At 68.1% G+C, this 55,479-nt stretch carries 51 protein-coding genes, 4 tRNA genes and 2 pseudogenes (1 of these 57 cut by a window edge); 30 read left to right on the top strand and 27 right to left on the bottom strand.

All coding sequences use genetic code 11. From position 1 onward, the window contains the following. The first annotated feature begins 156 nt into the window (after positions 1 to 156). The 3 genes from ACFXHE_RS28870 (at position 157) to ACFXHE_RS28860 (ending at position 2,578) form a co-directional block, all read left to right on the top strand. Positions 157 to 654 carry a DUF309 domain-containing protein gene (locus ACFXHE_RS28870; protein WP_379387582.1) on the top strand — a complete coding sequence of 166 codons (498 nt, stop codon included), beginning with the start codon at positions 157 to 159 and terminating at the stop codon, positions 652 to 654. Positions 655 to 827: 173 nt separating this feature from the next. Beyond that, entirely contained in the window at positions 828 to 1,733 is a 906-nt protein-coding gene (gene gluQRS, locus ACFXHE_RS28865) for a tRNA glutamyl-Q(34) synthetase GluQRS (RefSeq protein WP_379387696.1), read from the top strand. 50 nt (positions 1,734 to 1,783) lie between these two features. Continuing rightward, positions 1,784 to 2,578, top strand: a complete 795-nt coding sequence (locus ACFXHE_RS28860) for an RDD family protein (protein WP_379387581.1) — start codon at positions 1,784 to 1,786, stop codon at positions 2,576 to 2,578. A 123-nt stretch (positions 2,579 to 2,701) separates the two neighbouring features. Here the strand turns inward: ACFXHE_RS28860 and ACFXHE_RS28855 are convergent, their stop codons facing one another. Continuing rightward, on the bottom strand, positions 2,702 to 3,247 hold the full coding sequence (locus tag ACFXHE_RS28855; RefSeq protein ID WP_379387580.1) for a DUF4190 domain-containing protein: 546 nt from the start codon (positions 3,245 to 3,247) through the stop codon (positions 2,702 to 2,704). Between the two features lie 87 nt (positions 3,248 to 3,334). Between ACFXHE_RS28855 and ACFXHE_RS28850 the strand changes: the two genes are divergently transcribed. Then, on the top strand, positions 3,335 to 4,099 hold the full coding sequence (locus ACFXHE_RS28850; RefSeq protein ID WP_379387695.1) for a queuosine precursor transporter: 765 nt from the start codon (positions 3,335 to 3,337) through the stop codon (positions 4,097 to 4,099). Between the two features lie 55 nt (positions 4,100 to 4,154). On the opposite strand, the gene tgt is transcribed toward ACFXHE_RS28850, so the two are convergent. The 5 genes and pseudogenes from tgt to ACFXHE_RS28825 form a co-directional block, all read right to left on the bottom strand. Next, positions 4,155 to 5,414 carry a tRNA guanosine(34) transglycosylase Tgt gene (tgt, locus tag ACFXHE_RS28845; protein ID WP_379387579.1) on the bottom strand — a complete coding sequence of 420 codons (1,260 nt, stop codon included), beginning with the start codon at positions 5,412 to 5,414 and terminating at the stop codon, positions 4,155 to 4,157. Between the two features lie 88 nt (positions 5,415 to 5,502). After that, a complete protein-coding gene (locus tag ACFXHE_RS28840) occupies positions 5,503 to 7,470 on the bottom strand; it encodes an ABC transporter ATP-binding protein (protein ID WP_379387578.1) in 1,968 nt (655 codons plus the stop codon). Then, on the bottom strand, positions 7,467 to 9,200 hold the full coding sequence (locus tag ACFXHE_RS28835; RefSeq protein ID WP_379387577.1) for an ABC transporter ATP-binding protein: 1,734 nt from the start codon (positions 9,198 to 9,200) through the stop codon (positions 7,467 to 7,469). Before ACFXHE_RS28835 ends, ACFXHE_RS28840 begins: the two co-directional genes overlap by 4 nt. A 207-nt stretch (positions 9,201 to 9,407) precedes the next feature. Then, a pseudogene (locus ACFXHE_RS28830) lies at positions 9,408 to 9,869 on the bottom strand (RrF2 family transcriptional regulator); the annotation flags it as partial. Between the two features lie 37 nt (positions 9,870 to 9,906). Continuing rightward, complete coding sequence (locus ACFXHE_RS28825) at positions 9,907 to 10,494, bottom strand: TetR/AcrR family transcriptional regulator (RefSeq protein WP_379387576.1); 588 nt, start codon at positions 10,492 to 10,494, stop codon at positions 9,907 to 9,909. Positions 10,495 to 10,715: 221 nt separating this feature from the next. Between ACFXHE_RS28825 and ACFXHE_RS28820 the strand changes: the two genes are divergently transcribed. Further along, positions 10,716 to 13,043, top strand: coding sequence for an MMPL family transporter (locus tag ACFXHE_RS28820; RefSeq protein ID WP_379387575.1), 2,328 nt, complete (start codon positions 10,716 to 10,718; stop codon positions 13,041 to 13,043). Positions 13,044 to 13,117: 74 nt separating this feature from the next. Here ACFXHE_RS28820 and ACFXHE_RS28815 read toward each other — a convergent pair whose 3' ends face one another. After that, positions 13,118 to 14,227 (bottom strand): FAD-dependent monooxygenase, encoded by a 1,110-nt coding sequence (locus tag ACFXHE_RS28815; protein WP_379387574.1) that lies wholly within the window; start codon positions 14,225 to 14,227, stop codon positions 13,118 to 13,120. An 88-nt stretch (positions 14,228 to 14,315) separates the two neighbouring features. Between ACFXHE_RS28815 and ACFXHE_RS28810 the strand changes: the two genes are divergently transcribed. Then, the gene (locus ACFXHE_RS28810; RefSeq protein ID WP_379387573.1) at positions 14,316 to 14,882 is read left to right on the top strand and encodes a TetR/AcrR family transcriptional regulator; all 567 of its coding nucleotides are present in this window, start codon (positions 14,316 to 14,318) and stop codon (positions 14,880 to 14,882) included. A 102-nt stretch (positions 14,883 to 14,984) separates the two neighbouring features. On the opposite strand, the gene ACFXHE_RS28805 is transcribed toward ACFXHE_RS28810, so the two are convergent. The 3 genes from ACFXHE_RS28805 to ACFXHE_RS28795 all read right to left on the bottom strand — a co-directional run bounded on the left by ACFXHE_RS28805 (position 14,985) and on the right by ACFXHE_RS28795 (position 16,133). Then, positions 14,985 to 15,075, bottom strand: a tRNA-Ser gene (locus ACFXHE_RS28805). Positions 15,076 to 15,129: 54 nt separating this feature from the next. Further along, positions 15,130 to 15,567 carry a nucleoside deaminase gene (locus ACFXHE_RS28800; protein ID WP_364624918.1) on the bottom strand — a complete coding sequence of 146 codons (438 nt, stop codon included), beginning with the start codon at positions 15,565 to 15,567 and terminating at the stop codon, positions 15,130 to 15,132. Between the two features lie 26 nt (positions 15,568 to 15,593). Further along, on the bottom strand, positions 15,594 to 16,133 hold the full coding sequence (locus tag ACFXHE_RS28795; protein WP_379387572.1) for a tRNA adenosine deaminase-associated protein: 540 nt from the start codon (positions 16,131 to 16,133) through the stop codon (positions 15,594 to 15,596). A gap of 58 nt (positions 16,134 to 16,191) precedes the next feature. Here ACFXHE_RS28795 and ACFXHE_RS28790 point away from each other — a divergent pair, with 58 nt between their 5' ends. Further along, positions 16,192 to 17,142: a prephenate dehydrogenase gene (locus tag ACFXHE_RS28790; protein ID WP_379387571.1), complete on the top strand. Its 951-nt coding sequence runs from the start codon at positions 16,192 to 16,194 to the stop codon at positions 17,140 to 17,142. A gap of 16 nt (positions 17,143 to 17,158) precedes the next feature. Here the strand turns inward: ACFXHE_RS28790 and ACFXHE_RS28785 are convergent, their stop codons facing one another. Next, positions 17,159 to 17,761, bottom strand: a complete 603-nt coding sequence (locus ACFXHE_RS28785; RefSeq protein ID WP_354838690.1) for a putative glycolipid-binding domain-containing protein — start codon at positions 17,759 to 17,761, stop codon at positions 17,159 to 17,161. Positions 17,762 to 18,036: 275 nt separating this feature from the next. Between ACFXHE_RS28785 and ACFXHE_RS28780 the strand changes: the two genes are divergently transcribed. The 5 genes from ACFXHE_RS28780 (at position 18,037) to ACFXHE_RS28760 (ending at position 21,805) form a co-directional block, all read left to right on the top strand. Then, the gene (locus tag ACFXHE_RS28780) at positions 18,037 to 19,179 is read left to right on the top strand and encodes a DNA cytosine methyltransferase (RefSeq protein WP_379387694.1); all 1,143 of its coding nucleotides are present in this window, start codon (positions 18,037 to 18,039) and stop codon (positions 19,177 to 19,179) included. A 50-nt stretch (positions 19,180 to 19,229) separates the two neighbouring features. Next, a complete protein-coding gene (locus tag ACFXHE_RS28775) occupies positions 19,230 to 19,652 on the top strand; it encodes a very short patch repair endonuclease (RefSeq protein ID WP_379387570.1) in 423 nt (140 codons plus the stop codon). Positions 19,653 to 19,774: 122 nt separating this feature from the next. Beyond that, positions 19,775 to 20,536 (top strand): DUF998 domain-containing protein, encoded by a 762-nt coding sequence (locus ACFXHE_RS28770; protein ID WP_379387569.1) that lies wholly within the window; start codon positions 19,775 to 19,777, stop codon positions 20,534 to 20,536. A 27-nt stretch (positions 20,537 to 20,563) separates the two neighbouring features. Then, entirely contained in the window at positions 20,564 to 21,277 is a 714-nt protein-coding gene (locus ACFXHE_RS28765) for a maleylpyruvate isomerase family mycothiol-dependent enzyme (protein ID WP_379387568.1), read from the top strand. A 237-nt stretch (positions 21,278 to 21,514) separates the two neighbouring features. Then, complete coding sequence (locus tag ACFXHE_RS28760) at positions 21,515 to 21,805, top strand: hypothetical protein (RefSeq protein WP_379387567.1); 291 nt, start codon at positions 21,515 to 21,517, stop codon at positions 21,803 to 21,805. 2 nt (positions 21,806 to 21,807) lie between these two features. Here ACFXHE_RS28760 and ACFXHE_RS28755 read toward each other — a convergent pair. The 3 genes from ACFXHE_RS28755 to ACFXHE_RS28745 form a co-directional block, all read right to left on the bottom strand. After that, positions 21,808 to 21,880, bottom strand: a tRNA-Arg gene (locus tag ACFXHE_RS28755). Positions 21,881 to 21,916: 36 nt separating this feature from the next. Then, a tRNA-Ser gene (locus ACFXHE_RS28750) sits at positions 21,917 to 22,006 on the bottom strand. A gap of 88 nt (positions 22,007 to 22,094) precedes the next feature. Then, the gene (locus tag ACFXHE_RS28745) at positions 22,095 to 22,784 is read right to left on the bottom strand and encodes a dienelactone hydrolase family protein (protein WP_379387566.1); all 690 of its coding nucleotides are present in this window, start codon (positions 22,782 to 22,784) and stop codon (positions 22,095 to 22,097) included. Positions 22,785 to 22,949: 165 nt separating this feature from the next. Here ACFXHE_RS28745 and hisC point away from each other — a divergent pair, with 165 nt between their 5' ends. Further along, positions 22,950 to 24,029 (top strand): histidinol-phosphate transaminase, encoded by a 1,080-nt coding sequence (gene hisC, locus ACFXHE_RS28740; protein WP_379387565.1) that lies wholly within the window; start codon positions 22,950 to 22,952, stop codon positions 24,027 to 24,029. A gap of 8 nt (positions 24,030 to 24,037) precedes the next feature. Here hisC and ACFXHE_RS28735 read toward each other — a convergent pair whose 3' ends face one another. From ACFXHE_RS28735 to ACFXHE_RS28715, 5 genes and pseudogenes are all read right to left on the bottom strand, one after another. Then, the gene (locus tag ACFXHE_RS28735) at positions 24,038 to 25,087 is read right to left on the bottom strand and encodes an alpha/beta hydrolase (protein ID WP_379387564.1); all 1,050 of its coding nucleotides are present in this window, start codon (positions 25,085 to 25,087) and stop codon (positions 24,038 to 24,040) included. A 120-nt stretch (positions 25,088 to 25,207) separates the two neighbouring features. After that, a pseudogene (locus ACFXHE_RS28730) lies at positions 25,208 to 25,303 on the bottom strand (hypothetical protein); the annotation flags it as partial. A 73-nt stretch (positions 25,304 to 25,376) separates the two neighbouring features. After that, positions 25,377 to 25,461 (bottom strand) — tRNA-Ser (locus tag ACFXHE_RS28725). A 64-nt stretch (positions 25,462 to 25,525) separates the two neighbouring features. Continuing rightward, the gene (locus tag ACFXHE_RS28720) at positions 25,526 to 25,960 is read right to left on the bottom strand and encodes a MarR family winged helix-turn-helix transcriptional regulator (protein ID WP_379387693.1); all 435 of its coding nucleotides are present in this window, start codon (positions 25,958 to 25,960) and stop codon (positions 25,526 to 25,528) included. Between the two features lie 172 nt (positions 25,961 to 26,132). After that, positions 26,133 to 27,311: a lactate 2-monooxygenase gene (locus ACFXHE_RS28715; protein WP_379387563.1), complete on the bottom strand. Its 1,179-nt coding sequence runs from the start codon at positions 27,309 to 27,311 to the stop codon at positions 26,133 to 26,135. Positions 27,312 to 27,660: 349 nt separating this feature from the next. Here ACFXHE_RS28715 and ACFXHE_RS28710 point away from each other — a divergent pair, with 349 nt between their 5' ends. Beyond that, the gene (locus ACFXHE_RS28710; protein ID WP_379387562.1) at positions 27,661 to 28,653 is read left to right on the top strand and encodes an NAD(P)H-quinone oxidoreductase; all 993 of its coding nucleotides are present in this window, start codon (positions 27,661 to 27,663) and stop codon (positions 28,651 to 28,653) included. Here the strand turns inward: ACFXHE_RS28710 and ACFXHE_RS28705 are convergent. Beyond that, complete coding sequence (locus ACFXHE_RS28705; protein WP_379387561.1) at positions 28,650 to 29,855, bottom strand: cysteine desulfurase-like protein; 1,206 nt, start codon at positions 29,853 to 29,855, stop codon at positions 28,650 to 28,652. The two genes, ACFXHE_RS28710 and ACFXHE_RS28705, sit on opposite strands and share 4 nt — an antisense overlap. 243 nt (positions 29,856 to 30,098) lie before the next feature. Between ACFXHE_RS28705 and ACFXHE_RS28700 the strand changes: the two genes are divergently transcribed. The 7 genes from ACFXHE_RS28700 (at position 30,099) to ACFXHE_RS28670 (ending at position 36,740) form a co-directional block, all read left to right on the top strand. After that, positions 30,099 to 30,695: a bacterial proteasome activator family protein gene (locus ACFXHE_RS28700; protein ID WP_379387560.1), complete on the top strand. Its 597-nt coding sequence runs from the start codon at positions 30,099 to 30,101 to the stop codon at positions 30,693 to 30,695. A 123-nt stretch (positions 30,696 to 30,818) separates the two neighbouring features. Then, complete coding sequence (locus ACFXHE_RS28695; protein WP_354838645.1) at positions 30,819 to 31,673, top strand: ABC transporter permease; 855 nt, start codon at positions 30,819 to 30,821, stop codon at positions 31,671 to 31,673. Positions 31,674 to 31,680: 7 nt separating this feature from the next. Beyond that, entirely contained in the window at positions 31,681 to 32,502 is an 822-nt protein-coding gene (locus tag ACFXHE_RS28690; RefSeq protein ID WP_364624829.1) for an ABC transporter ATP-binding protein, read from the top strand. Next, entirely contained in the window at positions 32,499 to 33,422 is a 924-nt protein-coding gene (locus ACFXHE_RS28685) for a glycosyltransferase (protein WP_379387559.1), read from the top strand. The genes ACFXHE_RS28690 and ACFXHE_RS28685 overlap by 4 nt, the downstream gene beginning before the upstream one ends. Positions 33,423 to 33,648: 226 nt before the next feature. After that, positions 33,649 to 34,755 carry a ribosome small subunit-dependent GTPase A gene (gene rsgA, locus ACFXHE_RS28680; protein ID WP_379387558.1) on the top strand — a complete coding sequence of 369 codons (1,107 nt, stop codon included), beginning with the start codon at positions 33,649 to 33,651 and terminating at the stop codon, positions 34,753 to 34,755. Between the two features lie 21 nt (positions 34,756 to 34,776). Further along, positions 34,777 to 36,105: a sensor histidine kinase gene (locus ACFXHE_RS28675; RefSeq protein WP_379387557.1), complete on the top strand. Its 1,329-nt coding sequence runs from the start codon at positions 34,777 to 34,779 to the stop codon at positions 36,103 to 36,105. Next, the gene (locus tag ACFXHE_RS28670) at positions 36,093 to 36,740 is read left to right on the top strand and encodes a response regulator transcription factor (RefSeq protein WP_354838630.1); all 648 of its coding nucleotides are present in this window, start codon (positions 36,093 to 36,095) and stop codon (positions 36,738 to 36,740) included. The genes ACFXHE_RS28675 and ACFXHE_RS28670 overlap by 13 nt, the downstream gene beginning before the upstream one ends. Here ACFXHE_RS28670 and ACFXHE_RS28665 read toward each other — a convergent pair whose 3' ends face one another. Then, positions 36,741 to 39,347: an alpha/beta fold hydrolase gene (locus ACFXHE_RS28665; RefSeq protein ID WP_379387556.1), complete on the bottom strand. Its 2,607-nt coding sequence runs from the start codon at positions 39,345 to 39,347 to the stop codon at positions 36,741 to 36,743. It lies immediately after the preceding gene. A gap of 264 nt (positions 39,348 to 39,611) precedes the next feature. Here ACFXHE_RS28665 and ACFXHE_RS28660 point away from each other — a divergent pair, with 264 nt between their 5' ends. Further along, positions 39,612 to 40,460: an SDR family oxidoreductase gene (locus ACFXHE_RS28660; protein ID WP_379387555.1), complete on the top strand. Its 849-nt coding sequence runs from the start codon at positions 39,612 to 39,614 to the stop codon at positions 40,458 to 40,460. A 90-nt stretch (positions 40,461 to 40,550) separates the two neighbouring features. Then, a complete protein-coding gene (locus ACFXHE_RS28655; protein WP_379387554.1) occupies positions 40,551 to 41,393 on the top strand; it encodes an SDR family NAD(P)-dependent oxidoreductase in 843 nt (280 codons plus the stop codon). 59 nt (positions 41,394 to 41,452) lie between these two features. Here the strand turns inward: ACFXHE_RS28655 and ACFXHE_RS28650 are convergent, their stop codons facing one another. Together ACFXHE_RS28650 and ACFXHE_RS28645 are read right to left on the bottom strand one after the other, a co-directional pair. Further along, the gene (locus tag ACFXHE_RS28650) at positions 41,453 to 43,348 is read right to left on the bottom strand and encodes a glycosyltransferase (RefSeq protein WP_379387553.1); all 1,896 of its coding nucleotides are present in this window, start codon (positions 43,346 to 43,348) and stop codon (positions 41,453 to 41,455) included. A 129-nt stretch (positions 43,349 to 43,477) separates the two neighbouring features. Further along, entirely contained in the window at positions 43,478 to 43,975 is a 498-nt protein-coding gene (locus ACFXHE_RS28645) for a GtrA family protein (RefSeq protein ID WP_379387552.1), read from the bottom strand. 96 nt (positions 43,976 to 44,071) lie between these two features. Between ACFXHE_RS28645 and ACFXHE_RS28640 the strand changes: the two genes are divergently transcribed. The 3 genes from ACFXHE_RS28640 to ACFXHE_RS28630 all read left to right on the top strand — a co-directional run bounded on the left by ACFXHE_RS28640 (position 44,072) and on the right by ACFXHE_RS28630 (position 47,699). Further along, a complete protein-coding gene (locus ACFXHE_RS28640; protein ID WP_379387551.1) occupies positions 44,072 to 45,043 on the top strand; it encodes a glycosyltransferase in 972 nt (323 codons plus the stop codon). A 62-nt stretch (positions 45,044 to 45,105) separates the two neighbouring features. Further along, positions 45,106 to 46,650, top strand: a complete 1,545-nt coding sequence (locus ACFXHE_RS28635; RefSeq protein WP_379387550.1) for a DUF2142 domain-containing protein — start codon at positions 45,106 to 45,108, stop codon at positions 46,648 to 46,650. Further along, positions 46,647 to 47,699, top strand: a complete 1,053-nt coding sequence (locus ACFXHE_RS28630; protein WP_379387549.1) for a hypothetical protein — start codon at positions 46,647 to 46,649, stop codon at positions 47,697 to 47,699. The genes ACFXHE_RS28635 and ACFXHE_RS28630 overlap by 4 nt, the downstream gene beginning before the upstream one ends. On the opposite strand, the gene rfbB is transcribed toward ACFXHE_RS28630, so the two are convergent. Next, positions 47,696 to 48,700 (bottom strand): dTDP-glucose 4,6-dehydratase, encoded by a 1,005-nt coding sequence (gene rfbB, locus ACFXHE_RS28625; protein ID WP_379387548.1) that lies wholly within the window; start codon positions 48,698 to 48,700, stop codon positions 47,696 to 47,698. The two genes, ACFXHE_RS28630 and rfbB, sit on opposite strands and share 4 nt — an antisense overlap. Before the next feature lie 434 nt (positions 48,701 to 49,134). Between rfbB and ACFXHE_RS28620 the strand changes: the two genes are divergently transcribed. After that, positions 49,135 to 49,848 carry a hypothetical protein gene (locus ACFXHE_RS28620; RefSeq protein ID WP_379387547.1) on the top strand — a complete coding sequence of 238 codons (714 nt, stop codon included), beginning with the start codon at positions 49,135 to 49,137 and terminating at the stop codon, positions 49,846 to 49,848. Between the two features lie 171 nt (positions 49,849 to 50,019). Here ACFXHE_RS28620 and ACFXHE_RS28615 read toward each other — a convergent pair whose 3' ends face one another. After that, complete coding sequence (locus ACFXHE_RS28615) at positions 50,020 to 51,027, bottom strand: alpha/beta hydrolase (protein ID WP_379387546.1); 1,008 nt, start codon at positions 51,025 to 51,027, stop codon at positions 50,020 to 50,022. Between the two features lie 247 nt (positions 51,028 to 51,274). On the opposite strand from ACFXHE_RS28615, the gene rfbA reads away from it, so the two are divergent. Both rfbA and ACFXHE_RS28605 read left to right on the top strand, forming a co-directional pair. Continuing rightward, positions 51,275 to 52,150, top strand: a complete 876-nt coding sequence (gene rfbA / locus ACFXHE_RS28610) for a glucose-1-phosphate thymidylyltransferase RfbA (RefSeq protein ID WP_354838594.1) — start codon at positions 51,275 to 51,277, stop codon at positions 52,148 to 52,150. Positions 52,151 to 52,152: 2 nt separating this feature from the next. Continuing rightward, positions 52,153 to 52,746: a dTDP-4-dehydrorhamnose 3,5-epimerase family protein gene (locus ACFXHE_RS28605; protein ID WP_379387545.1), complete on the top strand. Its 594-nt coding sequence runs from the start codon at positions 52,153 to 52,155 to the stop codon at positions 52,744 to 52,746. 187 nt (positions 52,747 to 52,933) lie between these two features. Here the strand turns inward: ACFXHE_RS28605 and ACFXHE_RS28600 are convergent, their stop codons facing one another. Then, positions 52,934 to 54,427, bottom strand: a complete 1,494-nt coding sequence (locus ACFXHE_RS28600) for an MFS transporter (RefSeq protein WP_379387544.1) — start codon at positions 54,425 to 54,427, stop codon at positions 52,934 to 52,936. Between the two features lie 59 nt (positions 54,428 to 54,486). Between ACFXHE_RS28600 and ACFXHE_RS28595 the strand changes: the two genes are divergently transcribed. Further along, the gene (locus tag ACFXHE_RS28595; protein WP_364608645.1) at positions 54,487 to 54,918 is read left to right on the top strand and encodes a MarR family transcriptional regulator; all 432 of its coding nucleotides are present in this window, start codon (positions 54,487 to 54,489) and stop codon (positions 54,916 to 54,918) included. Here ACFXHE_RS28595 and ACFXHE_RS28590 read toward each other — a convergent pair. Continuing rightward, positions 54,915 to 55,479: the 3' portion of a helix-turn-helix domain-containing protein gene (locus ACFXHE_RS28590; RefSeq protein WP_379387543.1), read on the bottom strand. 308 nt of this gene lie beyond the right edge of the window; the window shows 565 of its 873 coding nt (coding positions 309–873); the start codon falls outside the window, past its right edge; it ends in the stop codon at positions 54,915 to 54,917. The genes ACFXHE_RS28595 and ACFXHE_RS28590 overlap by 4 nt on opposite strands.

Genomic DNA, 55,479 nt, shown 5'->3' with positions numbered 1-55,479 from the left:
GCAGCAAGGTTAGCCAGCTAATTATTTGCACGGAATTAGCTTTAATTTGAGGCTATTCAATTTCAGAAGTCCGAATTGCGTTACCCAGCCATTCGCGCACCCGCAGGCAAACGCCGCGGGCGCCGCCGGCACCGGCCATGGGGAATCATGGAGGGCATGCCCCAGCCGACCCAGGACGACACAGGACGGGACCGCGACGAGGACGGACGCGCCCGGAATGCCCGACCTCGTGACCGTTTTGGGCGACCCCTCCCATTCGGTAGCGCCGGTGTTCCCCGCATACCCGATGATCTCGACCTCCCGCCCCTCGAAACCCTCGACTACGCCCAGCGCCTGCTCGACGACGGCCTTGCCTTCAACGCCCATGAGGTCCTCGAGGCCGCCTGGAAGAGCGGACCGTTCGCCGAGAAATCGCTGTGGCAGGGCCTCGCGCAATTTGCCGTTGGACTGACCCACATTCAGCGCGGGAATCCGAAGGGCGCGCGCACCCTGCTCGAGCGCGCGGCACACCGGCTCGCCGCATACGGACCCGCGCCCTACGACATCGACACACCCGGCCTTGAGGCCCGCGCGCACGCCTTGCTCACCGCGCTCGACCAGGGAAAACCCATCTCCGACAACGATCTTCGGCCCAGGCTCACAATCCCGCACTGAATTCGCAAGCCCGTTGTCACACCGCACCCGGTGTGTGCTCCCGGAAGAAGGCGAAGGACCAGCGGCGCTGCGAAGTATGCGAACTACCATCGACAACCGTGCCCACCGACCCCGCCACAGCAACAACCGGCCGTCGGGATCCCCACCCCGGCCACGGTCCGACCACGCGCGGCGTGGGCCGCTTCGCGCCCAGCCCGTCCGGCGACCTGCACCTGGGCAACCTCCGCACCGGACTGCTGGCCTGGCTGTTCGCCCGCTCCACCGGCCGCGGATTCCTCATGCGGGTGGAAGACCTGGATCGGGTGAAAAAGGGTGCGGCACAGCGACAGCTGGAGGATCTGGCGGCCATCGGGCTGGACTGGGATCCGCCGGTGGTGTGGCAGTCGCAGCGGCTGCCGCTCTACGCCGCCGCCATCGAGCGCCTGACCGCCGCGGGCCATACCTATGAATGCTTCTGCACCCGCAAGGAGATCCAGCAGGCGGTGACCGCCCCGCACGGCCCGATGGGCGCCTACCCGGGAACCTGCCGCGACCTCACCGAGCGCGAGAAACAGCGCCGGCGCGACGCGGGCCGGCCCGCCGCGCTGCGGCTGCGCGCCGAGGTCAGCGAATTCACCGTCACCGACCGCCTGCTCGGCGAATACCGCGGCGCGGTGGACGATCTGGTGCTGCGGCGCGGCGACGGCACCCCCGCCTACAACCTCGCGGTCGTGGTCGACGACGCCGAGCAGGGCATCGACCAGGTGGTGCGCGGCAACGACCTGCTGCCCTCCACACCACGGCAGGCGTATCTGGCGACCCTGCTCGAGCTGCCCGTGCCCGAATACGCCCATGTCCCCTTGGTACTCAACACTTCCGGGCAACGGCTCGCGAAACGCGACGGCGCCGTCACCCTGCGCGACCGGATGGCCCTCGGCGAATCCCCGCAACACGTGCTGGGACTGCTCGCGGCGTCATTGGGCTACTCGGGCGCAACTACGCCGTCCGCCTTGCTGGCGCAATTCGATCCGGAAAACCTGCCACGCGAACCGTGGACACTCGACCCCGACGGGTTGTTGCAACCCAGTTCGTATCCGTAACGTACGCAATCGACCAGATCCCGAACGAATTCGACGAGGACGGCGAAACAATGACGAGCGGTGGGTACGACCCCAACCAGTATCCGCAGGGTGGCCAGCCGTACGGGCAGCCGCATCAGCCCCAGCAGCCGTACGGGCAACAGCCCTACGGACAGCAGTCCGATCCCTACGGCCAGCAGCCGCAGCAGCCTTACGGACAGCAGTCCGACCCCTACGGCCAGCAGCCGCAGCAGCCTTACGGACAGCAGTCCGACCCCTACGGCCAGCAGCCGCAGCAGCCTTACGGCCAGCAGCCCTACGGACAGCAGCCCGACCCGTACGGGCAGCAGCCGCAGTCGTTCGGTCAGTCCGACGCCTATGGCCAGCAGCCTTACCAGGCCTACCCGGGTAGCGGCCAGCCCGGTTTCGGCGCCGGCGGTTTCGGTGGCGCGCAGCCGGGTGACCTGTGGATCCGGTTCGCCGCCCGCATCATCGACGGCCTGATCATCGGCATCCCGGGCGGCATCATCGCGGCGCTGCTGCCCAACAGCATCGCCTGGGCCTGGGACGTGCTGCTGCCGATCATCCTGTTCGGCTACTTCATCCTGATGGAGACCCAGCAGGGCGGCCAGACGCTCGGCAAGAAGCTGCTGGGCCTGCGCGTGGTCGGCCCCGGCGGCGGCCCGCTCGACCCGGCCACCTCGGCCAAGCGCAACCTGTACGTGGTCGTCCAGCTGATCCCGTGCCTGGGCTGGCTGATCGGTCTCGGTATGGCGATCTACATCGCCATCACCATCGAGCAGGACCCGAACAAGCAGGGCTGGCACGACAAGTTCGCGGGCGGCACCCAGGTGCTGAAGGGCTGAGCCCGGCTCCGCTGAGCGCGAAATGGGGACGCATCCCGACGGATGCGTCCCCATTTTCATTGCCGCGCACAGCCTTTTCATTGCTACGCACAGCCCTTTTTCATTGCTGCGCAAAGCCTTCCGTCAGGATGACCCCGTCGATCCCGCGATGATCAGGATCAGGAACAGCGCGAGGCCGATCACGATACTGATGGCGCCCACCCAGACGCCACCCAGCGCCAGCCCGCGGCCCTGCTGCTGCGTGTTCTTGAGCTGGTTCAGCGCCACGATGCCGAGCACCAGGCCGACGATGGAGACGACCGGCAGAAAGGCGCAGAAGAACATGGCCGGCACGCCGATGATCGACACCACCAGCGAGGCGATGGCCAGCGAATTGGTCTGCTGCACCGGCGGACCGTAGCCGTAGGGCTGATAGCCCGGATACCCGTAGGCCGGGGGTTGCTGCCCGGCGGCCGGATAGGACGGCGTCGGATTCGCCTGCGGCGGCGGATAATTCGGATACACCGGCTGCGGCGGCGGGGTCAGCGGCGGATTCTGGTACTGCGGAGCGGAGGTGTAGCCGGCCGGGGGTGGGGCCGGCTGCTGTGGCGCTGCGGGCGGGGTCTCGGGCGTCACGCCCTCACCGCCGTACTGCTTCCACCACTCGTCGGAATCGCCGGGATTCGTCATTCGCTCAGCCTAGGGCAACCCATCGGTCCGCACCCATCGGTCGAGGCAGGGATACTTTTCGGCGTGAGTGAAATCGAAAAGAGCGACATCGACAAGAAGGTCGACACCGATCGATCTGGGCACCCCACGCCCGAACACGCGGCATTCGCGGACGCGGCGGGGGGATATTTCACGCCGGTGGCGGTGGCCTTCACCGCTGTCCTGCTGATCTCGAACGTCTGTGTCGCCAAAGGCGTCCAATTCTTCACCGGACACCATGTGTCCTTCGGCCCCATCACCGTGCTGCCGCTCACCATGGACGGCGCATTCTTCCTCTTCCCGCTCGCCTACGTCATCGGTGACGTCCTCAGCGAGGTCTACGGGTTCCGCGCGACCCGCCGCATCGTCTACTACGGGTTCGGCGCGCTGCTGCTGATGATCGTCTGCTTCCAGATCGTCATCAAGCTGCCCACCGGAGACCTGGATCAGAACGGTTCGGCGTTCGGGGACGTGCTCGGCCACACCCCGCAGCTGGCGTTCGCCGGCATCGCGGGCTACTTCGTGGGTCAGTTCCTCAACTCTGTCACCCTGGTGCTCATCAAGGAGCGCACCAAGGAGAAGCACCTGTGGGCGCGCCTGCTGGGCTCCACCGTGGCGGGCGAATTCGGCGACACCTTCGTGTTCTGCTCCATCGCCGCCACCGCCATCGGCATCCACACCTGGGGCGACTACATCAACTACACCCTGGTGGGCTTCATCTGGAAGACCTTCGTCGAGATGATGGTGCTGCCGATCAGCTACCGCTGCATCGCCTTCCTGAAGAAGCGCGAGCCCTCGTACCGGCCGCGCGAACGGTCCGCCATCTACGAGTGAGCGTGAGCCCAAGGGCCACCGTCCGGAACATGTGGCGCGGTCGTATCGAATTCCCTTACAGCCCAGGGGCTTTGATCCGACCGCGCCAGCGGCCGAGGAACTCGGTCTTGTAGTCGTCGAAATACCCGCCGTCGATGCTCTCCCGCACCCGATCCACCAGCCGCACCGTGAAGCGCTCGTTGTGGATGGTGCACAGCGTCGAGGCGAGCATCTCCTTCGCCTTGAACAGGTGGTGGATGTAAGCGCGGGTGTAATTGGCGCAGGTGTAGCAGTCGCAGGTCTCGTCGACGGGCGTGAAGTCCCGCTTGAACCGGGCCGTATTGATATTGAAGCGGCCCTCGTCGGTGTACAGCGCCGCATTGCGGGCCACCCGCGAGGGATTCACACAGTCGAAGGTGTCCGCGCCGTTCTCCACCGCGGTGAAGATGTCCTCCGGCTCGCTGATGCCGAGCAGGTGCCGCGGCTTACCCTCGGGCAGCTCGTCACAGCACCAGCCGACAATGGTGCCCAGATTGTGCTTCTCCAGTGCACCGCCGATGCCGTAGCCGTCGAATCCCGTTCCGGCCGCGCCGCGCAGGTCCTCCAGATCGCGACATGCCTTGCGGCGCAGGTCCTCGTACTGCGCGCCCTGGATGACGCCGAACAGCGCCTGGTACGGCCGGTGCGAGCGGGCCGCGGTGAGCCGCTCGTGCTCGTCGAGGCAGCGCTGGGCCCACAGCCGCGTGCGCTCCAGCGATTCCTCCTGGTAGCCACGGGTGTTCATGAGCGTGGTGAGCTCGTCGAAGGCCATCATGACATCCGCGCCCAGCCGATGCTGGATGCCCATGGACACCTCGGGCGTGAAGCGGTGCTTGGAGCCGTCCAGGTGCGAGCGGAAGGTGACGCCGTCGTCGTCGACGTGCGCCAGCCGCTCCTTACCCTTGGCGATCACATCGTCGTTCTGCACGCCGACCGACTCCATGGCCAGCACCTTCTTGAAGCCGACGCCCAGCGACATGACCTGGAAGCCGCCGGAGTCGGTGAAGGTCGGGCCGTGCCAGTTCATGAACTCGGCCACGCCGCCGGCCTCGTCCACGATGTCGGGGCCGGGCTGGAGGTAGAGGTGATAAGCGTTCGCCAGCAGGGCCTGCGAGCCGAGTTCCTTCATGGTCTCGGGCAGCACCGCCTTGACCGTGGCCTTGGTACCGACCGGGATGAAGGCGGGGGTCGCGATGTCACCGTGCGGAGTGCTGATCACGCCCGTCCGGCCGTGCCGTCCTTCCAGACGGGTACCGACCTTGAACGAGAACTCGGAGGCAGCAGACACGCAAGCCATCCTCTCACCCGGCGAAAATGGCCTGGCCCGCACCATTGGGTGCGGGCCAGGCCGGGCGAGGGACCGTCCTCAGTGGACGATCGAGCCGTCAACTCTTGCTGAGCACCACGGCATCGGATTCCGGATCGTCCACATTGTTGCCCTCGCCATCGGTGAGGGCGGCGGCGAACTGCGCGTTGTAGAGCCGGTAGTACGCGCCCCGGGACCGCAGCAGCGTCTCGTGCGTCCCCTGCTCGACGATCCTGCCCTTCTCCATCACCACGATGGTGTCGGCATCGCGGATCGTCGAAAGCCGGTGCGCGATCACGAAACTCGTGCGATCCCGGCGCAGCGCCGCCATGGCGTGCTGCACCAGCAGCTCGGTGCGGGTGTCGACCGAGCTGGTGGCCTCGTCCAGGATCAGGATGGACGGCCTGGCCAGGAAGGCGCGGGCAATGGTGATGAGCTGCTTCTCACCGGCGCTGACGCCGGAGCCCTCCTCGTCGATGACGGTGTCGTACCCGTGCGGCAGCGCGTGCACGAACCGGTCCACATAGGCGGCCCGGGCGGCCTCGAGGATCTCCTCCTCGGTGGCACCGGGATTGCCGTAGGCGATGTTCTCCCGGATGGTGCCGCCGAACAGCCAGGTGTCCTGCAGCACCATGCCCATGCGCGACCGCAGGTGGTCGCGGGTGATGCGGGTGATGTCGACGCCGTCGATGGTGATGGCGCCGGAATCCACCTCGTAGAACCGCATGAGCAGATTGACCAGCGTGGTCTTGCCCGCGCCGGTCGGGCCGACGATGGCCACCACGTGCCCGGGCTCGGCCACCAGCGAGAGATCCTCGATGATCGGCGTCTCCGGCTCGTAGCGGAAGGACACGTCCTCGAACGCCACCCGGCCTCGATCCACCGGCCGCGAATCCTCCGGATCCGGATCCGCCGACTGCTCCTCGGCATCGAGGATCTCGAAGATCCGTTCCGCCGAGGCCACACCCGACTGCAGCAGGTTCATCATCGAGCCGATCTGGGTGAGCGGCTGGGTGAATCCGCGCGAGTACTGGATGAACGCCTGCACCTCACCCAGCGACAGATTGCCCGACGCCACCCGCAGACCACCGACCACGGCGATCAGCACGTAGTTCAGATTCCCGAGGAACATGATGGCGGGCATGATCAGGCCGGAGATGAACTGCGACTTGAACGAGGAGTCGTAGAGCTTGTCGTTGGTCTCGTCGAACTTCTCGCCGACCTCGCGCACCCGGCCGAAGGCGCTGACCACCTCGTGCCCGGTGAACGCCTCCTCGACCTGAGCATTGACCTCGCCGGTGAGCTTCCACTGGTCCACGAAGTGCGGCTTGGAGCGCTTGGCGATCTGCGCGGTCACGATGACCGCCAGCGGCACCGTCAGCAGCGCGATCAGGGCCAGCAGCCACGAGATCCAGAACATCATGATCAGGATGCCGATCACCGACAGCACATTGATGATCAGCTGGGACATGGTCTGCTGCAGCGTCTGCGCCACATTGTCGACGTCATTGGTGACGCGGGAGAGCACATCGCCACGCGGCATCGAGTCGAAGTAGCGCAGCGGCAGCCGGTGGATCTTCTCCTCGATCTGCGCGCGCAACCGCTTCACGGTCCGGTTGATCACGATGATCAGCAGTTGGGCTTCGAGCCAGCCGAACACCGAGGCGCCGATATAGAGCGCCAGCACCCAGGCCAGCACATGGCCGACCGCGGTGAAATCGATTCCCGTACCGGGAATCACGTTCATGCTGGCCAGCATGTCCGCGAAGGTGTTGTTGCCGTTCGCGCGCAGCCCCTCGACCAGCTGGTCCTTGCTCTGCCCGGGGGGCAGCTGCTTGCCGACGACACCATCGAAGATGAGGTTGGTGGCCTTGCCGAGGATCTGCGGGCCCAAGGTGTTGAGCACCACCGAACCCACGGCCAGCAGGAAGACCACGACCAGATAGAACCGGTCGGGCGCGAGCATGCGCAGCAGGCGCTTCAGCGACGGGCCGAAGGACTTCGCCTTGGCATCCGGCGCACCGGGATTGACGGCTCCGGGCCTCATCGCACCTCCTCCGCGCTGAACTGCGACTCCACGATCTCGCGGTACTCGGGACAGTCGCGCAGCAATTGCTCGTGGGTGCCGATGCCGGCCATCGCGCCGTCCTCCAGCACCACGATCTGATCGGCGTCGCGGATCGTCGAGATCCGTTGCGCCACAATGATGACCGACGCGTCCGAGGTCTCCGGCCGCAGCGCCTCGCGCACCCGCATGTCGGTGGCGACGTCGAGGGCGGAGAAGCAGTCGTCGAACAGGTAGACGCGCGGCTTGCGCACCAGCGCGCGGGCAATGGCCAGCCGCTGGCGCTGACCACCGGAAACGGTCGTACCACCCTGTGCCACAGGCGTTTCCAGACCCTGCGGCATCTCGCGCACGAAATCGGCGGCCTGCGCGATCTCGAGCGCGTGCCAGAGCTCCGCGTCGGTGGCGTCCGGCTTGCCGTAGCGCAGGTTGGAGGCCACGGTGCCGGAGAACAGGTACGCCTTCTGCGGCACCAGGCCGATCCCGGAGCGCAGCGTCTCCAGGGGCAGGTGCCGGACGTCGGTGCCGCCCACGTAGACCGCGCCGTCGGTGACATCGATCAGCCGCGGAATCAGGTTGATCAGCGTGGTCTTTCCGGCGCCGGTCGCACCCACGATGGCGGTGGTGGTGCCCGGCCGGGTCTCGAAGCGGATGGCCCGCAGCACCGGCTTCTCGGCGCCCGGGAACTTGAACTCCGCGAAGGCCAGGTCCACCGTGCCCGGATCACCCTTGAACGGCTGCGGCAGCCGCGGTTCCGACACCGAGGACTCGGTGTCCAGCACCCCGCCGATGCGCTCGGCCGAGACGGCGGCGCGCGGGGCCATCATGGCCAGGAAGGACGCCATCATGACCGCCATCAGGATCTGCATGATGTAGGCCAGCATCGCGGTGAGCGAGCCGATCTGCATCTCCCCGTTGTCGATCGCGTGGCCGCCGAACCAGATGACGCCGACCGTGGTGACGTTCGAGATGAGCATGACGGCCGGGAACATCAGGGCCATGTACTTGCCGACATAGAGCGACTGCTCGGTCAGCTCGGTATTGGCGACCCCGAAGCGCCAGGTCTCCTGCCGCTCCCGCACGAAGGCCCGCACCACGCGAATGCCCGTGATCTGTTCGCGCAGTACCCGGTTCACCGCGTCGATGCGCTCCTGCATGCGCCGGAAGCCCGGCACCATGCGGCTGATGATGAAGGCCATCGACAGGCCCAGCGCCGGCACCGCGATCAGCAGCAGCCACGACAGCTGCAAGCTCTCGCGCAGCGCCATGAAGATGCCTCCGATGCACATGATCGGCGCCATCACCAGGATGGTGGCGCTCATCAGCACGAGCAGCTGCACCTGGCCGACGTCATTGGTATTGCGGGTGATCAGCGACGGCGCGCCGAACACGCCGACCTCCCGCGCGGAGAAGGTGCCAACCCGGTGCAGCAGCGCCGCGCGCATATCGCGGCCCGCGCCCATGGCCGCTTGCGCGCCCAGGTACACCGAGACGGCCTGAGCGACGATCTGGATGCCCGTCACCAGCAGCATCCACCCGCCGGTGGACCAGATATAGCCGATATCGCCCTTGGTGACGCCGTTGTCGATGATGTCGGCGTTCAGCGTGGGCAGGTACAGCATGGCGATGACCGAGATCAGCTGGAGCACGACGACCCCCGCCAACTGCTTGCGGTAGGGCCAGAGGAAGGTGCGTAGAAGTCGGATCAACATGATGGTGGCAGGCTACCGTCATCCTCCGGAGCTCGCCGCGACGTTTTGCGGCGCTGCCGGGCAACGGCCCGGGTCACGGCGCGGATCGGCCGCTCTCGGCAGGTTCGCTCAGATGTCGGGCTGATCCAGATCTCGCCACGCGCCCGCCGCGGGCGCGCTCGGCGATCCGACATTGGACGCCGATCCGGCCGCGACCGGTCCGCCCGCGGGGCGGGGACGGCGGGTCCAGGCATCCGGATCGTGCAGCAGCTCGTCCAGGAAGGACGGCAGCAGATCGTGGGCGATATCGGCGACGGTGACCCGCTCCAGCACCGAGCGGATGTTCACCCGCAGCCCGATCCACACCCGCTGCAGCGGTTCGGCCGCACCCGGGTAGCTGACATCCTCCGGCCGCTGCCCGCGCACCGAGGCCAGCGGACCCTCCACCGCGCGAATCACATCCGCGATGCTGATCTCGGCGGCCGGGCGGGCCAGGCGATAACCGCCGTCGGGACCGCGGCGGCTGACCACCAGTTCGCCCTTGCGCAGATCCGCCACCACCGATTCCAGCACCTTGGGCGGAATGTCCTGGGCGGCCACAATGGCGTCGGCCTTCACCGAATCCGGTTGTGCCTTCGCGATTTCCACAAGGGTGCGCACCGCGTAATCGACCTTCGCGGTGATGTGCACGAGAACTCCTGAAACAGATCGGTGGTGAGCGAGAACCCTATCGCGCCGGATTCAGCACGCCGAGTGCGGCATTCAACAATGTCGTCTCGACGTGATCGGCATCGGCCCCGGGCACAATCTCCTGGGACATCATCGCGGTGCTGAGCACCTGCATGGCCGCGGCGGCGCGCAGCAGGGTGTCATCGTCGGCATCGGGCCCGGCCATCCAGCGGCACATGCGGTGATGCAGTTCGATCATGTCGGGATAGCGGTTGCCGAGGGCATTCACGATCGCGACGGTGTCCCGCATGCAGAGCACGCCGACCTGACGGTTGGCCAGCGTCGCCTGCAGGCGCCGGCGGATCACCTCACGCACGTTCTCCGGGGTGTGCGGAATGTCATCGAGACCCTCGACCTGATCACGCACTTCCTCGAACATCGGCTCGATGATCGCTACCAGAAGATCGACCTTCGAGGCGTAGTGATAGTAGAGCGAGGCTTTTGTGATTCCCACCGCATCGGCGACCTCGCGCAGGCTGCTGTGATCGAACCCTTTGGTCGAAAACAGCTGTAGAGCGGCGTCCCGGATCGCGTCCTTGGTGCTTCTACCTGCGACAATTGTTCCGGAACCGACCTGGCCACCCATGTTCTCATCCTCTCACCCGCGCTCGGTGTGCGATCAACGCCACCTAGAGTCGAGGTTGTTCCTCCGCTTATTCGCTCGGTAGTCTACCTACCGCACGGTAGGCAGATTTTAGTTTCGTGGAGGCGGGGAGCCCGCAGAGCTCCCGGCGGCAGTGCTGTCTACGCGCTCGCACACCAGCACCTGTTTTCGCCCGCACAAACCATCGCCCAGGAGAACCCCTCGTGTCCGTATACCTCTATCGGTGGGGAAAGTTCGCCTTCCGCCGGAAATGGATAGTCATCACGGCGTGGATCGCCGCGCTACTCGTCATCGGCGGACTCGGCGGGGCCCTCGCCAAGCCGTTCCAGGACTCCTTCACCATGCCGGACCTGCCTTCGGAGCGGGCCACGGAAATCCTCGACGCGCATTTCCCGGGGGCATCCAAGGAGTTCGACCCCAATGCCGTCAGCGCCACCTATGTGATCGCCGCGCCGGAGGGTCAGAAGCTGACCGATCCCGGGCCGCAGGCCGCGCTGTCGCAGTTCCTGACCAAGCTCGGTGACCTGCCCATCGTGGACAAGTCGTCGCCGCTGATGAACCCCATCGACACCACCAGGAAGATCGGTCAGCAGGCCGGCATCGACTGCCTCGGCAGCGACCGTTCCAACCCGAACTTCTCCGCGATCTGCTCCAGCGCGCCGCTGAACGTGCTGAACAAGACCAACCCGGATTCGGTGGCGACGGTCCAGGCCAAGTTCACCATCGCGAAGTTCTCCGACATCAAGCAGGCCGACCGCGACGCCGCCTACAAGGTGGGCGACGAGGCGCGCGCGGCCGGGCTGCAGGTCGAGCTCACCGGTTCGATCGCGCAGGATCCGGGCGGCTCGAACGGCTCCTCCGAGCTGATCGGCATCGCGGTGGCGCTGGTGGTCATGGTGATCGCGTTCGGCGCGATCGTGGCGGCCTTCGTGCCGATCCTCACCGCACTCGTCGGTGTCGGCACCGCCATCTCCATCATCATGTTCGGCACCCACTTCCTGACCGTGCCGACCTTCACCCCGATCCTGGCCTCCATGATCGGCCTGGCGCTGTCCATCGACTACGCCATGTTCATCGTCTCGCGCTACAAACACGAACTGGCCGTGTCGAATTCGCCGGAGGAGGCCGCGGGCACCGCGGTCGGCACCGCGGGTTCGGCCGTCATCTTCGCGGGTCTGACCGTCATCATCGCGCTGGCGGGCCTGAGCTTCGTGGGTGTCAGCTTCCTCACCTACATGGGCATCTTCGGCGCGGTCTCGGCCGCGATGGCGGTGCTGGTGGCCGTCACCCTGATGCCGGCGCTGATGGGCGCGTTCGGCCGCTTCCTGTTCAAGCCGAAGCTGCCGCTGGTCGCCAAGCACGATCCCGAGGACGAGAACTCGGTCACCAACGGCATGCGCTTCGCCCGCCTCATCGGCAAGGCGCCCGCGCTGACGCTGGGCATTTCCATCGTGCTGCTGGGCCTGCTGGCCGCGCCCGCGGTGAACCTGCAGCTGGGCCTGCCCGGCGGCGACTCCATGCCCAAGCACACCACCGTCCGCAAGGCGTACGACCTGCAGACCGCGGGCTTCGGCGAGGGCGCCAACGGCACCCTGCTGGTGGCCGTCGACCTCAGCAAGACGCCGGAGAACCAGCGCACCGAGGCCCTCGACGCGCTGCGCTCCAAGCTGGCCTCCTACCCGGGCATGGACTACCTGACCCTGGCCCGGCCCAGCGAGGACAAGCAGGCCGCCATGTTCATGGGCGTGCCCAAGTCCGGGCCGAACAACCAGGAGACCAAGGACCTGGTCAAGAACGCCCGCAATGCCGAGTCCGAGTTCCACGACCGGTACGGCATGGAGTACGGGATCACCGGTACCACGGCCATCTACGCGGATGTCTCGCAGGCGCTGCTGAACAAGATCATTCCGTACCTGGCGATCGTGGCCGGCGCGGCATTCATCCTGCTGCTCCTGGTGTTCCGCTCCATCCTGGTACCGCTGACCGCCGCGTTGGGCTTCCTGCTCTCCATGGCGGCCACCTTCGGCGCGACCGTGCTGATCTTCCAGGAGGGCCACTTCGGCCTGGTGGAGGCGCACCCGCTGGTGAGCTTCCTGCCGATCATGCTGATCGGCCTGGTCTTCGGTCTCGCCATGGACTACCAGGTCTTCCTGGTCACGCGCATGCGTGAGGAGTACGTGCACGGCAAGTCCGCCAAGGACGCCATGATCAGCGGCTACCACCACGGCGCCCGCGTCGTGACCTCCGCCGCCATCATCATGATCTCGGTGTTCAGCGCCTTCATGCTCGACGACAACGTGGTGGCCAAGTCCATGGGCTTCGCCATGGCGGCGGGCGTCTTCTTCGACGCCTTCATCGTCCGCATGGTCCTCATCCCGTCCCTGCTCGCCCTGCTGGGCAAGTGGGCCTGGTGGCTCCCGAAGTGGCTGGACCGCATCCTCCCCGACATCGACGTGGAAGGCGCCAAGCTCGCGGAGCTGAAGCAGTCCGCCACCCCCGTCGAGGACAAGCAGCCCGTCACGGTCGGCTGACCTCCGCACGACAGCCGCTCGGCCCCCACCCGATTCCCGGGTGGGGGCCGAGTTCTTTTGCGTCACTGTTCGTTTCACCGCATGAATCGGGTGACGGCATTGCGGACCACGATTCCCGCGGAGGTGGCGGGCACCATGAGGCCCGAGGCGGCGCGCATACCGCGCTGTTTGGGCTCGACCAGCGTGCGGTGGCGCTGCTCGTAGACGGCGAGAGCGGTGTGCGGGTGGTCGGGGGTGCGGGTCAGTTCCTCGGCAAGGGTGTGGGCGCCCGCCATGGCGAGGGTGGAGCCGTCGCCGAAGAGGGACAGGCAGGATCCGGCGTCGCCGAGCAGGGCGACACGGCCATCGGACCAGCGCGGCAGCCGAACTCGGCACACCGAGTCGAAGTAGAGGTCGTCGGCGGCCTTCAGCTGGTCGAGCAGGCCGCCGAAGATGCCTATCGGTTCGGAGAAGGCGTCGGCGACCAGCCGCTTGTGCAGATCGAGGTCGCGGTGGTCGAAGCCCGGCACCGCCTCGCGACGGAACATGAAGGCCGCCACCGCCTTTCCCTTGGACGGGTGCACGGTGATGGCCCGGCCCGGGCGGTTGAACATGATCACCTCACGCTCGTCGCCGAAGGCCCGGTCCACCGGCAGGGTCGCCACGTACATGCCCAGGTGGCGGATGAATCCGGCCTCCGCGCCGAAGATCAGCCGACGAACATTCGAGTGCAGGCCGTCGGCCCCGATCACGTAGTCATAGCGCCCACCGACGCCGTTCTCGAAGACGACGTCCACGCCGTCGGAGTCCCGCGTGATCCCGGAAATCGAATCGGCCCAGCGGATTTCGGCATGGTCGCGAGCCGCGTCGAGGAGGATGGCGGCCAGATCGGCGCGCGCGAGCTCGATCTCGCGGTCGCCCGCGCCACCCTGAAAGGCGCTGAGCCGCAACCTCGATCGCTCCCGTCCCGCCGCATCGACGAAGCTCATTCGCTCCACCCGCGACCCGGCCGCCCGCAGCCGCGGCATCACCCCCATGCCCTCGGCCACGTCGACAGCCGGCCCCTTCACGTCGATCGGGTTCCCGCTGGACCGTTGCGCCCCCGCCCGTTCCACCACGGTCACGTCGAAGCCGTTGCGCCCCAGCCAGTACGCCAGGGTCGATCCCGCGATGCCGGCCCCGGAGATCAGCACTGTCCTGCTCATCGTCATCACCCTCGATTCAAGTGGACGATTTTCGTCCACTTCCAAAAAGGTACGCTAACCGGAAGATTTTCGTCCACTTTCATCGGAGGTGAGGACAACGGCCGAGCTCAGAGCCGATGCCCGTAGCAATCGCGACCAGATCCTGACCGCGGCCCAGCAGGTCTTCCGTGAGCAGGGCGTCAACGTCTCCATGAAGGACATCGCCGACGCCGCCGGCGTGGGCGTGGGCACCCTCTACCGCCGCTTCCCCGACCGTGGCGCCCTCATCACCGCAGCCGCCCACTCCTACCTCTCGGCCCTGTCCGACCTGGCCGCCACCGCCGACCGCGAATCCCCCACCGCCTGGCAAGCCCTCACCCGCATCCTCCGCGAATGCGCCGAGCTCCGCCTGGGCGCCCTGGCCGCCGCCGTCGAACCCACCCTCCACGCCGATATCAGGTCCGACCCCGCCCTCACCGAAGTCCGCGCCACCATCACGGACCGCATCGCGGACCTGACCGCCCGAGCCCACACCGAAGGCGCCCTCCGCCCCGATGTCACCCCCGAGGACATCGCCCGCCTGATGACCCTGCAGATCTACGCCGCCCCCACCGAGCCCTACCCCGCCGCGATCAACCGCGTCCTCGACCTGCTCCTCGACGGCCTACGCCCCTGAAAAACAAAGCCCCGCATCGGTTTCCCGATGCGGGGCTGCGCGAGAACGCCCTTGCTCGATCAAAAAAGTAGCCCCTGACCTGCTTTCGCAGACCAGGGGCTGTGGCGGTGGCGGAGGGATTTGAACCCTCGGAGGGGGGTTACCCCTCACACGCTTTCGAGGCGTGCTCCTTAGGCCGCTCGGACACGCCACCGCTGGTGACTTTACCCGAGCACCCGCCGGATTCTGAAATCGCCTGGAGAGAGGGCTAGGGGCGGTGGGAATCGAAGAAATCGGCGAGGAGAGCGGCGCATTCGGGTTCGAGGACGCCGGCGCGGACCTGGGGGCGGTGATTGAGACGTCGGTCACGGACCACGTCCCAGAGGGAGCCGACGGCACCGGTCTTGGGTTCCCAGGCGCCGAAGACCAGGCGGCCGATACGGGAGAGGACCAGGGCGCCGGCGCACATGGTGCACGGTTCGAGGGTGACGACCAGGGTCGCGCCCTCGAGGCGCCAGCCGTCGCCCAGTACCCGGGCGGCGGCGCGCAGGGCCAGGACCTCGGCGTGGGCGGTCGGATCGCCCAGGGCCTCACGGGCATTGGCGGCGCGCGCCAGTTCCCGGCCCTGGGCATCGAAGACCACCGCGCCGACGGGAACATCGCGCGGGTCGGCGGCAGCTGCCGCGGCGATGGCGGCCCGCATCATCGCCTCGTCCGAGGCGAGCGAGCCGATCAACGCGGGAGCTTGTCCAGGACCGCGGAGAATTCGTTGGCGAAACCGAGGCGCTGGGCGATCATGCCGAGCTGCTCGTCCGGGTACAGGTCGGTCTCGGCGAGGATGACCGCCAGCACCGGCTCGGGCAGGCCGAGATCGGCGAGGACGCCGAGATCGCCCTCCTCCCAGGGCTCGACGTCGTCGATCTCGTCCGGGTCGATGTCGGGAATCTCGATATTGAGTTCCTCGAGCACGTCGGCCGCGATGTCGTAGTCGATGGCGGCCGTGGCGTCGGACAGCAGGATGCGGCTGCCGGTGGGGCCCGGGCGCAGGATGATGAAGAATTCGTCGTCGACATCGAGCAGGCCGAACACCGCGCCGGAACTTCGCAATGCCCGCAGCTCGTGCTCGGCCGCGGACAGACTGGACAGTGAGGCGTCGCTCAGGGGCGTCACTTTCCAGTTGGCTTCCTCGCGGACAACCGCCACTGCGAACCCTTCCACGTCGTCGAACTCATCCGACGCCGCCCTGTTCGTGCTCGAGCGCTGTGCTGCCATGGCCGCAACGGTAGTCCGCTTCGGGGGAAATGTTGAAGTCGTATGCGAATCTGATCGCATGACGGGCACTCCGAAACCAGCTGTCTGCGTCCTGGGTACCGGTTTGATCGGCGGTTCGGTGCTGCGCGCCGCTGCCGTCGCCGGGTACGAGGCGTTCGGCTACAACCGGTCCGAGGTCGGCGCGAAGGCCGCCCGCTTGGACGGATACGACGTGATCAGCGATGTGGAGGCGGTGCTCACGCGGGCGGCCGACCGCGATGCGCTGGTGGTGATCGGCGTGCCCATGCCCGCCATCGACGCCGTGCTCTCGGATGTGAAGACCTTCGCGCCCGACTGCGTGCTGACCGATGTGGTGAGCGTGAAGGCGCCGGTCGCGGCGGCCGTGCAGCGTCACGAACTGGGCGCCCGCTACGTCGGCGGCCACCCCATGGCCGGGACCAGTGAATCCGGTTGGGCCGCATCCTCTCCCGACCTGTTCAAGAACGCGGCGTGGGCGGTGAGCGTCGATCCGGGCGTGCACGCCGACCCCTTCCGGCGTGTCGCGCAGCTCGCGCTGGACTGCGGCGCGGTGGTGGTCCCGGTGCTGGCGGTGGAACACGATCGGGCGGTCGCGCGCATCTCGCACCTGCCCCACGTCCTCGCCGAGGCCCTGGCCATCGAGGGCTCCAACGGTGGCCCGCTGGCCCTCGGACTCGCGGCCGGTTCCTTCCGCGACGGCACCCGCGTCGCCGCCACCGCCCCCGACCTGGTCCGTGCCATCTGCGAACCGAACGCCGCCGCGCTGCTGGACGTGCTCGACGACACCCTCGAGGTCCTCACCCAGGCCCGGGACAGCCTGCGCGCGAACGGCACCATCGCCGAACTCACCGAAGCCGGGCACGACGCCCGCAGCGACTACGAGGACAACGAGCGCTGGGTCATCACCGATGTCCGCCCCGGCGACCACAACTGGCTCACCAAGCTCATCGACGCGGGCCGCTCCGGCGGTGTCCTGACCGCCCTGGACTAGGCGCGCCCGGCCCCGGCTAGATCCGTTCGGCCAGGCCGGGGTAGTCGAGCAGGAAGCCGTCCTCGTCGACGGTGACGGTCGCGCTGGAGACGGGCGAGAGCACGTGGATGCCGTCGGGGCCGCTGCTGTAGACGAGGCCGGCTTCCTGCACGAGGAGATCGGGCAGGCGCACGTAGACGACGGGAACCTGCACGTCCTCACTGGCATGGGCCAGCCCGTAGCGGCGGATGGGCAGGGTGTTGAAGAAAGGGCTCAGCACCACGTCCACATCCAGCGCGCCGCCGAAGGTGGAGCGCACGTGGGTGTTTCCGGCGTCGATGAGCCAGTAGTTCTCCTCGTCGCGGGCGATGGAGGCGTGGCGTTCGCCCGAAGCGAGGGTGCTGCGCAGCGACAGCCGCTTGGTGACCCCGGATTCGTCGGTGACCAGGTCGTAGGACGCGCTGAAGGCCGGGTGGTCCTCGCAGTCGCCGGCGATGATGCGGCCCGCGGCGCGAATCCGGTTGCCGCTCAGCACCACCCGCACCGACTCCATGCGCGACGCGTTGTGCGCCCGCCAGGTGAGAATGGCCGGCCACCGCGGCGCAGCCGGGTTGGCGTCCTCACTCCCGTTATCCGTCACGCCTATAACCGTAGTTCCCCGCGCCCGCGCACCCGCGATCCCCGGCCGGTATCACCGCCCCGGCGGCACATCGTGATCAACATGCAATGGTGCCGACCGGTTCTCGGTGTTTGCGCACGACATCGATTACCGTTCACCCGCCCGAGTCATAGCGAGGGGCTCTGGACCGGCGGTGGGCAGGGGTGTTGGTCACGGTGGGGGTGCGGGGACTCGAGTAACGTGCTCTGGGCACGGGGGACTCCGGGGTGAAAGGGACTGTTGTGACGGGCGCGCGGATGGTCGGCCTGTTCGCCGGCATCGGCGGGCTGGAGCTCGGGCTCGCGGCGCACGGATGGCGCAGTGAACTGCTGTGCGAGATCGACTCCGGAGCGCAGGCCGTGCTGGCCGCGCATTTCCCGGACGTGCCACTGCATTCCGATGTGACCAGGCTGCGCGCGCTGCCGTCGGGGACGGAGCTGGTGGCCGCGGGTTTCCCCTGCCAGGATCTGTCGCAGGCCGGGCGGACGGCCGGAATCACCGGGCCCCGTTCGGGTTTGGTGGACGAGGTGTTCCGGCTGGTCAAGCGCAAGAAGGGCCCGCGCTGGCTGCTCATCGAGAATGTGCCGTTCATGCTGCAGCTCGGCGGCGGCGCGGCGATGCGGCACATCACCGCCGCGCTCACCGACCTCGGCTACACCTGGGCCTACCGGGTGGTGGACGCCCGCGCGTTCGGACTGCCGCAGCGGCGGGAGCGGGTGCTGATGCTGGCCTCCCGCACCGAGGATCCGCGGCCGATCCTGTTCGGCACGGACGCCGGGCCCCGCGAGGTGGGCGACCCGGCGCACGATCCGTGCGGCTTCTACTGGACCGAGGGCACCCGCGGCCTGGGCTGGGCGGTGAATGCCGTGCCCACCCTGAAAGGCGGTTCGGCCCTGGGCATTGCGAGCCCGCCCGCGGTGCGGCTGCCCTCGGGTGAACTGGTCACGCCCGGCATCACCGACGCCGAGCGGCTGCAGGGCTTCGACCGGGATTGGACCACAGCCGCTCTCGCCGTGCCCGGGGTGCGGCCGGGGCATCGCTGGAAACTGGTCGGCAATGCGGTGAGCGTGCGCATGGCGTCCTGGATCGCCGAGCGCCTCACCAACCCGTCCGACGACCCGATCCCGGACGGCGCACCGCTGACCCGCCGCAGCTGGCCGACGGCGGCCTGGGGGCATCGCGGTGAGGTGTACCGGGTTCCGGTGTCCACCTGGCCCGTTCACGCGCCGTACGAGGATCTGCGCTGGTTCCTCGACGACTCCCGGCTGCTGTCCGCACGGGCGACCGCGGGCTTCCTGCGTCGCACCCGAATGGGTTCGCTGCGCTTCCCCGAGGGCTTCCTCGACGATGTGGAGAACCATCTCGAGCGCATGGGGGGCGCACCGCGCGAGGCCGCATGACAGCTCCGGGGCACCTTGCCGGCGGTGCCGGGCGCGGCGAGGATGGCCCGATGGCGGATGCGCGACGACCGGGCACCGATGCGGCCACCAGCGCGCGCATGGCCAGGCAGCGGCGCGTGGGGACGAAGCCGGAGCTGGCCCTGCGGCGGGAATTGCATCGGCGCGGAAAACGCTTCTTCGTGGACCGGGCTCCGCTGCCGGGGCTGCGGCGGCGGGCCGATCTCGTGTTCCCGCGGCGGAAGGTGGCGGTCTATGTGGACGGATGCTTCTGGCACAGCTGCCCCCAGCACGCGACACGCCCGAAGAACAATGCCCAGTGGTGGGCCGACAAACTGGCGGGCAATGTGGCGCGCGATCGCGACACCGATGCCAGGCTGGCCGCGGCGGGCTGGACCGTGGTGCGGGTCTGGGAACACGAGGCCGCGGATTCGGCGGCCGACCTGGTGATGCGGGCTTTGGCGCGCGGCGTCTGACATCCGCGCCGGCGCATGGGCGACAATGGTCCTACGACCGGACCAGCCGACCAATCCGGACAGATCGGAAGCTGCGAGCAGGGCAGTACGAGTAAGCGAGGCCAGCGAAAGCGAGCGCGGTGATGCCAACCGAGCAGAAACTAGCCGAGGCGGCCCCCGTGGAGGACACCCTCCAGCCGCGATGGCGACGGGTGCTGCGGTGGTTCATCGCGATCTTGATCGCGGTCGCCGGATTCGGCTATTCCTCCTGGGTCCTGGAATTCATCCTCCCGATCCATAGCAATCCCACCAACACCTTCCTGAGCCAGCTGGCCGAGAAGGGCGCGCCGTTCAGCTGGGTGTTCACCACCGGCGACACCGGGTCCGGCGCGCTGCTGGTGGTGGCGGGACTGGGCGGCCTGCTGCTGTTCTCGCGGCGGCGGTACTCCACCATCGGCTGGGCGGCGCTGGCCTGCTTCGGCGCGTCCACCATCGCGGACGCGCAATGGCCCATCGTGCCGGACGATCCGAACGGGCCCAAACGGTATGTGGACACCGGCCTGTTCCCGCAGTTGCACCAGATCCATGCGCTGACCAGCACGCTGGCGGTGTTCTCCATCTACATCGCGATGATCGCGTTCACCGTGGCCGCCTTCAAATACCGGCGCTGGCCGATTCTGCGGCACACCGGACTGTGGATTCTGATCGTCGGCTCGGCGGTGACGGCGTGGATGCTGATCGCCGACAATCTGCCCGGCAACTACGGCCTGGGCATCGCACAGCGCATCCAGGTCGGGGCCATGTCGCTGTGGCTGGTGGCGCTGGCGGTGCAAATCGTTGTGGCCGAACGGGATTCCGGAGTCCCGACCCGGCGGCGGCACACCACGCGCTCATCCGGTCACTGACCGCTCCGACTGGGTAGGGTCGGACTCGTGACCAGCGATGCGCAACTCGCCGACACCGCAGCCCTGCTCGACACCGTCGCCGCCGCGACCGAGCGCCTGCTCCCCGCGATCGCCGCCCTCGGCGACGCCGACCTGGTGGAACCCTCACTGTTGCCCGGCTGGACCCGCGGCCACGTGCTCGCCCACCTCTCCCGCAATGCCGACAGCCTGGTCAATCTGCTGCTGTGGGCCCGCACCGGCATCGAAACCCCGCAGTACGCAAGCCAATTCCTCCGCGAGGCCGACATCGAGGCGGGCGCCCCCCGCCCGCTGCGCGACCAGCTCGAGGACTTCACCGCCTCCGCCGAACGGTGGCTGGACCTGGCCCGGGTCATGCCCGCCGACCGCTGGCCCGCCCTCGTCCGCAACCGCCAGGGCGGCGAGATCCCCGCCACCCGCATCCCGTGGATGCGCCTGCTGGAAGTCGAGATCCACCACGTGGACCTCGATATCGGCTACACCCCCGCCGACTGGCCGGCCGACTTCGCCGCCCGCCTGCTGGCCCAGTCCATTACCGAGGTCGAGCCCGCCGACGGCACCGGCTTCACGGTCACCGCCACCGATTCCGGCTACACCGGCACCGTCGGCGTCCCGACCGCGACCATCACCGGGCCCACCGCCGCCCTCGCCGCCTGGCTGATCGGCCGCTCCCCCGGCACCGACCTCACCGGCGACCTCCCCGACCTCGCCGCCTGGAAGTAACCGGGCGAGTCGGGTTGGCGTGGGTGAGTTCGGCGCCCTCCGGTCGCCCGGCCATGCCGGAGGTCCGCGAAACCAGTTCCGACAGAATAGATCTCGACGCTCGCCGCGCCGGCCCCCGCCTCGTCGGCGGGAGCTGTCAGCCGCGGAGCGCGGCGGCGAAGATCGCAGGCAGCGCACGCCATCTCGGGTGTGCCGCGAACCGCGTCAGCAGGCGCCCGGTCTGCGATATCGGCGGCGATGCGCACCCATTCCTCCGCCTGTGCGTCGGAGATGGCACCTCACCTCGAGCGGGAGGTCACGGCGCTCGGCGATCGGCGCCTGCGCCCACGCACGTTCGCCGGACGTGAGTCGCTCGATCGTCATGTCGATATCGGTCATGCCGATATCGGTCATGCCGATATCGGTCATCGGGTTGTGAATGATCTTGTTTCAAATATTGGCATCCCGACGACCCCGGCCTCCAACCGTCGGGGTCACGCGCCAAAAGCCAACGGCCCCACACCTTCTGGTGTGGGGCCGTTGAGCTGAAGCGCGCCCGGAGAGACTCGAACTCCCAACCTTCTGATCCGTAGTCAGATGCTCTATCCGTTGAGCTACGGGCGCATGGCTATTCAAATGTGCACCCGGCGTACCGGGCGGTGGCGGAGGCGAGAGGATTTGAACCTCCGGTCCCCGTGAAGGGACAACTCATTAGCAGTGAGTCCCATTCGGCCGCTCTGGCACGCCTCCTGGTGCCCCTCTTCGAGGGCGCCGGTTCCTTTCGAACCGCCGGGACAGAAGATTACACAGCGGGTGACCAATAGGCCAAATCGGCTGGTCAGCGTAGGTGCGAGTCGAACCATTCGTAGATTCTGGTTTGCGCGTCGAGGACCGAGACGTCGTCGAGGGCAGCGGGGTCGAAGCCGGGGTGGTCGGGGCGGTGGTGGAGACCGGGGTAGGTGACCACGAGGGTGGCGACGTCGGCGTGGGCGGCGGCCTCGCGCAGGAGGTCGACCTGGTCGGGCGGGGTCAGCGGGTCGTCCTCGCCGAAGAGGCCGAGCCAGGGTGCCTGGAAGGCGGGGGCGGCGGCGAGTAGCGCGACGGCCTGCGGGGTGAGCGGGGTTTCGATGCCGGGGGCCGCGACGCTCACGGCCGCGCCGATGCGGCGATTGGTGGCGACCAGGGCGGCGGCGGTGCCGGCCGAGTCGAAGCCGAGCACGCCGATGCAGTCCTGGAAGACGCCGTGTCCGGTGAGCCACTCGAAGCATGCGTCGAAGGCGGCGAACAGGTCCTCGCCGAAGATCGGGTGGGTGCTGCCGTTGGCGGGTCGGTGGAAGAGGTCGGGGGCGAGGACGGTCCACCCGTCGTCGGCGAGCGCGCGCATGAGTTCCAGCAATGGCTCGGTGAATTCACGTGATTCGTGCAACACCACGATGCCGCCGCGCGCATGCCCCTCGGGTTCTAGCACAGTGAGCGGAACCGTGGTCGTGTCGTGCACAGGGGCGAGATCTCGATAGATGCCCGACATAGGGCCACTGTAGTTGCGCTAGGTAAAAACGAGATAAATCTTTCCCAGGGTCCGATATCCCGGAGATATTCCGGCCGAGTCCCATTCGGTCCCACGCAAGTCCCGATCGGCAAACCAGTCGGCACCCCGGAGCGGCCGCGGGTGAGCGGGACATAGGGTGGAGGGGTGAGCGCGCACATTCGCCCGGACCTCGATGCCATCCCGGCGTACGTCGCCGGCAAGACGCACCCCGGCGCGGTGAAGCTGGCCAGCAACGAGACCACCTTCCCGCCGCTGCCGTCGGTGACCAAGGCCATTGCCGAGGCGGTCGAGCTGTCGAACCGGTACCCGGACAACCACGCCATCGAATTGCGTGGCGCCCTCGCGGATTTCCTGGGTGTGGAGCTCGGGAACGTGGCGGCCGGCTGCGGCAGCGTGGCGCTGTGCCAGGAGCTGGTGCAGATCACCTGCCGCCATCCCGAGGACGAGGTGCTGTTCGCGTGGCGCTCGTTCGAGGCGTACCCGATCGTCACCCAGGTGGCGGGCGCCAAGGCGGTGCAGGTGCCGCTGGACGGCGAATTCACCCATGATCTGGACGCTTTGGCGGCGGCCATCACCCCGAACACCCGGGTGGTCTTCGTCTGCAACCCGAACAACCCGACCGGCACCGCCCGCGGCAAGGCGGAGATCGTGGAGTTCCTCGACCGGGTGCCCGCCGACGTGCTGGTGGTGCTGGACGAGGCGTACTTCGAGTACCTGCGCATGCCCGCCGAGGACTTCCCCGACGGCGTCGAGCTGGGCCGCACCCGGCCGAATGTGCTGGTGCTGCGGACGTTTTCGAAGGCGTACGGCCTGGCGGGCCTGCGGGTCGGGTACGCGGTCGGCGCGCCCGAGGTGATCACCGCGCTCATGAAGGTGCACATCCCGTTCAGCGTGAGCCGGGTGGCGCAGGCGGCGGCCATCGCCTCGCTGCAGGCGCGGCACGAACTGCTGGAGCGCACCGATGCCGTTGTGACCGAACGCGATCGCATGCGGGAGGCGCTGCTCGCGGCGGGCTACCGGGTGCCGGTGAGCCACTCCAACTTCGTCTGGCTGCCACTGGGCGACCGCAGTGCCGAGTACGGCGCGGCGAGCACCGAGGCGGGGGTCATCATCCGGCCCTACGGCACCGACGGCGTCCGCATCACCGCGGGCGACCCGCACGAGAACGACGCCTTCCTGCGCTTCGCCACGGATCCGGAGATCGTCGCCCGTTTCGTCGGCTGAACGGCCCGCTACCCGATGCCCAGCCCGGCGGCCATGGTCGGCCAGGAGCGGGGCAGTTCGTCGGCCCAGTAGGGCCAGGAGTGCGTTCCGGTGGGCCGGCGGTCGACCGTGGCCGGGATCGCCAATTGCGCCAGCCGGTCGGCCAATTGGCGGGTGCACATGTCGGCGCCCGCCTCGATGGGCCCACCGAACAGCACGGCATTGCGCAGGTCCGGATTGCCCGGGGTGTCGTGCTCCCCGGGCAGCCCGCTGCCGGACGACAGGTAGATCGCCTTGCCGCGCAAGGCTTCCGCTCGGGCCAGCACGTCGTGGCCGGCCCATTGGGGATCGCCGGACGGGCCGAACATATTGTCCGGATCCCCGCCGAACGTCCCGACCACGGCGCGGGCCTGCGCCTGCCCGAAGTCGGAACTCATTGCGTAGCAACCGCTGTGCGCCGCCACCGCGCGATACAGACCCGGATTGCGGGTGGCCAGCATCATGGCCGCCTCCGCGCCCATGGAGACGCCCTCCAGGCCGTTCATGCCGTCCCCGCCGAAGCGGGTGTCGATGAGCGGCGGCAGCTCGCGGGTCAGGAAGGTCTCCCAGCGATTGGTGCCGAGCTTGGGATCGCTGCGCTGCCAGTCGGTGTAGTAGCTGGCGGGGCCGCCGAGGGTGAAGACCACATTCACGTTCTTGTCGGCGAAGAAGGGCAGCGCGCCGCCGCGGGCGGTCCAGTTGTTGACATCGGGTGCGGCGCTGCGTCCGTCGAGCATGTAGACGGTCGGACGGGGGCTGTCACGGTGCGCGGGGAGCAGCACCTGCACCTCGACGGTGCGGCCCATGGCCGGGGAGGCGACGAAGACGGCGAGCAGGTTCCCGGCCACGGTCTCGACCCGTTCGATGCGAGCCTGCGCGGGGTGGACCGGATCGAGGCCCGGCGCGGACTCCTCATTGGAGCCGGTCTCCACGGGTGGATCGGTCACGGCGAGTGGGGCTTCGACGGTCGCCGCGCCGGCCAGTAGGGCAGCGCTCGCGAAGGCACCGAACAAGCGACTCGCGATGCGACGGCTGGCCACCCCGCCACATTTACCAGAAACCGTCGGTCAGCGTTCAGCAGACAACGTCGATCCACCTTTGCCGGGAACCGTCACTCCGCGGCGAGATCGCGCTCTCTGCGAGGGAAACCAGATTCGGCAGTCCGCCACCAGCTTTCGCGTGGTGTTGCCGATGGCGGCGATGTGATCGGCGTGCCGCATGCCGAGGGTGTAAGCGGTGGTACCCCGGCCGACACCCTCAACTGTCGACGACAATGACCACGCAGGCGTTCTCGGGCTCGAAAAGCCTTATCCACCTGCGGGTTCTCAGCGGAAGCGGAGGGATTTGAACCCCCGGTCGCTTTCACGACGCTCGCTTTCAAGGCGAGTGCATTCGGCCGCTCTGCCACGCTTCCAGGCGATCGATCCTAACTGATGGCGTGTGCGGTCTGCCTCCCACTTCCGATTCGGGTGGACCGGTCAGTCGAGATCGGCTGTCGCGCGGGCGCCGGCACGGTGGTCGGCGGCCAGGTTCACCAGGTCCAGGGCGGCGGCCACGGCGGCCAGCTGCTGCGGGGTGAGCAGATCCACGAAGAAGCGGCGCACCGCGGCGACATGACCGGGAGCGGCGGCCCGCAGGCGCCGCAGGCCCTCCTCGGTGAGCTGGGCCAGCACGCCGCGGCCATCGTCCTCACAGGCGATGCGGCGAACCATCTGCTGCGCCTCCATACGGCGGATCTGGTGGGTGAGCCGGCTGCGGGAGGAGAGCACGCCGTCGGCGAGATCACTCATGCGCAGGGAACGGCCGGGCGCCTCGGACAGCTTCACCAGGATGCGGTAGTCGGCGAAGGACAGGTCGCAGTCGCGTTGCAGCTGCCGGTTGAGGTCGGCCATGAGCCGCTGGCTGCCGTCCATGTAGGCCCGCCAAGCGCGCTGCTGCTCCGGGGTGAGCCACCGCGGTTCGGCCACGGCCCGGCCTCCGGACTCGGCCACCGGCTCGTTGTTGTGACGGCGTTTGATCGCTCCTCCTCAGCTCGCGGCCCGGACGAACGCGTTCCCACAGCAGGATGCCTTCCGCCGGGAAGGCCTAAACGCGATAGGTGGAGATCATGGTCCGGCTCAGGTCGTGCAGGCTGGTGCAGCCCGAAAGTCCCATGGCCGCATCGAAATCCGCGAGCAGGCAGCGCAGCGCGTGGCGCACGCCGTCGGCGCCGGCCAGGCCCAGGCCGTACGCCCAGGGGCGGCCGTAGAGGACGGCCTTGGCGCCCAGCGAGAGCGCGATCATGACATCGGAGCCGGTGCGGATGCCGGAGTCGAACAGCACATCCGCGCGATCACCGACGGTGGCCACGATGGTCGGCAGCGCGTCCAGCGCACCGACCGCCCCGTCCACCTGGCGGCCGCCGTGATTGCTCACCACCACCGCGTCCGCGCCCGCGTCGACCACCTGGCGGGCGTCGTCGGGGTGCAGCACGCCCTTCACCGCGATGGGCAGTTCGGTCCAGCCCCGCAGCCGGGCGATGTCGGCCGGGCGCAGACCGTGGTTGCCGAACAGTCCGATCCAGGTGAGCACGGCGGCCCGCATCGCCTCCTCGCTCTCCTCCGGCGGGGCGCTGAGCTTGGCGCGGAAGACCGGATCGGACAGATAGTTGGCAATGCCCTTGCCCTGCAGGAACGGCAGGTGACCGAGCTGCAGGTCGCGCGGCCGCCAGCCCAGGCTGGGGGTGTCGGCGGTGACGACGATGGCCTTGGCGCCGGACTTCTCGGCGCGCTCGACGAAGGAGCGGGCCAGCTCCATGTCATTGGGCCAGTACAGCTGATACCACCAGTCGCCGGCCCGCGCCCCGACCTCCTCGATGGTGGAGGAGGCGGCGGTGGACAGGCACATGCCGATGCCCAGTTCCCGGGTGACCTCGGCGACCAGGGTCTCGCCGCGCTCGTGCAGCAACCCCAGCACGCCGATCGGCGCGGTGAGAATCGGTGCGGCCAAATGGGTTCCGAGCACATCCACCGACAGGTCGCGCGCCCCGGGCCCGGTGGCGCCGCGCAATATGCGCGGCAGCAGCCGGTACCGCTCGAAGGCGGAGAGATTGGCGTGCGCGGTGCGTTCGGTGGACGCGCTGCCCGCCACATAAGCGAAGGCCGCCGGATCCAGCACCTCCCGAGCCTTCTCCTCCAGGCCCGCCGCCGTCATGGGTAGCGCCGGGACGATGCCCGCGAGGCCGGAGAGATAGATCTCGTTCTGGAAATCGACGAAACTGCTCATGCCCCGGAACGCTAGTACCTTCCACCCCTGCGCGGAGGGGGTCGAAGTTACTTTCCCCGGGCGTAACCTTTCCGGCCCGGACGTGCCGCGTTATCAGGGTTTACGCAGCGGCCCGGTTCAGCGCTTGCGGATACGGACCAGAGCACGCGGCGCATCGGTCGCGATGAATCCGGACATCGCCATAGCCGCCAGGATGACCATGCCGCCGAGGACGGCCAGGGTGGTGATCATGGAAATCTCCTTTCGAATCCCTCCACTCCACGGTGACGGCCGATGCTGAGAAGATGCTGGGCCCACGCCGAGGACGGCCTGACAGTAATCGGTGAGCTCCGGCCGTACGCTCGTTTTCATGTATGCGGTGACGCTCGACGGTTTCGGTGGGCCCGAGGTCATGAAATGGGCGCAGGTGGACGACCTGCCCGCGCCCGGACCGGGCGAGGTTGCGATCGATGTGGTGGCCGCGGGGGTGAATCGCGCCGACCTGCTGCAGCGGCAGGGTTTCTATCCGCCGCCACCGGGAGCCAGCGAGATTCTGGGCCTCGAAGTGTCCGGGATGGTCGCGGAAGTCGGTCCGGGCGTGCGGGATTGGCGGGCCGGCGATCCGGTGTGCGCGCTGCTGTCCGGCGGCGGCTACGCCGAGCGGGTGGTGGCGCCCGCGACCCAGCTGCTGCCCGTGCCGGAGGGACTGGATGTGGCCGCGGCGGCGGCGCTGCCGGAGGTGGCGGCCACGGTGTGGTCCAACCTGGTGATGACCGCGGGCCTGCACAGCGGGCAGTTGCTGCTGATTCACGGGGGCGGCAGCGGAATCGGCACCCACGCGATCCAGGTGGCGCGGGCGCTGGGCGCGCGGGTCGCGGTCACGGCGGGTTCGCAGTACAAGCTGGACCGGTGCGCGGAATTGGGCGCGACGCTGCTGATCAATTACCGCGAGCACGATTTCGTGACCACGCTGCACAGTGAATATCCGGGCGCGGACATCATTCTCGACAATATGGGCGCGGCGTATCTGGAGCGGAATGTCCAGGCGCTCGCCGAGGACGGGCACCTGGTGGTGATCGGCATGCAGGGCGGGGTCACCGCGGAATTGAATCTGGGCACGCTGCTGGGCAAGCGGGGATCGATTCACGCCACCAATCTGCGGCGGCGCCCCGAGACCGGGCGCGGATCGAAGTCGGAGATCATCACCGAGCTGCGCCGCCACCTGTGGCCGCTCATCTCCGACGGGACCGTCGTGCCGGTGGTGTCGGCGGAGGTGCCGGTCACCGACGCCGCCGAGGCCCACCGCCTGCTGGACTCCGCCGAGACGGTCGGCAAGGTGATCCTGCAGATTCGCGAGCTCTAGGTGTCCAGCGCCGCCAGCGCGCGGCCCAGCTGGTCGATCTCGAATTTCGTTGTGTAGGGCGCGAGTCCGATGGTCACGGCGCCGCCTTCGTCATTGACGCCCAGCGCGTCGAGCAGGCGGCTGCCGCCGTGGGAGCCGCTCAGCGTGCCGATGCGGGCGTCGGCCAGCTTGGCCGAGACCTTCTCCGCCTGCGTGCCCGAGATGGTGAAGCTCACCGTCGGGATGCGGGTGGAGGCCCGGCCGATGACGGTCAGGTTGGGGATGGTGTCGAGCACGGACATCAGGTGCTCGAAGAGATGGTCGTGATAGTCCTGCAGGGACGTGATCGACACTTCCAGGCGCTCGCGCCGGGTGCCCTCGGCGCGCTCGTCGAGCGAGGCCAGGTAGTCGATGGAGGTGGTGAGGCCGGCCAGCAGGGCGTACTGGTGGCCGCCCACCTCGAGCCGTTCCGCGCCCTTGGCGTAGGGGTTCAGCGACATGGACGGGATGCGGTCCAGGAACGCGGGGTCGCGGAAGACCAGCGCGCCGATCTGCGGACCGCCCCAGGCCGGGGCGCTCAGCGCGATCACGTCGGCATTGAGTTCGTCGATGTCGAGGAGCGCGTAGGGCGCGGCGCCGAAGCAGTCGGCGACCAGCAGCCCGCCGACCTCGTGCACGCGGTCCGCGGCCACCCGCACCGCGGGCGCGGAGCCGACGATGGGTGAGGCGGCGGTCAGCGCCACCAGCCGGGCGGTGGGTCCGATGAGCTCCTCGAACTGCCAGGCCGGCATCTCGCAGGTCTCGATCTCCACTTCCGCCCAGCGCACGTGCGCGCCATAGCGATTCGCTATCCGCAGCCACGGCGCTACATTCGCCTCGTCATCCAGACGCGACAGCACGATCCCGGTGCCCAGACCCAGCCGGGAGCTCAGCGATTCGGCCAGCCAGGCCAATAGCACCGCGCGATCGGGTCCGAGCACCACGCCCGCCGGATCGCCGCCGACGAGATCGGCGACGGCCTCGCGCGCGGCCTCCAGTATCGCGGCGCTGCGCTTGGCGGCGCCGTGCCGATTACTGTGCGAGAAGGCGGAGGTCCGGAAACCTGTTGAGACGGCCCGGGATACCGAATCCGGGACCAGCATGCCCGCTTGCGGGTCGAGGTGGATCCAGCCGTCGCCCAGGGACGGTATGAGGCCCCGCACCCTTGCGACGTCGTAAGTCATGGTGGCCACTCTAAAGGGAGAGGGCACAACAAGGTAACGGTAGGGAGGGAAGCAACCTCCAAGGACCAGGACGACCAGCGCCTACCGTACAAACTGGACGGGCTGTGCTTGTTTTGCCCCTCCGCTTCGCTCCGGGGCGGGTTCGCGGCCGTCTCGACTTGTACCTTCGTGTCGTTTCTTCGGCGTGTTACGAACTTGGGGTGGCACTGGGCAGGTTCGGTTCGCATTGGGCAGGATGGGGGCATGACGCAATCGGATGGGGTTCCGGAATCCATCGTCGTGATCGGTCCCGAGGGAAAGCCGCTGTTCATTCCGGCGGCGGCGCAGATCGGCAGGGAGCCGCTCGAGATAACCGGACAGGTTGTCGGTGAGGATCTTTCGGACGGGTCGGGCGACGCGCACGACAAAGAGGAGTCGCTCGCCGACATGGTGGAGCAGCCCGCGAAGGTCATGCGCATCGGCACCATGATCAAGCAGCTGCTCGAGGAGGTCCGGCACGCACCGCTGGACGACGCCTCCCGCACCCGGCTGCGCGAGATCCACCGCACCTCCATCCGCGAGCTGGAAACCGGCCTGGCCCCGGAACTCCGCGAGGAGCTCGAGCGGCTGGCGCTGCCCTTCACCGACGAGACCGTCCCCTCCGACGCGGAACTGCGCATTGCCCAGGCCCAGCTGGTGGGCTGGCTGGAGGGCCTGTTTCACGGCATCCAGACCGCGCTGTTCGCTCAGCAGATGGCCGCGCGCGCCCAGCTCGAGCAGATGCGTCAGGCGCTGCCCCCGGGCATGAGCCACGGCGACGCCCGCGGGCAGCAGAACCCGGGCGGCGGCCAGTACCTCTGACGGTGTGACCGTGGGCACCCCTGCCGCCGAGATGTCCGCGTCGGCGGCAGGTTCTGCGCGCAATGCGATAGCAATTAGATAAGGTCGGGTGCTGTGCCTGCTGCTGCTCCCCCCGACTCGGCGATGACCGACGTGCGCCCGGACCATGAACCGGTGCCGCTCGTGTCGGACTCCCAGTCCTTCGGTCGCGCATTCAAGGATTTCCGCGACGGATTCTCCCAGCGTGAACTGTGGCTGGCGCTGGGCTGGCAGGACATCAAGCAGCGGTACCGGCGCTCGGTGCTGGGTCCGTTCTGGATCACCATCGCCACCGGTCTGCAGGCAGCCGCGATGGGCGTCCTCTACGCCACCCTCTTCGGGCAGTCGCTGAGTTCCTATCTGCCCTATGTGACCGTCGGCTTGATCGTCTGGAATGTGATCAATGCCAGCATTCTCGAGGGCTCGGATGTCTTCATCGCCAATGAGGGCCTGATCAAGCAGCTGCCGTCGGCACTGAGCGTGCACGTGTACCGCCTGGTGTGGCGGCAGTTCCTGTTCTTCGCTCACAACCTGATCATCTACGTGGTGATGGTGGCCGCCTTCAGCATCTGGCGGCACCTGCACTGGTCGGCCCTGCTCGCGATTCCGGGTCTGCTGCTGCTGTTCCTCAATGCCATCTGGGTGACGATCGTGTTCGGCATCTTCAGCACCCGCTACCGCGATCTGGCGCCGATCCTGGGCAGCACCACGCTCATGCTGTTCGTCCTCACCCCGGTCATGTGGAAGACCTCGGCGCTGTCGGGCGCCGCCAGCGATCGCGCCAAGCTGGCCGAGCTCGTCCCCACCTTCCACTATCTGGAGATCGTGCGCGCACCCCTGCTGGGCGACCCGATCCACCTGCGCAGCTGGGTGGTGGTGCTGTCGATCACCATCGTCGGCTGGATAGTCGCGATACTGGCTATGAAGAAGTTCCGTTCCCGAGTCCCCTACTGGGTGTGAAGGCTCAATGACCGACCATGTGAGTATCGAGACCCAGAACGCGTGGGTGGAATTCCCGATCTTCGACGCCAAATCCCGATCGCTGAAGAAGGCGGTGCTCGGTTCGGCCGGCGGCGCCATCGGGCGCAATCAATCCGATGTGGTGGTCGTCGAGGCGCTGCGGGATATCACGCTGTCGCTGAAGGAAGGCGATCGCGTGGGCCTGGTCGGCCACAATGGCGCGGGCAAATCCACACTGCTGCGGCTGCTTTCGGGCATCTACGAACCGACCCGCGGCAGCGCGCGCATCCGCGGGCGGGTGGCTCCGGTCTTCGATCTCGGCGTGGGCATGGACCCGGAGATCTCCGGCTACGACAACATCGTCATTCGCGGCCTGTTCCTCGGGCAGACCCGCAAGCAGATGCTCGCCAAGATCGACGAGATCGCCGAGTTCACCGAACTGGGTGACTATCTGGCGATGCCGCTGCGCACCTACTCGACGGGTATGCGCGTGCGCCTCGCCATGGGCGTGGTCACCTCCATCGATCCGGAGATCCTGCTGCTCGACGAGGGCATCGGCGCGGTCGACGCGGAGTTCATGAAGAAGGCCCGGATCCGGCTGCAGGAATTGGTCTCGCGCTCGGGCATTCTCGTCTTCGCCAGCCACTCCAATGAATTCCTGGCCCAGCTGTGCGATTCCGCGATGTGGATCGATCACGGGCAGATTCGCATGCAGGGCGGCATCGAGGATGTCGTCCGAGCCTACGAGGGCCCGGAGGCGGGTGATCACGTGGCGCAGGTGCTGCGGGATCTGGAACGTGAACGTGAACCGGAACGGAATCCCGCATGAGTGAACAGTCCACCCCCGTGTACGGCGATGATGCGCGCATCGTCGCCATCGTGGTCACCCATAAACGCCGGGAGCAGCTGGCCGAGTCGCTGAAGGTGCTGGGCAGCCAGACCCGGCAGATCGACCACCTGATCGTGGTGGACAACGGCAATGAGGCCGAGGTCGGCGAGCTGGTGAAGCAGCAGCCCATGGAAACCACCTATGTCGGTTCGGAACACAATCTGGGCGGCGCGGGCGGGTTCGCGCTCGGCATGCTGCACGCGCTGACCATGGGCGCGGACTGGGTGTGGCTGGCCGATGACGACGGCCGCCCCGAGGGACCGGACGTGCTCGCCAAACTGTTCGATTGCGCCAAGCGGCACGGGCTGGTCGAGGTCTCGCCGGTGGTGGCCGATATCGACGACCCGGATCGGCTGGCCTTCCCGCTGCGCCGGGGCGTGGTGTGGCGGCGGCTGCGGTCGGAGCTGGGTGACGAGGACTTCCTACCCGGGATCGCCTCGCTGTTCAACGGGGCGCTGATCTCGGCCGAGGCCGTGGACAAGATCGGCGTGCCGGATCTGCGGCTGTTCGTGCGCGGCGACGAGGTGGAGGTGCACCGGCGGCTGGTGCGCTCGGGGCTGCCGTTCGGCACCTGCCTGCAGACCGCGTACCTGCACCCGAACGGGTCGGCCGAGTTCAAGCCGATCCTGGGCGGGCGCATGCACACCCAGTACCCGGACGATCCGATCAAGCGGCACTTCACCTACCGCAACCGCGGCTACCTGATGGCGCAGCCGGGCATGCGAAAACTGTTGCCGCAGGAGGTCGCCCGATTCGGATGGTTCTTCCTGGTCCAGCAGAAGGATCCGGCCGGGCTGATGGAGTGGCTGCGCCTGCAGCGGATGGGCCGCCGCGAGCAGTTCGACAAGCCGAAATCCTGACCGGAAAAATACGTTGCGCCGACGGGGACAGCCTGACAAGGTTGTCCCCGTTCTTGTTCGGCGCGGTCACCACGGTGACGGCATGAGGAGAGATGGGAGGTGGAGTTACGTGACGACGACAGTGCGGATTGCCGTGCCCGGGCGAGTGTTCGCCCCGCGCGCATCCACCTCGAATTCCTCTCGCTGAGTCCGTGATTCGGGCTCGGCCCGTCAAAGGACTCCACACATGTCTTCGGTCGATTTCGACCTGCTCGTTCCCTACGGCTGGAACGCCACCCTCGCCGCCGACTACCTGCCGCTGCTGGGTGACGATCTGATTCCGGCCCGCGTGATCCGCATGGATCGCAGTGAATGCGATGTCGCCGCACCCCTTCCCACCGCCGACTACCGGAGCCGCCTGACGGCCGCCGTGGTGCGGGCCCGGCTCCCCCGCTCGGATTCCGAGGTCAGCGGGCTGTGCACCGGCGACTGGGTGGCCATCGACGCCGGGCGCACCGTGCGCGCCCTGCTGCCGCGCCGCACCGCCATCGTCCGGGCCGCCGTGTCCGGGCAGCCCGATGCCCGCGCCAAATCGGCCGATCAGGTGCTGGCCGCGAATGTGGACACCGTGCTGGTGTGCACCGCCGGCGACGGGGATGTCGATCTCGGGCGCATCGAGCGACTGCTCGCGCTGGCCTGGGAATCCGGCGCCCAGCCGACCGTGGTGCTCACCAAAGCCGATCTGGCGCACGATATTCCGATCGAGGACGTCCGAGCCGTCGCGCCGGGCGTCACCGTGGTGGCGGTCAGCGCCACCGGTGGTGTCGGCATGGATGTGCTGGCCTCGCTGCTCTCCGGCACGGTGGCATTGATCGGGCCCTCGGGCGCGGGCAAATCCACCCTCGCCAACGCGCTGCTCGGCGCGGAAGTCTTCGCCACCAGCGCGGTTCGCGGGGGCGACAAGCGCGGCCGCCACACCACCGTGCACCGCGAACTGCGGCCACTGCCCGGCGGCGGGACCCTCATCGATACCCCGGGGTTGCGGTCGGTCGGGCTCTGGGACGCCGCCGAGGGGCTCGGACGGACCTTCAGCGATATCGAATCCCTGTCCGGGCAATGCCGTTTCACCGACTGCTCGCACGAGAGCGAGCCGGGGTGCGCGGTGCTGGCGGCCATCGAATCCGGCGCGCTGCCCCGGCGTCGTCTGGACAGCTACCGCAAGCTGAGCCGGGAGAACGAATGGCTGGCCGCCCGCAGCGACGCGCGCATGCGCGCCGAGCGGGCGAAGGTGTGGAAGCAGATCAACAAGGGCCAGCGCCGCATGTACAAGGAGCGCGGCGGCAAGCAGCGCTGACCGGATCAGTAGGTTGGTGGCATGAGTGCCGACCCCATGCCGGAGCGCGGCCCGGTGGCCGTGCGGCGGTGGGTCGCGGGTCGGCTGCGGGCGCTGCCGGGGAGCATCGGCTATTTGCTGGTCGGCGGCGCTACCGGCGTAGCGGCCACATTCGCCACGGTCGGTTTGTTCGTGGTGGCGGCCACCAGCCTCGGCGGGGTGGGCATTCCGGCGATTCCCGAATACCTGCGGCTGATCCGCCCGCTGACCGAGTTCGAACGGCGGCGGGCGGGCAAGCGGCTGGGCGCGCCGATCGTGGTGGCGTATCGGCCGATGACCGGCGGGCTGCGGCAACGGCTGGCCGGCGCCTTCCGGGATCCGGCGAACGGCCGGGATATCGCGTGGCTGTGCCTGCACGGGGTGCCCGGCATGGTGGTGGCGTTGTTCTCGATCGGACTGCCGTTGGGTGTGCTGAATCAGCTGGCGATTCCGGTGTATTGGCAGCTCGTGCCGCCGGGCACCATCGACAGCTTCGGCTTCGTGGTCGATTCCTGGCCGCTGGCCGGGCTCAGCGCCCTCATCGCGATTCCCTTGGCGGCCCTGGTGCTCCGGCTGCCCACGGTGGCCCGCTGGCAGGCGCTGCTGGCACGGACGCTGCTCGGTCCGGCGCCGGGCACCGAGCTCGCGGTGCGGGTGGCGGAGTTGACCGCCACCCGGGCCGCCGCGCTCGACGCGCACGGGGCGGAACTGCGGCGCATCGAACGGGATCTGCACGATGGCGCGCAGGCGCGGATCGCGGCGGTCATCATGCAGCTCGGGCTGGCCGACCAACTGCGCGAACGGGATCCGGCCGCATCGTCCGACCTGGTACGCAAGGCGCAGGACACGGCCGAGGCCGCGTTGGCCGAACTCCGAGATGTTGTGCGGACGGTGTATCCGCCGGTGCTCGCGGATCGTGGTCTGGCGAGCGCGATTTCGGCGCTGGCCGCGCGCTCCCCGATTCCCGTCGAACTCGCTCTCGGCGGCACTGTCCCGCTGCGCCCGGGTACGGCCGAGGTAGCGGATTCGAGCAGATCGGGACCACGGTGGCCCGCGGCCGTCGAGGCAGCCGCGTACTTCGTCATCTCCGAGACGATCACCAACGCGACCAAACATTCCGGGGCCGAACATCTTCGGGTTTCCCTCGGAGGCGATGCCGGGCTGCTGACCGTCGAGGTCCTGGACGACGGGGCCGGCGGGGCGCGGGAGACCGAGGGCGGCGGGCTGGCCGGAATCCGGCGGCGGGCCGAGGCGCTGGACGGGCGGATGCTGCTCAGCAGTCCGGCAGGTGGACCTACTGTGGTGCGAGTGGAGCTGCCGTGCGGGTCGTGATCGCCGAGGATGATGCCCTGCTACGGGAGGGGCTGGCGCTGCTGCTGCGGACGGCGGGGATCGAGGTGGTCGCCGCGGTCGACAATGCGGACGATTTTCTCGCGGTGGTGACCGCCGATCGGCCCGATGCGGTGGTCGTGGATGTGCGGCTGCCGCCCACCTTCACCGATGACGGATTGCGAGCCGCGGTGCGGGCCCGCGAGATTCACCCCGGCCTGCCGGTGCTGGTGCTCTCGGCCTGGGTCGAGGACAGCTATGCCGCCGAACTGCTCGGCGATGGGGCCGGCGGGATCGGATACCTGCTCAAGGAGCGGGTCGGGAAGGTGGATCGGTTCCTGGATTCGCTGCGGCGGGTCGCCGAGGGTGGAACCGCCATGGATCCGGAAGTAATCTCGCAGCTGCTGGTGCGGCGCAAGACCGACGATCCACTGGCCGCGCTGACCCCGCGCGAGCGCGAGGTGCTGGCACTCATGGCCGAGGGGCTCGACAATGCAACCATTGCCGAGCGCCTCGTGGTCACCGAAGGTGCTGTGCTCAAACACATTCGGAGCATCTTTGCCAAGCTGGGGCTGTTCGCCGACGAGGTGGGCCACCGGCGGGTGCTGGCCGTGCTCACCTATCTGAACGCCGGATGATCACTCGTCGCGACAGGTGAGGTCGGCGGCGGGCAGGGCGCCGTCGGCCAGGTAGGCGTTCACGGCGTCGTACACGCAGGAATTCGGGTAGCGGCCGAGGATCGAGTGGATGGCGACGTCCTGCAAGGTGACCATGCGAGAGCCGGTGAGCGCCCGGTGCATGGCAAGTGCTCCGCCATAGTTGGTGCGGGTGTCGCCGGTGGCCTGGATGATCAGGTTCGGCACTGAATTGCCTAACGCGGTGGGTGATTCGGCGGGCGGAGCCCAGAACGCGCACGGCGTGATGTTGTTCGCCATCGCGCCGAAGACCGGCTGGGTGGCGCGGGAGGCCTCGATATTGCGCCGGTACCAGTCGGGGTCGCGGGGTGCGCCGACATCTCCGCAGAGGATGGCCATCTGGGGCGACATGTCGCGCGGCTGCGCGCGCAGCATCATGGCCAGCTTGCCCGCCAGATCCTCGTCCGGTCGAACCGGTTTCCCCTCGGCGGCGTCGGCCAGCTCCCGGATCTGCTGCGCGGCAAGACCGTAGTCGTGCGGTGAATTGAAGGCGATGTACAGCACCAATGGCAGGGAATGCGCGTCGAGGTCGTAGTCGCCGATCCGGATCGGCTGGGCGGCAGCGTGTTCGATCAGCCGCTCGACCAGACCACGCACGGCCGCACCGGTGGTGCCGAGGTGATATTCGTCGTCGCGCTGTGCGGTCCAGGCCGCCCAGGCATCGAGCGCGGCCTCGTTGGGTGACCCCATGTCCTGCACCATGCCGACCGCACCGTAGCGGTCCGGGTCCACGCTGCCGTCCAGCACCATGCGATCGGAACGTTCCGGGAACATCTGCATGTACACCGCACCCAGGTAGGTGCCGTAGGAGGTGCCCACATAGCTGATCCTGGTTTCGCCGAGCACTGTACGAATCACGTCCATGTCCCGAGCGGTATTGCGGGTCGTGAAGTGCGGCAGGCGATCTCCTTCCGCCGTGGCGCAGCGCGCCGCCAGATCGGCTTGGTCGGCGACGGATTCGGCGAACCCCTCGGCATCGATACCGGCGAACTGCAGGCCGAAACCGTGCGGCCAGTGGCAGTTCACCGCCGAGGAGCGGCCGACACCACGCGGGTCCATCCCGATCAGGTCGTAGCGGGCGCGGACCTCGGGGGTCAGGGCCTTGCTCGTCTCCACGAAGTAATCCAGGCCCGCACCGCCGGGACCGCCCGGGTTGGACAATATGACACCGCGCCGCTGGGCCGGATCCCTGGCGGGGATGCGCGAGATGGCGACGGTGATCGTGCGGCCTTGCGGCTCGGCGTAATTCAGCGGCACCGTGACATCGGCACACTGCGCGCCCATGTCGTCCAGGCCCGGCGCATCGCAGGGCTTCCAGGTGAGCGTCTGGTGGTAGTAGCTGTCCAGGGGCTCGGCCGCGGTGGCGCGATCGCAGATGGCGGCATCGAACAGCTTCGACACCGCGTCGGAGCCGGCATCATCGGCCGCGAGCTGATTGACGGTCACCACGACGGCGGTGCCGTCGGAGGCCACGCCATTGCGGGTGCCGAAGCCGGGGATGCTGCCGCCGTGGCCCCACACCTGCTTGCCGCAGGAGACCGGGTGGTGGATCAGACCGAGTCCGTAGCCGGACCCGGGTTCGCCACGGTCCCAGGGGACGGTCTGTTTCATCTCGTCCAATTGCGCGGCGGGCAGCAGTTTCCCGGCGAGCAGGGCGGTGAAGAATCGATTCAGGTCGGCGGGGGTGGCGACCATCGCGCCCGCGGTGTCGGCCCAGGACGGGTCCAGATCGGTGAAATCGATACGCTTGCCGTCGGTTTCCTGATACCCCCGCGAATGCGGGCCCCGGATGCCGGTCTCCCGCGCGTCCGGGAAGTAGGTGTCGCGCAGACCCAGCGGTTCCAGGATGCGGCTCCCGATCTCGGTGGCCGCCGGGCGGCCGGTGACCTTTTCGATCAGCAGGCCCAGCACGATGTAGTTGGTGTTGGTGTAGACCGAGCGCGCACCGGGCTCGAAGCGCGGCGGCATGGACATGGCGATGCGCACCAGGTCCGCGGGTTCGTAGTGGCCCCAGCGGATTCCCTCGGTATCGGCCGCCAGCTGCGGGGAGCCGGGCACGGAAGTCGGTTCGGGTCGGCCGCCCGCCAGGTAGTCGGGCAGGCCGCTGGTGTGCTGCAGCAGCTGACGGACCGTGACGCGGTTGCCGTCATTGCCATTGCCCCGCACCACGCCCGGTAAGTAACGCTCGATCGGAGCGTCCAGTGCAACCTTGCCCTCGCCGGCCAGTTGCAGCACCACGGTGGCGACGAAGGTCTTGGTATTGCTGCCGATCCGGACCCGGGCATTGTCGGGGATGGGTGCGCCGGTCCCCAGGTCGCCCGTGCCCGCGGTGAGGACGTGATGGCCGTCGGGGCCGTCGATGACGACCTGGGCGCCCGGGAAGCCGCTGCGGATCACGGTGTCGAGGGCCTGCGTGACGGTGCGGTACAGCTCCTTGCGTGCCGGCTCACCGCTTCCGGATTCGGTGCCGCACGCCTGGGCCGCGAGTACCGCCAGCACTCCGAAACCGGCCAGCACGACTCGGCCGCGCGGCCGCCGCAATGCGCTCATGGAAGACATTCCTCCTGTTCAGGCCGGGTTCTCCGGCCGGTTCGAGCCTAGGAACGCAGGGGCCGTCGGCCCATGCCCCGCGCACCCCGGTCGAGGTAGCGCCCGGTACCGCGACGGAGGTGGTGCCAGCGCTACCTATATGCACCTTGTTGCATATAGGTCATTTCTCACCTACTGTTCGAGTTGGGAGAAATTCCGCCCCACTCGGCCGCCGAGACGCGGATGATCGAACCCGGGGCGACACACAGCAGACGGGAGCGGACTATGACCGACGCATCGAAGCAGCTGGCGGGCCGGACCATGATCATGTCGGGCGGAAGTCGCGGCATCGGGCTGGAGATCGCCAAGCGGGCGGCGGCCGACGGCGCGAACATCACCATCATCGCGAAAACCGATGCGCCACATCCGAAATTGCCCGGCACCATTCATACCGCGGCGGCCGAGCTGGAGCAGGCGGGCGGCACCGTGCTGAAGTACCTCGGCGATGTGCGCGACGACGCGGCGGTGGCGGACGCGGTCCAGCAGACCGTCGAGCGCTTCGGCGGCATCGACATGGTGGTGAACAATGCCTCGGCCATCGATCTGTCCCCCACCGAATCCCTGCCGATGAAGAAGTACGACCTCATGCAGGACATCAACTGCCGCGGCAGTTTCCTGCTGTCCAAGCTCAGCATCCCGGCGCTGCGGGAATCCGCCGAGGCCGGTCGCAATCCGCACATCCTCACCCTGTCGCCGCCGCTGAACCTGGATCCGAAGTGGGCGGGCACGGCGCTGGGCTACACCATCGCCAAGTACGGAATGTCGCTCACCACACTGGGTTTGAGCGAGGAACTGCGCAAGTACGGGATCGGCGTGAACTCGCTGTGGCCGCGCACCACCATTGCCACCGCGGCGGTGAAGAACCTGCTCGGCGGCGAGGAGATGGTCGCCACCTCCCGCACGCCGGACATCTACGCCGACGCCGCCTACCTGGTGCTCACCTCGCCCGCCAAGGACACCACCGGCAACTTCTTCATCGACGACGAAGTCCTTGCCGCACACGGCATCACCGATCTCGACAAGTACCGGGTGGTGCCCGGCGACGGCCCGCTCACCACGGACCTGTTCCTCTGACCTCGATCGGCTACCTCGGCTGAGTGAGCTCAGCCGAGGCCGGCTGGCGCACAAGGGAATACGTGCGGTCGTGCGTGGTTGACTGGACGCATGAGCATTGCCCTCGTAACAGGTGCGAACCAAGGGCTGGGACGGGCCGTCGCGGCCCTGCTGGCCGAGCGGCTCGAGGCCGGATCCACCATCTATGTCACCGGACGCAACGCCGAGCGGGTCGCGGAGGCGGCGGCCGGGATTCCCGGTGCGGCGCCACTGGTGCTGGATGTCGGCGATGACGAGAGTGTGGCGGCCGCGGCCCGGCTGATCCGGGAACGGCACGACGGAATCGACATCGTGGTGTCCAACGCGGCGGCGCGGCGCACCGCGGAACGCAGTGACGCCGAGACGATTCACGAGTTCGTGAACACCAATAACCTCGGTACCACCCGCATGATCCGCGAGTTCGGGCCACTGCTGCGGCCCGCCGGCCGATTCCTGGTCGTGGCGAGCGCTTTCGGCAGCCTGCGCTATCTGGATCCGAGCCTGCACCACCTGTTCGACACCGACGTCATGACCCTCGACGACCTCGACCGGGTCATGCTCGAGTACGCCGAGCTGGTCGAGAACGGCAAGGACCGCCTGGCGGGCTGGCCGGAGTCCGTCAACTACCCGTCCAAGATCGGCCAGGTCGCCGCGGTCCGGATCTTCGCCCGCGAGGCGGGGCGCGACGTCTTCATCGGCGCGGCCTGTCCAGGTTTGGTGGATACCGAGGCCTCGCGGCCGTGGTTCACCGATATGTCGCAGGCGCAGCCGCCCGAGGCGGCGGCGGTGGATGTGGTGTCGCTGCTGGTGGATCCGGTGAATCCGGCCTTCGCGGGGCAGCTCGTCCAGCATCGGGTGGTGATCGGCTGGACGGCGTCCGAGGGCGGCGGTCCGGAGCAGCCCGACCGCCGCTGAGACGAAACATGGCCCGGGACACGGGGTCCCGGGCCATGGTCAGGCGAATATTTTGGCCGCTAGTCGATTCCGTAGAGGCGTTCCCAGTTCTCGCGGCTGGTGAGTTCCGGCATGGCGGCTCGCCAGCGGCGCTGCAGGTCGGGGAGGTCCCTGCGGAGCTGCCGGAGCACGCGGACGGTGCGGAGCAGCAGGCGGCGGGCGGTTTCCTTGTCGCGCACGCGGACCCGGACGCCGGACTGGGAGGCGTCGGTGACGACCACGTGGTTGAACAGGCCGACGTGCCACCAGTGCGCGTCCTCGCGGGTGACCGCGACCGGGCCGGGGATGACGCGGCCGGTCCACTGGTTGAGGGCGCGCTTGTAGAGCACCAGCAGCGGGTGGCTCGGCTCGCCGCCGGCGCGGCGAACGTGCAGGTGCGCGTTCGGGACCGGGGAGGTGGCGGCCGGATGCTTGACCGTCTCCGGGTAGTCCGAGCGCGAGCCGCGGGCCTTGGCCAGCGCCTCGATACCGCCGTCGCGCAGGATCTCCGGACCCCGCAGGTAGTCCTCGATGCCCTGCAGGGTGGTGTGCGCCAGGCCGTACTGCATGCCGACCAGGTACTCACCGATCTCCCGGAGCAGCTGGCGGGTAATGGATTTCCCGTCCAGGTCGTGGTGCAGCGAGGACACGATGAGCGAGTTGCGCGAGGAGAAGTAGCGCGCCCAGTCGTCGAAGTCCTTCCAGTAGAAGTCGGCGTGCCACACCGCGGCGTTCGGCAGGGTGACGGTGACGAAACCGTTCTCCCGCGCGCGCAGGCCGTATTCCACGTCGTCCCACTGGAAGAAGATCGGCACCGGCAGCCCGATCTTCTTGACCACCTCGGCCGGGATGAGGCAGGTCCACCAGGCCTGGTAGCCGGCGTCCACGCGGCGTTCCTGATGCTTCTTGAGCATGCTGGTGTTGCGCAGCGCCTTGGCCACCTTCTGGCCGTGGCGCAGCTTGCCCAGATTCGTCTCCTCCGCACCGACATTCAGATAGTCGGGGTTGAACAGGAACAGCATCTGCGCGCCCACCAGGGTGGGTTCCGCGGTCAGGTTGGCGAAGGCGTTGAGCCGCAGCACCGTTTCCGGCTCGCACAGGATGTCGTCGTCCATGAGGATGACGTCGGCGTGCTCGTTGGCGCCCGACACCTCGTAGAGGCCGCGCGTGAAGCCGCCCGCGCCACCGAGATTCGGCTGCCGGATGTAGCGCAGCTTGTCGCCGAACTTCGGCCGGGTCTCGGTGAACAGCGTCTGGTCCTGCACCAGGTCGGTGCCCTGGTCGACCACGTAGACGGCGTCGATGAGCGACAGCACGGCCGGGTCGGAGGCCAGGGCCGCAACGGTAGCGGCGCAGTCCGGGGCGCGGTTGAAGGTGCAGATGGCGATGGCCACCGGGCGCACCTGCTCGGGCGCGGCCGCGGTCCACTCCAGATCGGTGATCACGGCCTCGCCGCCGAGGGCCTCGATCTCCAGCCACAGCGCGCCGCCGTCGATGTACATGTCCAGCGGTGCGCGCAGCACCACGCGGCCGGTCTCCTTGACCACCGCGGTGTCGACCACCCGGCGGTGCCCGGCGATATCGGAGGCGGCCAGCCGGATCCGTACCTTGCCGGTCGCCTCGAGGGTCATGGCCACCTCGACCTCGGTGACCTTGGTCCAGCGCTGCCAGTAGGCGGCGGCGAAGCGCCCGAAGTAGGTGTTGGTGTTGACCGACGCACCCTTTTCCAGGCGTAGCGTCTGCCGCTCGCGGGTGACCTTGCCCTTGGCCACCGCGTACAGGTCGTCGCTGATCTTCGGCGCGGGTCCGCAGAAGATACCGCGGGCCAGCACCAGCCGCTCCGGCGCGGTGTGTTCCGCGCGCAGGGTGGTGGGAGCCTCCTCAGCGTTCTCGCGTTCCTCGGTTTCGGTCACGGCCTGCCCAGCCGACGCATCCATGAATCCCTCGACATCCTTTGAATACTTAAGACACCGGCTCATCCGACGTGGTCGCACCGCCACTGTCACTGTCTTGCTCGGCGGGGCGAGAATATCAATCGCTATTCGCCGCGGCAGCGCGAACCCGCGCTAACGGCCGTCCTCGTGTGTTCCGGTGAAGACGAATTTCCCGTAGGCCCAGAATCGGAAGCCCATGGCCACCGCCTGGCCGATGAGTGTCCCGGAAACGTTGTCCGCCAACGGACTGTCCAGTCCGAGAACGTAGCGTGAAAATCCGAGACACCCCAGCTGCAGGCCGATGGCCAACACATTCAGCAGCGCGTAGACGAGGATGTGCCGCGCCCCGGTATCGCCCCGGTGGTCGGAGTAGGTCCACCACTTGTTGCCGAAATAGGTGACCACCGTGGCCACCCCGATGGAGATGATCTTGGCGACCAGCGGGGCGTGGAACAGCGGGCCCTCGCCGCCGGCGAAGACCAGCAGGTTGTAGGTGCCCGCATCGACCACGAAGCCGATCGCGCCCACCACCAGAAATGCCCCGCCCCGCTGCAGCAGGGCACGGACCTTGCCGGTCAGAGAGGCATTCGGGGTGGGTTCATCCACCGCCGTGGACTCGTTCGCAGGCACCGGCCGACGGTACCGCAACCCGCCGCACCCCTATACCTGTGAAGGTCGGGTACCCTCCCGGTGTTCATATTCGCCTCCGATCAGAGGATTGACCGGGTGGACTCCACCGAGCTTCGTATTGCCGCCATTGTGCCGTGCCACAACGAAGAGGCCGCCGTCGCGAAGGTCGTCACCGACCTCAAGGCCGCCGTCCCGGGCATAGTCGTCTACGTCTACGACAACCTGAGCACGGACGCCACCGCTGACAAGGCGCGCGCGGCCGGGGCGATCGTGCGGACCGAGAACCGCAAGGGCAAGGGCAATGTGGTGCGGCGGGCCTTCGCCGACATCGAAGCCGATGTGTACCTGATGGTCGACGGCGACGACACCTACGACGCCGCCGCGGCCCCCGAGATGATCCGCACCCTGCTGGCGGGCCCGTACGACCACGTGCTGGGCGTGCGCCGCGAGGTCGAGGCCGGCTCGGCGTACCGGGCCGGGCACGAGACCGGCAACAAGATCCTCAATGGCGTGGTGGGCAAGGTCTTCGGTGAGAACGTCGAGGACATGCTCAGCGGCTACCGGGTCTTCTCGCGCCGATTCGTGAAGTCGTTCCCGGCGGTGTCGCGGGAGTTCGAGATCGAGACCGAGCTGACCGTGCACTCGCAGCACCTGGGGGTCCCGCAGACGGCGGTTCCGGTCGGATTCCGTGATCGGCCCGCGGGCAGTGAGTCCAAGCTGCGCACCTACAGCGACGGCTTCAAGATCCTGCGCCTGATCATCGGCCTGGCCCGGCACGAGCGGCCGGTCGCCTTCTACGGCCTGTTCGGCACGCTGGCCTGGATCGTCTCGGTCATCCTCATCACGCCGATCGTGATCGAGTTCTATGAGATTCACCAGGTCCCGCGGTTCCCGACGCTGTTCCTGGGCTTCACGCTGCTGCTGCTCGGCAGCCTGGCCTGGACCGCCGGCCTGATCCTGGACGGCATCCGCCGCTCCCGGCACGAGGCCGCCCGCCTGATGTACCTGCGTTATTCGGCGGTCGGCGAGACCGGCCCCGATGCCCGGCCGGGCGGTTCGCTGCGATGACGGTGCGGCTTGCCGGGCAGAATCCCGACGGCAAAGCAGAATCGGACACCGTGGTAACCGAAGTGAACGACAGCACGACCATCCCGGCCCCGGCACCGGCCCCGGCCGCTCCCGCGCCGAAGACGGCCGGGCTGCGGCGCGCGGTGATCGGCATCGAGCGGCGGTTCGGTTCGGCCGCCGTGGTTTTCGTGCTGATCGCCGGCATCTTCGGTGCGGTGTGGTCGGTGGTGACGCCCCCGTTCTGGGGCCACGACGAGATCACCCAGTTCGGCCGGGCCTACCAGGTCGCGCACGGCGGCTTCCTGCCCGAGAAGATCCACGACGATCGCGGGCCGGCGTGGGGCGGCGACGTGCCGGTCAGTATCGACGCGCTGATGAGCTACGCCTTCAACGACTATCAGGACAACCCGGACGAGCCGGAGCCCATGGTCGCGGATCCGCACGTCTACGACCAGCTGGGCGGGGCCGCGGTCTCCGATCGGACCAAACAGGTGTGGTTCACCAATACCGCGGCCTACTCCCCCGTTCCGTACCTGCCGCCCGCCGCGGGCATCCGCATCGCCGAGACCCTCGACCTCAGTGTCGGCGGCATGGTGCTGGCCACCCGCTGGGCCGGGCTGATCGCTTACCTGGTGATCGTCGGTTTCGCGCTGCGCGTGCTGCGCGGCCACCGCGTGCAGTGGCTGGCCTTCACCGTCGCGGTGCTGCCCATCGCGCTGTTCCAGGCCGGGACCGTCACCGCGGACACCGTCACCAATGCACTGGCCCTGCTGGTGTCGGCGCTGGTGGTGAAGGGCCTGTTCCTCGGCGAGCGACTGACCCGGCCGGAGACGGTGGCCGCGCTGGCCACCACCGTGCTGCTGCCGGTGTGCAAGCCGACCTACGTCCTGATCGCCATGCTCACCGTGCTGATCCCGGTGCGCCGCTTCGGCTTCGGCGGCACCGAGCGGATCGCCGTGTGGCAGCGGGTGCTGCCGTGGGCGGCCGCGGGCGTCGGCGCGATCTCGTTCGCGGTGTGGATGAAGATCGCCGCCCCGACCGGTGACGGCATGAGCCTGATGCGGCCCGAGAAGCAGTGGGGCACTGTGCGTCCGGGCGACCAGCTGCACGGCATCCTCACCGACCCGTTGCACTTCCTGCGGATATTCGGCGACAGCATCGCCCGCCGCGACCAGCACTGGTTCACCCAGTTCTTCGGCGAGCTCGGCTTCTCCTACGTCGAGGTGCCCGCGCTCACCATCCTGGCGAGCCTGCTGGCCTTCACCATGAGCATCGGTGCGGCCGAACGCTTCCCGGCGCGCGGCGCGGACCGCACGCGCACCTGGCTGGTGCTGCTGACCATCGCGGCCAGCGTGGCCATGATCTACGTGACGTTGTACATGTCCTTCACGCCGGTCGGTTACTTCATCATCGACGGAGTGCAGGGCCGCTACTTCGTGCCACTCGCGGTGCTGGGCCTGGCGGTGGTGCTGCGCTGGATGCCGCTGCGGCTCACCGACGCCGCGGGCCGGGTCCCGGTGCGCGGCGTGGCGATCACGGTGGTGGCGGCCACCTCGGTGGCGCTCATCGCCGCGGTGATCAAGTATTCGACTATCGTCTGGGGATGACCCGCTGGGGAGTCCGATGGCGTCGATGGCCACGGGCGCGGCGAATTGCCGTGGTGTTGCTGATCATTGCCGCCATCCTGCTGACTCCCGTTGCGGCGGCCGCAGTGTTCCTGCGCCTGCAGGACGCCGGCACCCTGCGCGGCGATGCCCGCACCCGCGGCCACGACGCCGTCTGGCTGGGGCACGCCTGGGTCGACGGCCGCAAATCCGACGCCGATCTCGCCCAGCTGGGAATTCTGCTGGCCGGGACCGGAATCAAGGATCTCTACGTGCACACCGGGCCGCTCGACAATGACGGCACGCTGTCTCCCCAGCTCTATCCGCAGGCCCGCTGGTTCCTCGAGGCCGTGCATCGGGCGCTGCCCGGAATTCGCGTACAGGCGTGGCTCGGAGATGTGCTCACTCCCGAATTCGACGGTCTGAATACCGAAGATCCGAGGACTCGCGATCATGTCGTCACGACATCGTCGCAGGTACTCGATCTCGGATTCGATGGTATTCACTTCGATTTCGAACCGGTGCGCTCGGGATCGGGCGGCTATATCACCATCCTGGATCGGGTCCGCGCCGTCACTTCGGCCCGGCACGCGCTGCTGTCGGTCTCCGCTCCGGTTATCGATCCGCTACCCGGATTGCATTCGCTCGGCGTGGCCTTGTTCGATCACGGGAAATGGTGGTCGCAAGCCTATTTCGCGGAGGTGGCCCGGCGCGTGGATCAAATCGCCGTGATGTCCTATGACACCGCCATGCCGACCCGCGCACTGTACGGCGGATATGTCGCGCAGCAGACCGGTCTGGCCCTGCAGGTCACGCCGCCCGGCACGGATCTGCTCATGGGACTGCCCGCTTTCCGGGCCGAGAACGCGGCCCACCACGGCGCGGCCGAAACCGTCGCCGCCGCGCTGCGCGGCGTGCGCCTGGGGCTGGGCCGCACCGCGCGCGACCGCCGGACATTCGGGGTCGCGCTCTATGTGGATTTCGCGGCCACTCAACAGGATTGGGCCGACTACCGGCAGGACTGGGCCCAGCCCGCCGTCCTCAGCGGCTAGATGAGCTTTTCACCCGCGGCGACATAGGCGGATTCGGTCGCGGCTTTCTGTGGGCGCCACCAGGATTCGTTGTCGCGGTACCAGTCGATAGTGGCCGCCAGGCCCTGGCGGAAATCGTGGTACCGCGGCTCCCAGCCGAGTTCGGTGCGCAGCAGGGAGGCGTCGATGGCGTAGCGCAGATCGTGACCGGGACGGTCGGTGACGTGATCGAAATCGTCCGGGGCACGGCCGAATGCCTCCAGGATCAACTCCACCACGGACTTGTTGTCGCGTTCGCCGTCCGCGCCGATCAGATAGGTCTGGCCGATGCGGCCGCGCTCCAGGATTTCCCAGACCGCGCTGTTGTGATCGTCCACGTGGATCCAGTCGCGCACCTGGTGACCCGCGCCGTAGAGGCGGGGACGGACACCGTCGATGAGATTGGTGATCTGCCGCGGGATGAACTTCTCCACATGCTGGTAGGGCCCATAGTTGTTGGAGCAGTTGGAGATTGTGGCCCGCACCCCGAACGACCGCACCCAGGCACGGACCAGCATGTCGCTGGAGGCCTTGCTGGCCGAGTACGGACTCGACGGGTTGTAGGGGGTGTTCTCACCGAATGCCGAGGGGTCGTCGAGTTCCAGATCGCCGTACACCTCGTCGGTGGAGATGTGGTGGTAGCGGACCTGATGGCGGCGCACCGCCTGGAGCAGCGAATAGGTGCCGACGATATTGGTCTGGACAAACGGCCACGGGTCGGCCAGCGAATTGTCGTTGTGCGATTCGGCGGCGAAATGCACCACCGCGTCCACGCCGCCCACCAGGCGATCCACCAGCGCGGTGTCGGCGATGTCGCCGTGCACGAACTCGATTCGGTCCACGACCGGGTCGAGTGAGGCGCGGTTGCCCGCATAGGTGAGTTTGTCCAGCACGGTGACTTGCACACCGGGACGCGCAGTCACGGTCTGGTGAACGAAGTTCGCGCCGATGAACCCGGCGCCGCCGGTTACGAGCAGTCGCACAGGGAAACACTACGTCGGCCGGGGCGAAGGCCCGCGATGGGTACGGGAAGTTGCCTTCTTTACACCAGCCGGGCGGTCGTTGTGCGCGGAATCGGACATCCGGTTGAAACAAACGCACGTAATTGAAAGGCGGCCGCTCGGTCCAAATGTCGCAATTCCACGGTGCTGCCGCGACATTCGTGCGACCAGCATCACGACTTTCCCTGCGACGCGTGTGACCTTCCTCACACAGACTGCTGTGGGTAACGATCAGGCGGATCGTATATCTGCGTCAAAACCTTTCCCTTGCAGCGCGTTTCCACTACCTTGCAGACCGCGCGATCGTCTTGGTGAACAAAATTTGAACGGACGGACACGATGGGTTCACCGCTCGTTAGCTGTTCTCCATTTCGATTCGACGTGTCCCCCCGAGCTCTTCGATGAGGTTTCTACAAATGCTGATGAGGAAATTCGCCGCCACCGCGGCGCTGGCCGTAGCGGCCGTGGCCATCACCGCCGGCACCGTGAACGCCGCGCCCGCCGAGCAGGCCGACAACGGCGTGATCAACTACTCGGCCACCAACACCCCCGACAACGGTGCGATCATCCACACCGATGCCGGCTCCATGGTCATCGAGAACAACACCTTCGAGATCAAGGCCGCCAACGGCACCGTCGTCGCCGGCATGCCGCTGAGCTTCCGGGTCGACGACTTCGAGTTCCCGATCGCCGCGCAGATCAGCGACGACCACACCGCCAGCATCACCCCGCAGTACGACGTGAACCACGCCGTCTACAAGCCGGTCGCCCTGCCCTACGAGGACCAGGCTCCGTGGAAGTCGGACTACGACCGTGAGCAGGCCGCCTGGAACCGCCTGAAGGACACCATCTCCACCGGCGCCACCATCGGCACCCTGGTCGGCGGTCTCGGCGGCGCGGCCGTCGGCTGCATCGCCGGTATCGGTGTGGGTCTGGTCGCCACCGGCGCCCTGGCCACCCTGTTCGGCCTCGGCCCGCTCGGCGGCTGCGTCCTGGGCGCCGCCACCGTCGGCTTCCTGGGCACCCTGGCGGGTCAGCTGTTCGTGACCGCGCCGGTCGCCATCGCCGCCGCGATCCAGTACTTCTCCACCATCAACGAGCCGCACATCCAGCCGGCTCCGGCGAAGTAACACACGCCCACAGCATCACGAAACCCCCGCCCGGATCATCCGGGCGGGGGTTTCGCCGTATCCGGGCACAGCGGCCACGAAACAGATGTGGGGCCCGAGATCGGCGCCCCGAGCCCCACATCATCAATCAGGCTGCACCCCACCCGAATCGATCGGGCCGCACCCACCCGATCACGCCGTGCGGGCGACCTGCCCCGCCTCGATGCGGTCGCGGACGAAGCGGGCCACGTGGGCCAGGGCGGCCCGGCTCTCCGGCATGGCGGGGAAGATGGCCATGAAGGCGTGCACCTGTCCGCGCCAGATCTCGAGCGTGGCGGGCACGCCGGACTGGGCCAGGCGCTGGGCCATGATCTCGCTGTCGCGGCGCAGCACCTCGTCCTCGGCGACGATGAGCAGCGCGGGCGGCAGGCCGGCCAGCACATTGTTGACCGGCGACAGCCGCGGATCCAGGCGGCCGTTCACCTCGGCGCCCAGCTTGATCACGGACTCCAGCGCGGACAGCGGGATCAGCGCGTCGCGGCGGTAGTTGGGGTGGGCGCGTTTCTCGGTGCAGTCCAGGTCCAGTGCGGGGCACATCCCGACCAGTCCGGCGGGGACGGGCAGTCCGGCGTCGCGGGCGCGCAGGGCGGTGGCGAAGGTCATGTAGCCGCCCGCGGAGTCGCCGGCGAACACCACCTTCGAGGCCGGGACGCCGTGCGCCAGCAACCATTTGTAGGCGGTCAGGCAGTCGGTGACGGATCCGGCGATATCGGTCTCGGGCAGCTGCCGGTACTCCACGCTCACCACCGGCAGCCCGGTGCGCCGGGCGATGGCCGCGACCACGGGACGGTGGGTGTCGAGCCCGCAGAGGAAGAAGCCACCGCCGTGCATGTACAGGACCGCGCCGTCGCGCAATGCCTTGCGGGCCCCGGCGGGCCGCACGATCTCCATGCGGAAGCCATTGAGCCGTACCTGTTCCCGCTCCACTCCCCGCGGAGCCGGGCGCAGCTTGGCCAGGCTGTTGATGACGGTGCTGGCCACCGGCATGGATGCGACGGTGACGGGCACCAGCTCGCCGGCCGGACGGATCATGGTGCGAGCCACCACTGTCAGCGCACGGGCGGCGGCACTGGTGCGGTTCGGGTTCTGGACGGGGACGTCCTCGTGGGCCGTTTCGTGGACAGGCCGTTCGTGAGCCATCGCGCACCTACCTCGTTGTTGGCGCGCCGAGCCGTTCGTCCGGAGCGACCGATACGTTGGCTCGGCACCCGGCGCGCGAGAGTCGGCGCTGACATCTCACATAGCGTTATTTCAGAACACCATGAGAACGTGACCTACGCAACAGATATCGCCGTATCCGCGCGTACGTAAACGGCCGTGATCGATTCGAAGTCCACTCGGAACCTGACCGCCGCGCTCCGCCATCGAGCTGGCAGACTGTCGTGACATGCGCGGAATCATCCTGGCCGGGGGCACCGGATCGCGGTTGCACCCGATCACGCGCGGGGTGAGCAAACAGCTGGTCCCGGTGTACGACAAACCGATGGTGTACTACCCCCTGTCCACCCTCATGCTGGCGGGGATCCGGGACATCCTGGTGATCACCACTCCCGAGGACGCCGACGCCTTCGCCCGGCTGCTCGGCGACGGCAGCCGGTTCGGCGTGTCCATCTCCTATGTGGTGCAGCCGAAACCGGACGGGCTGGCCCGCGCCTTCGTGCTGGGCGCCGACCACATCGGCACCGAGAAAGCCGCGCTGGTGCTGGGCGACAACATCTTCCACGGCCCGGGCCTGGGCACCCAGCTGCAGACCTTCCACGACCTGGACGGCGGCGCGGTCTTCGCCTACCGGGTCTCCGACCCCACCGCCTACGGCGTGGTCGAATTCGCCGAGGGCCGGGCCATTTCCATCGAGGAGAAGCCCAAGGCGCCGCGCTCCAACTACGCGATTCCGGGGCTGTACTTCTACGACAACGACGTGCTCGCCATCGCGCGCGATCTGAAGCCGTCGGAGCGCGGCGAATACGAGATCACCGATATCAACCGCACCTATCTGGAGCAGGGCCGGCTGCACGTGCAGGTGCTGGCCCGCGGCACCGCCTGGCTCGACACCGGTACCTTCGACTCCCTGCTGGACGCCGCCAATTACGTGCGCACCATCGAGGAGCGGCAGGGCCTCAAGATCGGCGTGCCGGAGGAGGTGGCCTGGCGGCTCGGCTTCATCGGCGACGATGAACTCACCCGGCTGGCCGAACCCCTGGTGCGCTCGGGCTACGGAAAGTACCTGCTGGGCCTGCTGGACCACGGGCGAAGCTGGGAGTAGGCATGCGGATTCGGGAACTGTCGGTGCCGGGCGCGTGGGAGTTCACACCCCGGCTGCACGGAGACGAGCGCGGCGTCTTCTACGAGTCGTTCAAGGCCTCGGAATTCGAGAAGGCGGTCGGACGGCCCTTCGACCTGCTGCAGGTCAATATCTCCACCTCCGCGGCGGGTGTGCTGCGCGGCATCCACTACACCGAGAATCCGCCCGGGCAGGCCAAATACGTGACCTGTGTGCGCGGGGCGTTCCTGGACGTGGTGGTGGACCTGCGCCGCGACTCCCCGACCTTCGGCCGCTGGGACGCGGTCGTCATCGACGATGTGGAGCGCAAGTCGGTGTTCCTGGCCGAGGGCCTGGGGCACGCGCTGCTGTCGCTGGAGGACGACTCCACCGTCAACTACCTGTGCTCGCTGGAGTACTCCCCCGAATTCGACCGGGACCTGGACGCTTTCGACCCGGACCTGGCCATCGAGTGGCCGGCCGTCGGCCGCAACGGCGAACCGCTCACCTTCGTCCGCTCGGACAAGGACGCCGCGGCCCCGCGACTCGCAGATCTGAAACTGCTGTCCCGCCTCCCCGGAACTTCAGCGGACGGCTGAGAGCCGTCACCCGTCCCACACCCGTGCCGGCGGTCGGGTGCCGACCCGACTCCGGACGTCCCCGACGAGTTACCCGGATCCTTACGAAATCAGTTGTTACGTCACCGGGGCGCACCGCGTAATGCGGTGCGCCCCGGTGATTTTCGAAGGCGACGCCCGTGTGAGCTGCGAGCGGCACCATCGCGCATCAACCAACCAGTTCGACCTCCAGGTCACGGGCCTCCTGGCGGCGGGCCCGCAGCCTCGGGAGGAAGACCGTGAGGGCGACCAGGGCGCCGACGATGGAGACACCGGCGGCGAATTCCAGGCCGGGACGGTAGGTGTCGAGCATGGCCGCGGGGGTCGGGTTGCTCGGCACGTTCGAGGTGACGATGGCGGTGGTCACCGCGAGCACGATGGCCGCGCCGACCTGCATGGCGGTCTGCAGCACACCGGCCGCCAGGCCCTGCTCGTCATCCTCGATGCCGCTGGTGGCCTGGATATTGATGGCCGGGAACCCGACCCAGCCGATGCCGACCAGCAGCACCGCGGGCAGCAGCACGGTCAGGTAGGACGGTGCGGTGTCGATGCGCAGGTACAGCAGGTAGCCGACGGCCATGATCACCATGGTGATCGCGATGATCGGGCCGGTGCCGAAGCGGTCGACCAGCTTGTCGGAGACGAAGGCCGAGGCGACCACCAGCAGGCCGACCGGCAGCAGCGCCATCGAGAGCTTCAGCGGCGACCAGCCCAGGGTGTCCTGCAGGTACAGCGTGGTGATGAACTGCCAGCTGAAGTACGAACCGGCGACCGCGATGATGGCCAGGCTGGCCCGGACCAGGGTGGGCTTGCGCAGGATGCCGAGGCGCACCAGGGGGTAACGCACCTTGCTCTCGGCGTAGACGAACGCCGCACCCAGCACGGCCACCGCGACGAACGATCCGATGGTGCGGGCCGAGCCCCAGCCCGCCTGCGGCGCGGAGACCACGGTGTAGACGAGCAGCAGCATGGTGGCGGTGGACAGCAGCGCGCCAATCAGGTCGTGTCCGCCCTCCTCGGCGGGCTTGTCCTTGGGGACGAGGAAATACGCGGAGGCCAGCGCGGCGAGGGCCACCGGAACCGGGAGCAGGAAGGTCCAGCGCCAGCCGAGACCGGTCATCAGGCCGCCGAACAGCAGGCCCATGGAGTAGCCACCGGCGCCGAAGACGGTGTAGATGGACAGCGCCTTGTTGCGGGCCGGTCCCTCTTGGAAATTCGTGGTGATGATGGACAGACCGGTCGGCGCGGTGAACGCGGCGGCCAGGCCCTTCACGAAGCGGGTCAGGATGAGCAGCGCCGGCGAGCTCACCAGCGCGCCCGCGAGCGAGGCCAGCGCGAAGACGGCCAGGGCGATCAGGAAGACCTTGCGTCGGCCCAGCAGGTCGGCGGTGCGGCCGCCCAGCAGCAGCAGGCCGCCGTAGCCCAGCACGTAGCCGCTGACCAGCCACTGCAGGGTGGAGGTCTGAATGTCGAGTTCGGTGCCGATCGACGGCAGCGCGACGCCGATCATCGACACGTCGAGGCCGTCCAGGAACAGCACGATGCACAGGGTGATGAGCATGCCCCAGAGCCGGGCGGTCCACTGCGTGGTATCGGCCGCGGTGCTCACTGCGGGGCGGGTCTCGGTGGAAGTCACGAGAAGCGACAGTACATGCGCGTGCATCAAATGCACAAGCATTTAATGCAGTTGCATGCTTTCGATGGACAGACTAAGATGACCGCATGCCGAAGCCGACAGCAAGCGCCGAGAGGGGGAGCGCTGTCGACCGGCCCGTCATCACGCCAGTGGAGGCGTCGGGGCTGGTGGGTGAGTGGCGCGATCTGCTGGCCCGGCACGCGACGACCTCGTGCGCTCTGGAAAAGGAACTGCAAGGCCGCCACCACATCGGGCTCAGCGAATTCGAAACCCTGGACCGCCTCGTCGAATCCGGCAGTGACAGCTGCAAGATGAGCGATCTGGCCAATGACATCTATCTCAGTCAGAGCGCGCTCTCCCGCACGGTGGCGAGACTCGAGCGCGATGGACTGGTCGACCGCACGCTGTGTACCGAGGATCGCCGCGCGATCTTCGTCTGCGTCACGGAAAAAGGGCGCGAACTGCATCGGCAGGCCGCGCCCACGCACCGGGAGGTGCTGGCCCAGAACCTGGGCTAGACCGCCGCGCGCAGCGTCTCGATGACCGGAAGCGCGTCCACCGCAATAGAACTCACCGCCACGAAGGCTTCGCGGTAGCGCTCGACCTCGTGCTCCTTGTCCAGATACGAGGAGCCGGTGAGGGCTTCCACGTACACCACCGGCGGCTCGGTGGGTTCACCTGCGGCGGTGGGGAATTCGAGCAGCACGAAACGGCCCGCGTCCATGCCGTGGTGATAGCCGCACTCGGCGGGCAGCAACCGCAGCCGGACATTGGGCAGTTCGGCGAGTTTGCGCAGCCGGTCCAGCTGGCCTCGGGTCACGTCGTCGCCGCCGATGCGATGCCAGAGCACCGCCTCGGCGATCACCACATCCAGTTGCAGCGGCGATTCCGCGCGGGTGAGCAGCGACTGGCGCGCGGTGCGTACCCGGACCCGGCGGTCCAGCTGTTCGGCGGAGATGCCCGGGTAGGCTCCGGCCAGCACCGCCCGGTAGTACTGCTCGGTCTGCAAAAGCCCTGGCACCAGCTCGTTCTCATAGCTGGTGAGCCGGCTCGCCGCCTCCTCGAGCCCGATGTAGACC

The sequence above is a fragment of the Nocardia sp. NPDC059229 genome, assembly GCF_042754165.1.
In the GTDB taxonomy this organism is placed as follows: Bacteria; Actinomycetota; Actinomycetes; order Mycobacteriales; family Mycobacteriaceae; genus Nocardia.
Note: the sequence above shows the minus strand (reverse complement) of the source record. Positions and strands in the feature narration are given on the sequence as shown.

What these genes read in the sequence shown, in the direction of transcription:
- ACFXHE_RS28595 (WP_364608645.1), top strand. Translation starts at nt 54,487, where the DNA reads ATGCCGAAGCCGACAGCAAGCGCCGAGAGGGGGAGCGCTGTCGACCGG.
- ACFXHE_RS28655 (WP_379387554.1), top strand. Translation starts at nt 40,551, where the DNA reads ATGAGCATTGCCCTCGTAACAGGTGCGAACCAAGGGCTGGGACGGGCC.
- ACFXHE_RS28720 (WP_379387693.1), bottom strand. Translation starts at nt 25,960, where the DNA reads ATGGACGGCAGCCAGCGGCTCATGGCCGACCTCAACCGGCAGCTGCAA.
- ACFXHE_RS28685 (WP_379387559.1), top strand. Translation starts at nt 32,499, where the DNA reads ATGAGTGAACAGTCCACCCCCGTGTACGGCGATGATGCGCGCATCGTC.
- ACFXHE_RS28700 (WP_379387560.1), top strand. Translation starts at nt 30,099, where the DNA reads ATGACGCAATCGGATGGGGTTCCGGAATCCATCGTCGTGATCGGTCCC.
- rfbA (WP_354838594.1), top strand. Translation starts at nt 51,275, where the DNA reads ATGCGCGGAATCATCCTGGCCGGGGGCACCGGATCGCGGTTGCACCCG.
- ACFXHE_RS28690 (WP_364624829.1), top strand. Translation starts at nt 31,681, where the DNA reads ATGACCGACCATGTGAGTATCGAGACCCAGAACGCGTGGGTGGAATTC.
- ACFXHE_RS28710 (WP_379387562.1), top strand. Translation starts at nt 27,661, where the DNA reads ATGTATGCGGTGACGCTCGACGGTTTCGGTGGGCCCGAGGTCATGAAA.
- ACFXHE_RS28870 (WP_379387582.1), top strand. Translation starts at nt 157, where the DNA reads ATGCCCCAGCCGACCCAGGACGACACAGGACGGGACCGCGACGAGGAC.
- ACFXHE_RS28800 (WP_364624918.1), bottom strand. Translation starts at nt 15,567, where the DNA reads ATGATGCGGGCCGCCATCGCCGCGGCAGCTGCCGCCGACCCGCGCGAT.
- ACFXHE_RS28860 (WP_379387581.1), top strand. Translation starts at nt 1,784, where the DNA reads ATGACGAGCGGTGGGTACGACCCCAACCAGTATCCGCAGGGTGGCCAG.
- ACFXHE_RS28715 (WP_379387563.1), bottom strand. Translation starts at nt 27,311, where the DNA reads ATGAGCAGTTTCGTCGATTTCCAGAACGAGATCTATCTCTCCGGCCTC.
- ACFXHE_RS28665 (WP_379387556.1), bottom strand. Translation starts at nt 39,347, where the DNA reads ATGAGCGCATTGCGGCGGCCGCGCGGCCGAGTCGTGCTGGCCGGTTTC.
- ACFXHE_RS28815 (WP_379387574.1), bottom strand. Translation starts at nt 14,227, where the DNA reads ATGAGCAGGACAGTGCTGATCTCCGGGGCCGGCATCGCGGGATCGACC.
- ACFXHE_RS28840 (WP_379387578.1), bottom strand. Translation starts at nt 7,470, where the DNA reads ATGAGGCCCGGAGCCGTCAATCCCGGTGCGCCGGATGCCAAGGCGAAG.
- ACFXHE_RS28650 (WP_379387553.1), bottom strand. Translation starts at nt 43,348, where the DNA reads ATGGATGCGTCGGCTGGGCAGGCCGTGACCGAAACCGAGGAACGCGAG.
- tgt (WP_379387579.1), bottom strand. Translation starts at nt 5,414, where the DNA reads ATGGCTTGCGTGTCTGCTGCCTCCGAGTTCTCGTTCAAGGTCGGTACC.
- ACFXHE_RS28760 (WP_379387567.1), top strand. Translation starts at nt 21,515, where the DNA reads ATGCGCACCCATTCCTCCGCCTGTGCGTCGGAGATGGCACCTCACCTC.
- ACFXHE_RS28620 (WP_379387547.1), top strand. Translation starts at nt 49,135, where the DNA reads ATGCTGATGAGGAAATTCGCCGCCACCGCGGCGCTGGCCGTAGCGGCC.
- rsgA (WP_379387558.1), top strand. Translation starts at nt 33,649, where the DNA reads ATGTCTTCGGTCGATTTCGACCTGCTCGTTCCCTACGGCTGGAACGCC.
- ACFXHE_RS28630 (WP_379387549.1), top strand. Translation starts at nt 46,647, where the DNA reads ATGACCCGCTGGGGAGTCCGATGGCGTCGATGGCCACGGGCGCGGCGA.
- ACFXHE_RS28775 (WP_379387570.1), top strand. Translation starts at nt 19,230, where the DNA reads ATGGCGGATGCGCGACGACCGGGCACCGATGCGGCCACCAGCGCGCGC.
- ACFXHE_RS28600 (WP_379387544.1), bottom strand. Translation starts at nt 54,427, where the DNA reads ATGCACGCGCATGTACTGTCGCTTCTCGTGACTTCCACCGAGACCCGC.
- ACFXHE_RS28855 (WP_379387580.1), bottom strand. Translation starts at nt 3,247, where the DNA reads ATGACGAATCCCGGCGATTCCGACGAGTGGTGGAAGCAGTACGGCGGT.
- ACFXHE_RS28780 (WP_379387694.1), top strand. Translation starts at nt 18,037, where the DNA reads ATGGTCGGCCTGTTCGCCGGCATCGGCGGGCTGGAGCTCGGGCTCGCG.
- ACFXHE_RS28695 (WP_354838645.1), top strand. Translation starts at nt 30,819, where the DNA reads ATGACCGACGTGCGCCCGGACCATGAACCGGTGCCGCTCGTGTCGGAC.
- ACFXHE_RS28660 (WP_379387555.1), top strand. Translation starts at nt 39,612, where the DNA reads ATGACCGACGCATCGAAGCAGCTGGCGGGCCGGACCATGATCATGTCG.
- ACFXHE_RS28745 (WP_379387566.1), bottom strand. Translation starts at nt 22,784, where the DNA reads ATGTCGGGCATCTATCGAGATCTCGCCCCTGTGCACGACACGACCACG.
- ACFXHE_RS28795 (WP_379387572.1), bottom strand. Translation starts at nt 16,133, where the DNA reads ATGGCAGCACAGCGCTCGAGCACGAACAGGGCGGCGTCGGATGAGTTC.
- ACFXHE_RS28825 (WP_379387576.1), bottom strand. Translation starts at nt 10,494, where the DNA reads ATGGGTGGCCAGGTCGGTTCCGGAACAATTGTCGCAGGTAGAAGCACC.
- ACFXHE_RS28705 (WP_379387561.1), bottom strand. Translation starts at nt 29,855, where the DNA reads ATGACTTACGACGTCGCAAGGGTGCGGGGCCTCATACCGTCCCTGGGC.
- ACFXHE_RS28615 (WP_379387546.1), bottom strand. Translation starts at nt 51,027, where the DNA reads ATGGCTCACGAACGGCCTGTCCACGAAACGGCCCACGAGGACGTCCCC.
- ACFXHE_RS28770 (WP_379387569.1), top strand. Translation starts at nt 19,775, where the DNA reads ATGCCAACCGAGCAGAAACTAGCCGAGGCGGCCCCCGTGGAGGACACC.
- ACFXHE_RS28835 (WP_379387577.1), bottom strand. Translation starts at nt 9,200, where the DNA reads ATGTTGATCCGACTTCTACGCACCTTCCTCTGGCCCTACCGCAAGCAG.
- ACFXHE_RS28790 (WP_379387571.1), top strand. Translation starts at nt 16,192, where the DNA reads ATGACGGGCACTCCGAAACCAGCTGTCTGCGTCCTGGGTACCGGTTTG.
- ACFXHE_RS28605 (WP_379387545.1), top strand. Translation starts at nt 52,153, where the DNA reads ATGCGGATTCGGGAACTGTCGGTGCCGGGCGCGTGGGAGTTCACACCC.
- ACFXHE_RS28675 (WP_379387557.1), top strand. Translation starts at nt 34,777, where the DNA reads ATGAGTGCCGACCCCATGCCGGAGCGCGGCCCGGTGGCCGTGCGGCGG.